This window comes from Enterobacter sp. BWH64 (assembly GCF_001037645.1).
In the GTDB taxonomy this organism is placed as follows: domain Bacteria; phylum Pseudomonadota; class Gammaproteobacteria; order Enterobacterales; family Enterobacteriaceae; genus Enterobacter; species Enterobacter hormaechei_C.
Window position 1 is genome coordinate 464,169 of record NZ_KQ089922.1, and the last position, 57,671, is coordinate 521,839.

The 57,671-nt window shown below is 56.3% G+C and carries 45 protein-coding genes, 4 tRNA genes, 3 rRNA genes and 1 riboswitch (1 of these 53 only partly in view); of the genes, 28 read left to right on the forward strand and 24 right to left on the reverse strand.

The window, feature by feature from the left end:
• Positions 1–24 precede the first annotated feature (24 nt).
• On the reverse strand, positions 25–1,125 hold the full coding sequence (trmA, locus tag SK50_RS02220) for a tRNA (uridine(54)-C5)-methyltransferase TrmA (protein WP_003862063.1): 1,101 nt from the start codon (positions 1,123–1,125) through the stop codon (positions 25–27).
• A 104-nt stretch (positions 1,126–1,229) separates the two neighbouring features.
• Positions 1,230–1,406: riboswitch (cobalamin riboswitch) on the forward strand.
• 65 nt (positions 1,407–1,471) lie between these two features.
• Here trmA and btuB point away from each other — a divergent pair.
• From btuB to SK50_RS02265, 9 genes are all read left to right on the forward strand, one after another.
• The gene (gene btuB, locus SK50_RS02225) at positions 1,472–3,322 is read left to right on the forward strand and encodes a TonB-dependent vitamin B12 receptor BtuB (RefSeq protein ID WP_017694253.1); all 1,851 of its coding nucleotides are present in this window, start codon (positions 1,472–1,474) and stop codon (positions 3,320–3,322) included.
• The gene (gene murI, locus SK50_RS02230) at positions 3,267–4,118 is read left to right on the forward strand and encodes a glutamate racemase (RefSeq protein WP_003862067.1); all 852 of its coding nucleotides are present in this window, start codon (positions 3,267–3,269) and stop codon (positions 4,116–4,118) included. Before btuB ends, murI begins: the two co-directional genes overlap by 56 nt.
• 386 nt (positions 4,119–4,504) lie before the next feature.
• Positions 4,505–6,046, forward strand: a 16S ribosomal RNA gene (locus SK50_RS02235).
• A gap of 70 nt (positions 6,047–6,116) precedes the next feature.
• Positions 6,117–6,193 (forward strand) — tRNA-Ile (locus tag SK50_RS02240).
• 105 nt (positions 6,194–6,298) lie between these two features.
• Positions 6,299–6,374 (forward strand) — tRNA-Ala (locus SK50_RS02245).
• Positions 6,375–6,544: 170 nt separating this feature from the next.
• A 23S ribosomal RNA gene (locus SK50_RS02250) occupies positions 6,545–9,449 on the forward strand.
• Positions 9,450–9,518: 69 nt separating this feature from the next.
• A 5S ribosomal RNA gene (gene rrf, locus SK50_RS02255) occupies positions 9,519–9,634 on the forward strand.
• Together the 16S, 23S and 5S rRNA genes with 4 tRNA genes alongside form the textbook arrangement of a ribosomal RNA operon.
• Positions 9,635–9,689: 55 nt before the next feature.
• Positions 9,690–9,766 (forward strand) — tRNA-Asp (locus SK50_RS02260).
• A gap of 52 nt (positions 9,767–9,818) precedes the next feature.
• A tRNA-Trp gene (locus SK50_RS02265) sits at positions 9,819–9,894 on the forward strand.
• A 99-nt stretch (positions 9,895–9,993) separates the two neighbouring features.
• Here the strand turns inward: SK50_RS02265 and hdfR are convergent.
• On the reverse strand, positions 9,994–10,815 hold the full coding sequence (gene hdfR, locus SK50_RS02270; protein ID WP_017382570.1) for an HTH-type transcriptional regulator HdfR: 822 nt from the start codon (positions 10,813–10,815) through the stop codon (positions 9,994–9,996).
• Between the two features lie 118 nt (positions 10,816–10,933).
• On the opposite strand from hdfR, the gene SK50_RS02275 reads away from it, so the two are divergent.
• The gene (locus SK50_RS02275) at positions 10,934–11,272 is read left to right on the forward strand and encodes a MaoP family protein (RefSeq protein ID WP_006808641.1); all 339 of its coding nucleotides are present in this window, start codon (positions 10,934–10,936) and stop codon (positions 11,270–11,272) included.
• A gap of 27 nt (positions 11,273–11,299) precedes the next feature.
• On the opposite strand, the gene SK50_RS02280 is transcribed toward SK50_RS02275, so the two are convergent.
• Positions 11,300–12,820, reverse strand: coding sequence for a YifB family Mg chelatase-like AAA ATPase (locus tag SK50_RS02280; RefSeq protein WP_017382571.1), 1,521 nt, complete (start codon positions 12,818–12,820; stop codon positions 11,300–11,302).
• A 340-nt stretch (positions 12,821–13,160) separates the two neighbouring features.
• Between SK50_RS02280 and ilvL the strand changes: the two genes are divergently transcribed.
• The 7 genes from ilvL to ilvA all read left to right on the forward strand — a co-directional run bounded on the left by ilvL (position 13,161) and on the right by ilvA (position 19,711).
• The gene (ilvL, locus tag SK50_RS23000; RefSeq protein WP_001311244.1) at positions 13,161–13,259 is read left to right on the forward strand and encodes an ilv operon leader peptide; all 99 of its coding nucleotides are present in this window, start codon (positions 13,161–13,163) and stop codon (positions 13,257–13,259) included.
• A gap of 86 nt (positions 13,260–13,345) precedes the next feature.
• Positions 13,346–13,396 carry a peptide IlvX gene (gene ilvX / locus SK50_RS24080; RefSeq protein WP_166792073.1) on the forward strand — a complete coding sequence of 17 codons (51 nt, stop codon included), beginning with the start codon at positions 13,346–13,348 and terminating at the stop codon, positions 13,394–13,396.
• A gap of 2 nt (positions 13,397–13,398) precedes the next feature.
• Positions 13,399–15,045 carry an acetolactate synthase 2 catalytic subunit gene (gene ilvG / locus SK50_RS02285; protein WP_045344792.1) on the forward strand — a complete coding sequence of 549 codons (1,647 nt, stop codon included), beginning with the start codon at positions 13,399–13,401 and terminating at the stop codon, positions 15,043–15,045.
• The gene (gene ilvM / locus SK50_RS02290; RefSeq protein WP_003860184.1) at positions 15,042–15,305 is read left to right on the forward strand and encodes an acetolactate synthase 2 small subunit; all 264 of its coding nucleotides are present in this window, start codon (positions 15,042–15,044) and stop codon (positions 15,303–15,305) included. Before ilvG ends, ilvM begins: the two co-directional genes overlap by 4 nt.
• An 18-nt stretch (positions 15,306–15,323) precedes the next feature.
• Positions 15,324–16,253, forward strand: coding sequence for a branched-chain-amino-acid transaminase (gene ilvE / locus SK50_RS02295; RefSeq protein ID WP_003860182.1), 930 nt, complete (start codon positions 15,324–15,326; stop codon positions 16,251–16,253).
• 60 nt (positions 16,254–16,313) lie between these two features.
• Positions 16,314–18,164, forward strand: coding sequence for a dihydroxy-acid dehydratase (gene ilvD / locus SK50_RS02300; RefSeq protein WP_048229061.1), 1,851 nt, complete (start codon positions 16,314–16,316; stop codon positions 18,162–18,164).
• Between the two features lie 2 nt (positions 18,165–18,166).
• The gene (ilvA, locus tag SK50_RS02305; protein WP_026094330.1) at positions 18,167–19,711 is read left to right on the forward strand and encodes a threonine ammonia-lyase, biosynthetic; all 1,545 of its coding nucleotides are present in this window, start codon (positions 18,167–18,169) and stop codon (positions 19,709–19,711) included.
• Positions 19,712–19,808: 97 nt separating this feature from the next.
• Here the strand turns inward: ilvA and ilvY are convergent, their stop codons facing one another.
• Entirely contained in the window at positions 19,809–20,699 is an 891-nt protein-coding gene (ilvY, locus tag SK50_RS02310; RefSeq protein ID WP_017693777.1) for an HTH-type transcriptional activator IlvY, read from the reverse strand.
• A 152-nt stretch (positions 20,700–20,851) separates the two neighbouring features.
• Here ilvY and ilvC point away from each other — a divergent pair, with 152 nt between their 5' ends.
• A complete protein-coding gene (gene ilvC, locus SK50_RS02315) occupies positions 20,852–22,327 on the forward strand; it encodes a ketol-acid reductoisomerase (RefSeq protein ID WP_023295615.1) in 1,476 nt (491 codons plus the stop codon).
• 38 nt (positions 22,328–22,365) lie between these two features.
• On the opposite strand, the gene trmL is transcribed toward ilvC, so the two are convergent.
• The 5 genes from trmL to lldP all read right to left on the reverse strand — a co-directional run bounded on the left by trmL (position 22,366) and on the right by lldP (position 28,015).
• Positions 22,366–22,839 (reverse strand): tRNA (uridine(34)/cytosine(34)/5-carboxymethylaminomethyluridine(34)-2'-O)-methyltransferase TrmL, encoded by a 474-nt coding sequence (gene trmL / locus SK50_RS02320; protein ID WP_003860178.1) that lies wholly within the window; start codon positions 22,837–22,839, stop codon positions 22,366–22,368.
• 45 nt (positions 22,840–22,884) lie between these two features.
• Positions 22,885–24,225, reverse strand: a complete 1,341-nt coding sequence (locus SK50_RS02325; RefSeq protein WP_047056518.1) for an MFS transporter — start codon at positions 24,223–24,225, stop codon at positions 22,885–22,887.
• A 180-nt stretch (positions 24,226–24,405) separates the two neighbouring features.
• Positions 24,406–25,593 carry an FMN-dependent L-lactate dehydrogenase LldD gene (gene lldD, locus SK50_RS02330; protein ID WP_017382576.1) on the reverse strand — a complete coding sequence of 396 codons (1,188 nt, stop codon included), beginning with the start codon at positions 25,591–25,593 and terminating at the stop codon, positions 24,406–24,408.
• Positions 25,590–26,363 carry a transcriptional regulator LldR gene (gene lldR / locus SK50_RS02335; RefSeq protein ID WP_045344794.1) on the reverse strand — a complete coding sequence of 258 codons (774 nt, stop codon included), beginning with the start codon at positions 26,361–26,363 and terminating at the stop codon, positions 25,590–25,592. The genes lldD and lldR overlap by 4 nt, the downstream gene beginning before the upstream one ends.
• Positions 26,360–28,015, reverse strand: a complete 1,656-nt coding sequence (gene lldP / locus SK50_RS02340; protein ID WP_003860175.1) for an L-lactate permease — start codon at positions 28,013–28,015, stop codon at positions 26,360–26,362. The genes lldR and lldP overlap by 4 nt, the downstream gene beginning before the upstream one ends.
• A gap of 1,098 nt (positions 28,016–29,113) precedes the next feature.
• Between lldP and SK50_RS02345 the strand changes: the two genes are divergently transcribed.
• From SK50_RS02345 to SK50_RS02360, 4 genes are read left to right on the forward strand one after another with little or no spacing between them, the layout of a single operon-like run.
• Entirely contained in the window at positions 29,114–29,695 is a 582-nt protein-coding gene (locus SK50_RS02345; protein WP_045344795.1) for a fimbrial protein, read from the forward strand.
• 30 nt (positions 29,696–29,725) lie between these two features.
• Complete coding sequence (locus SK50_RS02350; RefSeq protein WP_017693782.1) at positions 29,726–30,400, forward strand: fimbrial biogenesis chaperone; 675 nt, start codon at positions 29,726–29,728, stop codon at positions 30,398–30,400.
• A gap of 4 nt (positions 30,401–30,404) precedes the next feature.
• Positions 30,405–32,885: a fimbria/pilus outer membrane usher protein gene (locus SK50_RS02355; protein WP_032651950.1), complete on the forward strand. Its 2,481-nt coding sequence runs from the start codon at positions 30,405–30,407 to the stop codon at positions 32,883–32,885.
• A gap of 9 nt (positions 32,886–32,894) precedes the next feature.
• Entirely contained in the window at positions 32,895–33,989 is a 1,095-nt protein-coding gene (locus SK50_RS02360) for a fimbrial protein (protein WP_023304619.1), read from the forward strand.
• A 32-nt stretch (positions 33,990–34,021) separates the two neighbouring features.
• On the opposite strand, the gene SK50_RS02365 is transcribed toward SK50_RS02360, so the two are convergent.
• The 4 genes from SK50_RS02365 to SK50_RS02380 all read right to left on the reverse strand — a co-directional run bounded on the left by SK50_RS02365 (position 34,022) and on the right by SK50_RS02380 (position 38,187).
• On the reverse strand, positions 34,022–34,384 hold the full coding sequence (locus tag SK50_RS02365; protein WP_015572767.1) for a YibL family ribosome-associated protein: 363 nt from the start codon (positions 34,382–34,384) through the stop codon (positions 34,022–34,024).
• A 58-nt stretch (positions 34,385–34,442) separates the two neighbouring features.
• Complete coding sequence (gene mtlR / locus SK50_RS02370; RefSeq protein WP_015572766.1) at positions 34,443–35,033, reverse strand: mannitol operon repressor MtlR; 591 nt, start codon at positions 35,031–35,033, stop codon at positions 34,443–34,445.
• Positions 35,030–36,178 (reverse strand): mannitol-1-phosphate 5-dehydrogenase, encoded by a 1,149-nt coding sequence (gene mtlD, locus SK50_RS02375; protein WP_023304617.1) that lies wholly within the window; start codon positions 36,176–36,178, stop codon positions 35,030–35,032. The genes mtlR and mtlD overlap by 4 nt, the downstream gene beginning before the upstream one ends.
• A gap of 101 nt (positions 36,179–36,279) precedes the next feature.
• Positions 36,280–38,187: a PTS mannitol transporter subunit IICBA gene (locus SK50_RS02380; protein ID WP_015572764.1), complete on the reverse strand. Its 1,908-nt coding sequence runs from the start codon at positions 38,185–38,187 to the stop codon at positions 36,280–36,282.
• Between the two features lie 436 nt (positions 38,188–38,623).
• On the opposite strand from SK50_RS02380, the gene SK50_RS02385 reads away from it, so the two are divergent.
• The 3 genes from SK50_RS02385 (at position 38,624) to selB (ending at position 42,556) form a co-directional block, all read left to right on the forward strand.
• Positions 38,624–39,232 carry a glutathione S-transferase gene (locus SK50_RS02385; RefSeq protein WP_015572763.1) on the forward strand — a complete coding sequence of 203 codons (609 nt, stop codon included), beginning with the start codon at positions 38,624–38,626 and terminating at the stop codon, positions 39,230–39,232.
• Positions 39,233–39,335: 103 nt separating this feature from the next.
• Positions 39,336–40,721: an L-seryl-tRNA(Sec) selenium transferase gene (gene selA / locus SK50_RS02390; RefSeq protein WP_045339143.1), complete on the forward strand. Its 1,386-nt coding sequence runs from the start codon at positions 39,336–39,338 to the stop codon at positions 40,719–40,721.
• Complete coding sequence (gene selB / locus SK50_RS02395; protein ID WP_048229063.1) at positions 40,718–42,556, forward strand: selenocysteine-specific translation elongation factor; 1,839 nt, start codon at positions 40,718–40,720, stop codon at positions 42,554–42,556. Before selA ends, selB begins: the two co-directional genes overlap by 4 nt.
• Positions 42,557–42,559: 3 nt before the next feature.
• Here selB and SK50_RS02400 read toward each other — a convergent pair whose 3' ends face one another.
• Positions 42,560–43,444: an ROK family protein gene (locus SK50_RS02400; RefSeq protein WP_039269503.1), complete on the reverse strand. Its 885-nt coding sequence runs from the start codon at positions 43,442–43,444 to the stop codon at positions 42,560–42,562.
• Between the two features lie 166 nt (positions 43,445–43,610).
• On the opposite strand from SK50_RS02400, the gene aldB reads away from it, so the two are divergent.
• The gene (gene aldB / locus SK50_RS02405; protein ID WP_048229064.1) at positions 43,611–45,149 is read left to right on the forward strand and encodes an aldehyde dehydrogenase AldB; all 1,539 of its coding nucleotides are present in this window, start codon (positions 43,611–43,613) and stop codon (positions 45,147–45,149) included.
• A gap of 137 nt (positions 45,150–45,286) precedes the next feature.
• Here the strand turns inward: aldB and SK50_RS02410 are convergent, their stop codons facing one another.
• Positions 45,287–47,236, reverse strand: a complete 1,950-nt coding sequence (locus tag SK50_RS02410; protein WP_032103932.1) for a glycoside hydrolase family 127 protein — start codon at positions 47,234–47,236, stop codon at positions 45,287–45,289.
• Positions 47,237–47,246: 10 nt separating this feature from the next.
• Positions 47,247–48,647: an MFS transporter gene (locus tag SK50_RS02415; RefSeq protein WP_045344810.1), complete on the reverse strand. Its 1,401-nt coding sequence runs from the start codon at positions 48,645–48,647 to the stop codon at positions 47,247–47,249.
• A 225-nt stretch (positions 48,648–48,872) separates the two neighbouring features.
• Between SK50_RS02415 and SK50_RS02420 the strand changes: the two genes are divergently transcribed.
• Complete coding sequence (locus tag SK50_RS02420) at positions 48,873–49,691, forward strand: AraC family transcriptional regulator (protein WP_032649828.1); 819 nt, start codon at positions 48,873–48,875, stop codon at positions 49,689–49,691.
• Here SK50_RS02420 and araD read toward each other — a convergent pair whose 3' ends face one another.
• The 8 genes from araD to yiaK form a co-directional block, all read right to left on the reverse strand.
• A complete protein-coding gene (araD, locus tag SK50_RS02425) occupies positions 49,692–50,387 on the reverse strand; it encodes an L-ribulose-5-phosphate 4-epimerase (RefSeq protein ID WP_038416909.1) in 696 nt (231 codons plus the stop codon).
• The gene (locus tag SK50_RS02430; protein ID WP_017693794.1) at positions 50,381–51,241 is read right to left on the reverse strand and encodes an L-ribulose-5-phosphate 3-epimerase; all 861 of its coding nucleotides are present in this window, start codon (positions 51,239–51,241) and stop codon (positions 50,381–50,383) included. Before SK50_RS02430 ends, araD begins: the two co-directional genes overlap by 7 nt.
• A gap of 2 nt (positions 51,242–51,243) precedes the next feature.
• A complete protein-coding gene (gene ulaD, locus SK50_RS02435) occupies positions 51,244–51,897 on the reverse strand; it encodes a 3-keto-L-gulonate-6-phosphate decarboxylase UlaD (RefSeq protein ID WP_017693795.1) in 654 nt (217 codons plus the stop codon).
• A complete protein-coding gene (locus tag SK50_RS02440; RefSeq protein WP_015572756.1) occupies positions 51,894–53,399 on the reverse strand; it encodes an FGGY-family carbohydrate kinase in 1,506 nt (501 codons plus the stop codon). The genes ulaD and SK50_RS02440 overlap by 4 nt, the downstream gene beginning before the upstream one ends.
• A gap of 76 nt (positions 53,400–53,475) precedes the next feature.
• Positions 53,476–54,795 carry an MFS transporter gene (locus tag SK50_RS02445; protein WP_032651927.1) on the reverse strand — a complete coding sequence of 440 codons (1,320 nt, stop codon included), beginning with the start codon at positions 54,793–54,795 and terminating at the stop codon, positions 53,476–53,478.
• 45 nt (positions 54,796–54,840) lie between these two features.
• On the reverse strand, positions 54,841–55,767 hold the full coding sequence (locus SK50_RS02450; RefSeq protein ID WP_015572754.1) for a DUF4862 family protein: 927 nt from the start codon (positions 55,765–55,767) through the stop codon (positions 54,841–54,843).
• A 26-nt stretch (positions 55,768–55,793) separates the two neighbouring features.
• Entirely contained in the window at positions 55,794–56,261 is a 468-nt protein-coding gene (locus SK50_RS02455; protein ID WP_048229065.1) for a YhcH/YjgK/YiaL family protein, read from the reverse strand.
• 10 nt (positions 56,262–56,271) lie between these two features.
• Positions 56,272–57,270, reverse strand: coding sequence for a 3-dehydro-L-gulonate 2-dehydrogenase (gene yiaK / locus SK50_RS02460; protein ID WP_015572752.1), 999 nt, complete (start codon positions 57,268–57,270; stop codon positions 56,272–56,274).
• A 224-nt stretch (positions 57,271–57,494) separates the two neighbouring features.
• On the opposite strand from yiaK, the gene yiaJ reads away from it, so the two are divergent.
• On the forward strand, positions 57,495–57,671 hold the 5' portion of the coding sequence (gene yiaJ, locus SK50_RS02465) for an IclR family transcriptional regulator YiaJ (RefSeq protein ID WP_015572751.1). Its footprint extends 642 nt past the window's final position; 177 of the gene's 819 nt are visible here — the first part of the coding sequence; it begins with the start codon at positions 57,495–57,497; its stop codon lies off the right edge, out of view.

Here is a 57,671-nt window from a genome sequence, read left to right on the forward strand (position 1 = left end):
CGCTACGCTTATCCGGCCTACAGATCACCGTGCGGTAAGTAAAACGCCGCACTCCATATGGTGCGTATACGGGAACTGATCGAACAGCGCCAGACGTTCAACCTTGTGCGTCTGGCTTAATGTTTCCAGATTCTTGCACAGCGTCTCCGGGTTACAGGAGATGTACAAAATACGCGGGTACGCCTGCACCATCTTCTCGGTTTCGCTGTCCAGGCCACTGCGCGGCGGATCGACAAAAATTGTCTCACACTGGTAGCTCTTCAAATCAATCCCTTGCAGGCGGTTAAACTCGCGTACGCCGTTCATCGCCTGGGTAAATTCTTCTGCCGCCATACGAATAATTTGTACGTTATCAATATGGTTAGCGGCGATGTTGTACTGCGCGGCGGCCACCGACGGTTTGGCGATTTCCGTCGCCAGCACGCGCTCGAAATTACGCGCCAGCGCCAGCGAGAAGTTGCCGTTACCGCAGTAGAGCTCCAGCAGATCGCCCTTAGACCCTTCTGTCGCCTTCAGCGCCCATTCAAGCATCTGCACGTTCATGGCGGCGTTCGGCTGGGTGAAGCTGTTCTCTACCTGACGGTAAACCATCTCTTTACCTGCTACCGGCAGACGCTCGTCGATGTAATCCTGGTCCAGCATGATTTTGGTTTTGGTCGCGCGGCCAATCAGGTGCACGTTGATGTTCTGCGCGCGCAGCGCATCGCGCAGGGCTTCTGCCTGCTCGCGCCACTCGTCGGTCAGCGCTTTGTGATAGAGCAGAGAAACAATGGCCTGATTGCTTTGGGTGGTCAGGTAGTCAATCTGGAACAGCTTGTTGCGCAGCACCGGATTATTGCGTACACCGTCGATCATTAGCGTCATCAGCTGGTTGATGAGCTCACTCGCCGCCGGAAAACTGTCTACGCGAATGCGGGATTTCGTCTGCTGATCGAAAATGATGTGGTACAGGTCATCGCCATCGTGCCAGATGCGGAACTCAGCGCGCATACGGTAGTGGCTGACCGGAGAACGAAACACCTCGGGAACCGGCGCGTTGAAAGGCGTCATCATACTTTGCAGGCGGACAACTTTTTCTGCCAGCTGTGCGTCGTACTGTTCTGTCGGGAGGTGTTCGGGGGTCATGATGCGTCCTGAGTGATAAAGAATTACGCGGGGATTGTAGGGATTGTGCAGTGGATGTCCAGATTTAATGGCTAATAGCTATCTGGACATCTATACGTGTCTAATTGTAGCATTCTGTTTCCGGTCTCCTGAGAGTGAAAAGGGAATCCAGTGCAAATCTGGAGCTGACGCGCAGCGGTAAAGACTGGCGGGATGAGAGTTGTAGACACTGTGAAAATGGGAAGTCTTCATCCGTATAACGCCACCCAGCCCGAAGACCTGCCGGGATCACGTCGCATTTGGTTTCATCATCGCGTGCTATCGATGAGGCCTGCGGCATCCTTCTTATATTGTGGATGCTTTAACAATGATTAAAAAAGTATCGCTGTTGACGGCGTTTTCCGTCACGGCATTTTCGGGCTGGGCGCAGGAAAGCGCCGACTCGTTGGTGGTGACAGCAAACCGTTTCGAACAACCAGCAAAAACCGTTCTGGCTCCGACCTCCGTCGTGACCCGTGAGGATATTGAACGCTGGCAGGCAACGAGTGTTGTGGAAATCATGTCACGCCTGCCGGGTGTGGACATCGCACAAAGCGGCGGGATGGGGTCAACCTCTTCAACGTTTATTCGCGGTACAGAATCCCGCCATGTTCTGGTACTGATTGATGGTATCCCCCTGAATAATGCCGGGATCAGCAACGTTCCCGATTTAAGCCAAATTCCGACGTCGCTGATTCAGCGTATTGAGTACATTCGCGGCCCACGTTCGGCGCTGTATGGCTCCGACGCGATTGGCGGTGTGATTAACATCATTACCGGGCGCGACAAGCCGGGTGCGGAAATTTCTGCGGGTGTCGGTTCAAAGGGGTATCAAAACTATAACGGTGCCTTCCAGCAGGTGTTCGATAAAACCAAAATCACCATGGCCGGTGATTATACCTATACCCGTGGTTTTGATATTGCCGCAAAAGATGCCCCGCGCCAGCCAGACCGCGATGGTTTTATGAGTAAATCGCTGTTTGGCTCGGTGGAGCAGCAGTTTACCGACAGCGTCAGCGGATTCGTCCGTGGCTTTGGCTACGATAACCGCTCCGCGTATGACGGTTACGATCACTATGGCGCGACCGGCATTGATGGGCGGCCGGACACGCGTCAGGTTTACAGCCAGAACTGGGACACCGGGTTGCGCTATAACCAGGGTATTTTCCAGTCACAGCTGGTGGCAGGGTATGGCCGTAGCAAAGATCAGAACTATGATCCGAAAAAAGGCCGCTACGCTGACTCCGCAACCATGGATGACGTGAAGCAGTACACCACCCAGTGGCTGAATACGGTTGAAGTGGGTCACGGCAATATCGGCGCGGGTCTGGACTGGCAGAAGCAGAAAACCCAGGCGGGTACGGGCTATCTGGAAAAAGGTTACGAACAACGTAATACCGGCGTGTTCCTTTCGGCGATGCAGCAGTTCAACAGCGTGACGCTGGAAGCGGCGGCGCGTAATGACGATAACTCTAATTTTGGCAATCACGCCACCTGGCAGACCAGCGCCGCATGGGAGTTCATCGAGGGGTATCGCATCATCGGTTCTTACGGTACAGCGTATAAAGCACCGACCATGAGCCAGATCCACAGTAAAGATTACGGTAATCCGGATCTGAAGCCAGAAGAGAGTAAGCAGTGGGAAGGCGGCTTTGAAGGTCTGACGGGGCCGGTAAACTGGCGTGTGACGGGCTATCGTAATGATATCGATAACCTCATTAATAGCGACCCGCGGACTTACCGTTATTACAACGTCGATGAAGCCCGTATTAAAGGAATCGAGGCGACGGCCCAGTTCGACACTGGCCCGGTAGGGCATCAGATTTCTTACGACTACGTCGACCCGCGTAATGCGAAAACTAACGAAGTCCTGGCTCGTCGCTCAAAGCAACAGGTTAAGTATCAGCTTGACTGGCAGGTGTGGGATCTCGACTGGAATCTGGCGTACCGTTATCTGGGCACTCGCTATGATGTTGCCGTTGATCCGAATACCTATGCAACAGAACGCGTGAAAATGGGCGGCGTCAGCCTGTGGGACGTCGCGGTTTCATATCCTGTCACCTCTCATCTCACAGTTCGTGGTAAAATAGCCAACCTGTTCGATAAAGATTACGAGACAGTTTATGGCTACCAAACTGCAGGACGGGAATACACCTTGTCTGGCAGCTACACCTTCTGATCCGCGTCCCACCGTGCTGGTGTTTGATTCCGGCGTCGGTGGGCTGTCGGTCTATGATGAGATTCGGCAGCTCCTGCCGGATCTCCATTACATCTACGCCTTCGATAACGTCGCGTTCCCGTATGGGGAAAAGAGTGAAGACTTTATTGTTGAACGTGTGGTTGAAATCGTCACCGCGGTACAAAAGCGTTATCCCCTGGCGCTGGCGGTCATTGCCTGTAATACGGCAAGCACGGTCTCTCTTCCTGCCCTGCGCGAAAAATTCCCGTTCCCGGTTGTGGGCGTTGTTCCGGCAATTAAACCTGCGGCGCGTCTGACGGCGAACGGCATTGTGGGGTTGCTGGCTACGCGCGGTACGGTAAAACGTCCTTATACGCGTGAGCTTATAGAGCGCTTTGCCAATGAATGCCAGATCGCCATGCTCGGCTCCGCGGAGCTGGTGGAAATGGCGGAAGCAAAACTGCACGGCGAGACGGTATCGCTTGAAGAGCTGCGCCGTATTCTGCGTCCATGGCTGCGGATGCAGGAACCACCGGATACGGTTGTTCTCGGCTGCACCCATTTCCCGCTATTACAGGAAGAGCTGTTAAAGGTTCTGCCTGAAGGGACCCGGCTGGTGGATTCCGGTGCTGCAATTGCGCGTCGGACGGCCTGGCTGCTGGAACACGAGGCGCCGGATGCGAAATCAGCGGATGCGAACATCGCTTTCTGTATGGCGATAACAAAAGAAACCGAACAACTTTTGCCCGTTTTACGTCGTTATGGCTTCGAAACGCTCGAAAAACTGGCGCTGTAGCACGGTTTTGAGCAAAAAAGAGACGGTTGAATGTTTTTTTTCAAAGAGGGGTTGTCAACGTCGGAGAACTCCCTATAATGCGCCTCCACTGACACGGAACAACGGCTTACAAGCCGCCGGGACAGCGGGGTTCAGAGATGAACACCAACAGAGAAAAGTGAAAATAATTGCTTGACTCTGAATGAGGAAAACGTAATATACGGGACCTCGCAACGATGAGCTGAAAGCCGCGTTGCAACTGCTCTTTAACAATTTATCAGACAATCTGTGTGGGCACTCAAAGTGACATGGATTCTTAATGTCTTCGGACACTAAATGAATACCAAGTCTCAACGAGTGAACACGTAATTCATTACGAAGTTTAATTCATTGAGCATCAAACTTTTAAATTGAAGAGTTTGATCATGGCTCAGATTGAACGCTGGCGGCAGGCCTAACACATGCAAGTCGAACGGTAACAGGAAGCAGCTTGCTGCTTCGCTGACGAGTGGCGGACGGGTGAGTAATGTCTGGGAAACTGCCTGATGGAGGGGGATAACTACTGGAAACGGTAGCTAATACCGCATAACGTCGCAAGACCAAAGAGGGGGACCTTCGGGCCTCTTGCCATCGGATGTGCCCAGATGGGATTAGCTAGTAGGTGGGGTAACGGCTCACCTAGGCGACGATCCCTAGCTGGTCTGAGAGGATGACCAGCCACACTGGAACTGAGACACGGTCCAGACTCCTACGGGAGGCAGCAGTGGGGAATATTGCACAATGGGCGCAAGCCTGATGCAGCCATGCCGCGTGTATGAAGAAGGCCTTCGGGTTGTAAAGTACTTTCAGCGGGGAGGAAGGCGATAAGGTTAATAACCTTGTCGATTGACGTTACCCGCAGAAGAAGCACCGGCTAACTCCGTGCCAGCAGCCGCGGTAATACGGAGGGTGCAAGCGTTAATCGGAATTACTGGGCGTAAAGCGCACGCAGGCGGTCTGTCAAGTCGGATGTGAAATCCCCGGGCTCAACCTGGGAACTGCATTCGAAACTGGCAGGCTAGAGTCTTGTAGAGGGGGGTAGAATTCCAGGTGTAGCGGTGAAATGCGTAGAGATCTGGAGGAATACCGGTGGCGAAGGCGGCCCCCTGGACAAAGACTGACGCTCAGGTGCGAAAGCGTGGGGAGCAAACAGGATTAGATACCCTGGTAGTCCACGCCGTAAACGATGTCGACTTGGAGGTTGTGCCCTTGAGGCGTGGCTTCCGGAGCTAACGCGTTAAGTCGACCGCCTGGGGAGTACGGCCGCAAGGTTAAAACTCAAATGAATTGACGGGGGCCCGCACAAGCGGTGGAGCATGTGGTTTAATTCGATGCAACGCGAAGAACCTTACCTACTCTTGACATCCAGAGAACTTAGCAGAGATGCTTTGGTGCCTTCGGGAACTCTGAGACAGGTGCTGCATGGCTGTCGTCAGCTCGTGTTGTGAAATGTTGGGTTAAGTCCCGCAACGAGCGCAACCCTTATCCTTTGTTGCCAGCGGTTAGGCCGGGAACTCAAAGGAGACTGCCAGTGATAAACTGGAGGAAGGTGGGGATGACGTCAAGTCATCATGGCCCTTACGAGTAGGGCTACACACGTGCTACAATGGCGCATACAAAGAGAAGCGACCTCGCGAGAGCAAGCGGACCTCATAAAGTGCGTCGTAGTCCGGATTGGAGTCTGCAACTCGACTCCATGAAGTCGGAATCGCTAGTAATCGTGGATCAGAATGCCACGGTGAATACGTTCCCGGGCCTTGTACACACCGCCCGTCACACCATGGGAGTGGGTTGCAAAAGAAGTAGGTAGCTTAACCTTCGGGAGGGCGCTTACCACTTTGTGATTCATGACTGGGGTGAAGTCGTAACAAGGTAACCGTAGGGGAACCTGCGGTTGGATCACCTCCTTACCTTAAAGAACCTGCCTTTGCAGTGCTCACACAGATTGTCTGATGAAAAACAGCAGTAAAAAACCTCTACAGGCTTGTAGCTCAGGTGGTTAGAGCGCACCCCTGATAAGGGTGAGGTCGGTGGTTCAAGTCCACTCAGGCCTACCAAATTTTTGCTGATGCTGCGTTGCGGCGACACTCACATACATAAGTATGCTTCGTGTCACCACGCCTTGCCTCAACAAAAATTACCGGTACAGAGGTGACTACGATGGGGCTATAGCTCAGCTGGGAGAGCGCCTGCCTTGCACGCAGGAGGTCTGCGGTTCGATCCCGCATAGCTCCACCATCTTTTACTGCGAACACAAGAAAACTTCAGAGTGAACCTGAAAAGGTGCACTGCGAAGTTTTGCTCTTTAAAAATCTGGATCAAGCTGAAAATTGAAACGACACACAGCTCATGTGTGTTCGAGTCTCTCAAATTTTCGCAATCAGAAGTGAAACATCTTCGGGTTGTGAGGTTAAGCGACTAAGCGTACACGGTGGATGCCCTGGCAGTCAGAGGCGATGAAGGACGTGCTAATCTGCGAAAAGCGCCGGCGAGGTGATATGAACCTTTGACCCGGCGATGTCCGAATGGGGAAACCCAGTGCAATCCGTTGCACTATCGTTAACTGAATACATAGGTTAACGAGGCGAACCGGGGGAACTGAAACATCTAAGTACCCCGAGGAAAAGAAATCAACCGAGATTCCCCCAGTAGCGGCGAGCGAACGGGGAGCAGCCCGGAGTCTGAATCAGCTTGTGTGTTAGTGGAACGGTCTGGAAAGTCCGACGGTACAGGGTGATAGTCCCGTACACGAAAGCACACTTGCTGTGAACTCGAAGAGTAGGGCGGGACACGTGGTATCCTGTCTGAATATGGGGGGACCATCCTCCAAGGCTAAATACTCCTGACTGACCGATAGTGAACCAGTACCGTGAGGGAAAGGCGAAAAGAACCCCGGCGAGGGGAGTGAAAAAGAACCTGAAACCGTGTACGTACAAGCAGTGGGAGCCTCTTTATGGGGTGACTGCGTACCTTTTGTATAATGGGTCAGCGACTTATATTCTGTAGCAAGGTTAACCGTATAGGGGAGCCGAAGGGAAACCGAGTCTTAACTGGGCGTTAAGTTGCAGGGTATAGACCCGAAACCCGGTGATCTAGCCATGGGCAGGTTGAAGGTTGGGTAACACTAACTGGAGGACCGAACCGACTAATGTTGAAAAATTAGCGGATGACCTGTGGCTGGGGGTGAAAGGCCAATCAAACCGGGAGATAGCTGGTTCTCCCCGAAAGCTATTTAGGTAGCGCCTCGTGAACTCATCTTCGGGGGTAGAGCACTGTTTCGGCTAGGGGGCCATCCCGGCTTACCAACCCGATGCAAACTACGAATACCGAAGAATGTTATCACGGGAGACACACGGCGGGTGCTAACGTCCGTCGTGAAGAGGGAAACAACCCAGACCGCCAGCTAAGGTCCCAAAGTCATGGTTAAGTGGGAAACGATGTGGGAAGGCACAGACAGCCAGGATGTTGGCTTAGAAGCAGCCATCATTTAAAGAAAGCGTAATAGCTCACTGGTCGAGTCGGCCTGCGCGGAAGATGTAACGGGGCTAAACCATGCACCGAAGCTGCGGCAGCGACACTATGTGTTGTTGGGTAGGGGAGCGTTCTGTAAGCCGTTGAAGGTGTGCTGTGAGGCATGCTGGAGGTATCAGAAGTGCGAATGCTGACATAAGTAACGATAAAGCGGGTGAAAAGCCCGCTCGCCGGAAGACCAAGGGTTCCTGTCCAACGTTAATCGGGGCAGGGTGAGTCGACCCCTAAGGCGAGGCCGAAAGGCGTAGTCGATGGGAAACAGGTTAATATTCCTGTACTTGGTGTTACTGCGAAGGGGGGACGGAGAAGGCTATGTCAGCCGGGCGACGGTTGTCCCGGTTTAAGCATGTAGGCGGAGGTTCCAGGTAAATCCGGTACCTTGTTAACGCTGAGGTGTGATGACGAGGCACTACGGTGCTGAAGTGATAAATGCCCTGCTTCCAGGAAAAGCCTCTAAGCATCAGGTAACACGAAATCGTACCCCAAACCGACACAGGTGGTCAGGTAGAGAATACCAAGGCGCTTGAGAGAACTCGGGTGAAGGAACTAGGCAAAATGGTGCCGTAACTTCGGGAGAAGGCACGCTGATGTGTAGGTGAAGCCCCTGCGGGCGGAGCTGAAATCAGTCGAAGATACCAGCTGGCTGCAACTGTTTATTAAAAACACAGCACTGTGCAAACACGAAAGTGGACGTATACGGTGTGACGCCTGCCCGGTGCCGGAAGGTTAATTGATGGGGTTAGCGGCAACGCGAAGCTCTTGATCGAAGCCCCGGTAAACGGCGGCCGTAACTATAACGGTCCTAAGGTAGCGAAATTCCTTGTCGGGTAAGTTCCGACCTGCACGAATGGCGTAATGATGGCCAGGCTGTCTCCACCCGAGACTCAGTGAAATTGAACTCGCTGTGAAGATGCAGTGTACCCGCGGCAAGACGGAAAGACCCCGTGAACCTTTACTATAGCTTGACACTGAACACTGGTCCTTGATGTGTAGGATAGGTGGGAGGCTTTGAAGCGTGGACGCCAGTCTGCGTGGAGCCAACCTTGAAATACCACCCTTTAATGGCTGGTGTTCTAACGTAGACCCGTAATCCGGGTTGCGGACAGTGTCTGGTGGGTAGTTTGACTGGGGCGGTCTCCTCCCAAAGAGTAACGGAGGAGCACGAAGGTTGGCTAATCCTGGTCGGACATCAGGAGGTTAGTGCAATGGCATAAGCCAGCTTGACTGCGAGCGTGACGGCGCGAGCAGGTGCGAAAGCAGGTCATAGTGATCCGGTGGTTCTGAATGGAAGGGCCATCGCTCAACGGATAAAAGGTACTCCGGGGATAACAGGCTGATACCGCCCAAGAGTTCATATCGACGGCGGTGTTTGGCACCTCGATGTCGGCTCATCACATCCTGGGGCTGAAGTAGGTCCCAAGGGTATGGCTGTTCGCCATTTAAAGTGGTACGCGAGCTGGGTTTAGAACGTCGTGAGACAGTTCGGTCCCTATCTGCCGTGGGCGCTGGAGAATTGAGGGGGGCTGCTCCTAGTACGAGAGGACCGGAGTGGACGCATCACTGGTGTTCGGGTTGTCATGCCAATGGCACTGCCCGGTAGCTAAATGCGGAAGAGATAAGTGCTGAAAGCATCTAAGCACGAAACTTGCCCCGAGATGAGTTCTCCCTGAGACTTTAAGTCTCCTGAAGGAACGTTAAAGACGATGACGTTGATAGGTCGGGTGTGTAAGCGCAGCGATGCGTTGAGCTAACCGATACTAATGAACCGTGAGGCTTAACCTTACAACGCCGAAGGTGTTTTGGCGAAGAGACAGACACAATTTTCAGCCTGATACAGATTAACAGAATTTGCCTGGCGGCTTTAGCGCGGTGGTCCCACCTGACCCCATGCCGAACTCAGAAGTGAAACGCCGTAGCGCCGATGGTAGTGTGGGGTCTCCCCATGTGAGAGTAGGGAACTGCCAGGCATCAAATTAAGTAGTAAGCCGGTGCATTAATCCGGTGGTTACAGAAGTATTCGGTGGAGCGGTAGTTCAGTCGGTTAGAATACCTGCCTGTCACGCAGGGGGTCGCGGGTTCGAGTCCCGTCCGTTCCGCCACTTATTAAGACATTAAGCCTGCCCTTCCGGCAGGCTTAATGGCAAAAACTTTAGGGGCGTAGCTCAGTTGGTAGAGCACCGGTCTCCAAAACCGGGTGTCGCGAGTTCGAGTCTCTCCGCCCCTGCCATATAGAATCCTTTGCTTCGGCAAAGGATTTTTTTTGCCTGCAAAACAGCTCAACACCTTCCTGAAGAATAAGCAGCCTGCGTTTCCGCAGGCTTTTGCGTTAATCCAGTATGCTGGTTTTTAACAGATCTTTTATCTGCGACTGCTTATCGCTGTTTTGCAGCCAAATGGCATACAGCGGCCTGGAGAGCGTTGTCGAATCGGTGACAACATGGAGTGCGGGTTTATTATCCGCCCAGCGAACAGGTAACCAGGTACAGCCTTTCAATGCGGGAAGATGCTGGCATGCGATCTCCGCTGAGCTTGTCGTGAGCTGCGGGATATCATCGCTGGCAATTAACCCCGTCTCGTGTTGCTGAAAATCAGGCCCCCATTCCAGGCGTAAATAATTCAGGTCGGCCTTCATCATTGCAGGCTCCGATGCATAGAGCGCCAGGCTAAACTGTCCAACAATCTGGCTGCTAAATTCGTCCATCTTGGGGGCTTCTGTGGTGATCAGCAGATCAAGCTGCCGCTCGTGGAGTTGCTTAACCAGCGACTGACGTTGCGCAATCCTCGCCTCAAATTGCAGATGATTGTGTGTGCGATATAGCCGCATAAGCCACTGGCTGAGCATGCATTCCCATAGTGAAGCGCTGGCACCAATCGAGAATTCATTATGCCGGGAGGTGTGCGCAACATCCTTTCGCGCTGCCTGCCAGGTATTCATCAGGGTTTCTGCATAAGGCAACAACTTTTCACCAGCCGGAGTTAAACGAATATTGTTGCGATGGCGGGTAAAAAGGTTCACACCCAGTTGATTTTCCAGCTGTCGAATACGAAAACTGACTGCTGACTGCGTCAGGTAGAGGGCTTCAGCTGCTCGCCCAAAGTGTCGCGTTCTGCTCACTTCGAGGAAAGTTTTTAGCAATTCCGTATCCACATCTTTCTCCACAAAATTATTTGTCGTTATGATTTAAATGTTTTGTTTTACACTCTGTCAAGCGTAACTAATACTCCGCGCCATAAATAGCTCGGCCAAAGAATTAGGAGCGTGTAGGATGGCGGAAAGCTTTACGACGACTAATCGTTTTTTCGACAATAAACATTATCCGCGCGGGTTCTCTCGTCACGGCGATTTCACTATCAAAGAAGCTCAACTTCTTGAGCGCCATGGTTATGCCTTTAACGAGCTGGATCTGGGTAAACGTGAACCGGCAACCGAAGATGAAAAACAGTTTGTCTCTGTTTGCCGCGGTGAGCGTGAGCCGCAGTCTGATGCAGAACGTGTATGGATCAAGTATATGGCTCGCATTAAGCGTCCTAAGCGTTTCCATACGCTGTCTGGCGGCAAGCCGCAGATGGAAGGTGCAGAAGACTACACCGAGTCTGACGATTAAGAAGAGAAGGGGCTACGGCCCCTTTTTTTACGCCAGCATTTTTTGCAGATGCAACAGCAGCCGATCGATCGCACGGTAACTTAATGCCTCCTGCAAATGCCGCCTCTCTATTCCGGGGCAGCCCTCCACGTCGGCGACCGTGCGCGCTACTTTCAACAAACGCTGCCACGCGCGAATGGATAGCCCAAACCGCGTCAGTGTATCTTCCAGCCAGCCTGCATCTTCAGCGTTAAGAGAACAAAACTGTCGGATCCCGCTGTTATCCAGCCGGGCATTCAGCCTGTTCTGACGAGCATACTGCCGCGCCTGCGCCGCAATAACCCGTTCACGCACAGTTGATGAGCTTTCGCCCCTAATACCGGTTTGCCTCAGCAGACCGGGCGGGGGCAGGGGGATCTCGAGAGATAAATCAAAACGGTCGAGAAAGGGGCCAGACAGCTTACTCAGATAGCGCAGCGTCTGCTCCGGCGTACAGCGGTTATGATTGCCCTGATAATGACCCGTAGGGCTAGGGTTCATCGCCGCGACTAGCTGAAACTGCGCAGGGTAGCTTATTTTGGCCCGTGTACGAGACAAATGGATTTCGCCGGATTCAATCGGCTCCCGCAATGCATCCAGCACGCGGCGTTCAAACTCTGGCAATTCATCCAGAAACAAAATGCCGTTGTGCGCCAGTGAGATTTCACCCGGTCCGGGGATCGAACCCCCGCCCACCATCGCGGTAAGAGACGCACTGTGGTGTGGAGAGCGGAAAGGACGGCGGCGCCACTGTTTATGCAGCGACGTAGAACTGACCAGGCTAAATATCGCGGCGCTTTCCAGTGCTTCATGATTATTGAGGGGTGGCAACAGGCCGCTCAATCTGCTCGCCAGCATCGTTTTCCCCGTGCCTGGCGGACCTATCAGTAACAGGTTATGCCCACCCGCGGCCGTTATCTCTAACGCCCGCTTACCCTGTTCCTGACCCATAATATCGCTGAGATCCTCGGGCGAAGCTGGCGCCACCTCGTCATTCTCCTGCGGCTCGGCAAGCTCGTGTCGGCCTTCCAGCCAGGCGCAAACCTCTTGCAAATGTCCTGCGACAAGACACCCCTTTTCGGCGATAAGGCTTACTTCAGAGGCATTTTCATTGGCCACAATGATTTGTCTTCCCGCGCGTATGGCTTCAAGCGCACCCGAGATTGCTCCGGGAACGCCTCTTAACGCGCCTGTAAGCGCTAATTCACCCACGAACTCACACGAGCTTAGCCCTGGCGTATTGAGCTGTTCAGAAGCCGCGAGAAGCGCTATAGCAATAGGTAAATCATATCGCCCTCCCTCCTTTGGCAAATCGGCGGGCGCAAGGTTAATGGTGATCTTCTTCGCCGGAAAAGCATAACCGCTATTAATAATTGCGCTGCGCACGCGATCCCTCGCCTCTTTAACGGTCGTTTCTGGTAAGCCGACCAGTGTCAGTCCGGGCAGTCCATTACTTAAATGAACCTCTACAGAAATAAGCGGTGCCTTCACGCCGATGGCCGCGCGTGTATAAACAACTGACAGTGACATAAGCCCTCCTTGGCGGTGACTATGCCAGCATCATTTTTTCCTGTTTAGCACTAATTCACTGAATTACGGCGCTCGTTCCAGCCTTTTAGCGGCAAAATGTAATCCTTAAATGTCGGTGGAATCGGCCTCGCAGAAAAGAAATCATGCGTCCCTTGCCTGATGAAACAGGACAAAAAAATGAAAAATCTTCATTTCTATTTTTTCCCTATATAAAACAACGATTTTGAAAGAAATAGTTCGCCTGCTACAGAAACAGGTCATAAAAAAATCTTGTGTCAGATGAAATATCTGTGGTAACTCTTTAGGTATTCCTTCGAACAAGATGCAAAAAGAACTGAAAATGACAGCCCTTCTACGAGTGATTAGCCTGGTCGTGATTAGCGTGGTGGTGATTATTATCCCACCGTGCGGGGCTGCACTTGGACGAGGAAAGGCTTAGAAATCAAGCCTTAACGAACTAAGACCCCCGCACCGAAAGGTCCGGGGGTTTTTTTATGACTAAAAAACTTAAATGAGGAGCAGAGAATGACGACTAGCACAAAATTCTGTTTCTCCAGATTTATGACGGGGAACTAACTATGAATGGGGCACAATGGGTAGTACATGCGTTGCGCGCGCAGGGAGTTGAAACCGTATTCGGTTATCCGGGTGGCGCAATTATGCCGATTTACGATGCTCTGTATGACGGCGGCGTGGAACACCTGTTGTGCCGACACGAGCAGGGCGCAGCGATGGCCGCCATCGGTTATGCCCGTGCGGCCGGTAAAACTGGCGTCTGTATGGCCACCTCAGGTCCCGGCGCAACGAACCTGATCACCGGCCTGGCTGACGCGCTGCTCGACTCCGTACCCGTGGTGGCGATCACCGGCCAGGTGGCCTCTCCGTTCATCGGCACCGATGCCTTTCAGGAAGTGGATGTGCTCGGTTTATCGCTGGCCTGCACCAAACACAGCTTCCTCGTTCAGTCTCTCGAAGAGCTGCCGCGGGTGATGGCCGAAGCGTTCGAGGTTGCCAGCTCTGGCCGTCCTGGCCCGGTTCTGGTTGATATCCCGAAAGATATCCAGGTTGCACTCGGCGAACTGGAGCCGCATTTCTCTACCGTGGAAAGCGATAATGCGTTCCCGCATGCAGAGGTGGAAGAGGCGCGACAGATGATGGCGCAGGCCAAACAACCGATGCTGTACGTAGGCGGCGGCGTGGGCATGGCGCAGGCTGTTCCGGCGCTTCGCGCGTTCATTGCGACCACGCAAATGCCCGCCACCTGCACGCTGAAAGGTCTCGGTGCGGTAGAGGCAGATTACCCGTACTACCTCGGCATGCTGGGGATGCATGGTACCAAAGCGGCAAACCTGGCGGTGCAGGAATGCGACTTGCTTATCGCCGTCGGCGCACGTTTTGACGACCGCGTTACCGGCAAGCTGAATACCTTCGCGCCGAACGCCAAAGTGATCCATATGGACATCGACCCGGCGGAGATGAGCAAACTGCGTCAGGCGCATGTCGCGTTGCAGGGCGATCTTAACGTGCTGTTACCGGCGCTGGAGCAGCCGCTGGATATCAACTCATGGCGTCAGCACACCGCTGATATGCGTACTGAACACGCGTGGCGTTACGATCACCCAGGCGACGCCATCTATGCGCCGCTGCTGTTGAAACAGCTGTCAGACCGTAAACCCGCAGACAGCGTGGTAACGACGGATGTCGGCCAGCATCAGATGTGGTCAGCCCAGCACATGACCTACACCCGCCCGGAGAACTTTATCACCTCGAGCGGGTTAGGGACGATGGGCTTCGGTCTGCCAGCAGCCGTTGGCGCGCAGGTTGCCCGCCCGAACGATACCGTTATCTGTATCTCCGGTGACGGCTCCTTCATGATGAACGTCCAGGAGCTCGGCACCGTGAAGCGTAAGCAGTTACCGCTGAAGATCGTCTTGCTCGATAACCAGCGTTTAGGCATGGTTCGCCAGTGGCAGCAGCTGTTCTTCCAGGAGCGTTACAGCGAAACGACCCTGACCGATAACCCCGATTTCCTCACCCTGGCCAGCGCCTTCGGCATTCCTGGCCAGCACATCACCCGTAAAGACCAGGTTGAAGCGGCACTCGACACCATGCTGTCAAGCGAAGGGCCATACCTGCTTCATGTCTCAATCGACGAGCTTGAGAACGTCTGGCCGTTGGTACCGCCCGGTGCCAGTAACTCACAAATGCTGGAGAAATTATCATGATGCAACATCAGGTCGCCGTGCAGGCTCGCTTCAACCCGGAAACGTTAGAACGCGTATTGCGCGTGGTTCGCCACCGTGGCTTTCAGATTTGCTCTATGAATATGGAAACGGCCACCGACGCGCAGAACATCAGTATCGAATTAACCGTTGCTAGCCCGCGGCCGGTCGACTTACTGTTTAGTCAGTTATCAAAACTGGTAGACGTTGCCCATGTTGCCATCTGCCAGAGCACAACCACATCACAACAAATCCGCGCTTAAGCGTGACAGGACGAAAAAATGACGACAAAAAAAGCTGATTACATTTGGTTCAATGGTGAGATGGTTCGCTGGGAAGACGCGAAAGTTCACGTGATGTCCCACGCGCTGCACTACGGCACCTCCGTGTTTGAAGGGATCCGTTGCTACGACTCTCACAAAGGGCCAGTGGTGTTCCGCCATCGCGAACACATGCAGCGTCTGCATGACTCAGCCAAAATTTATCGTTTCCCGGTCTCCCAAAGCGTTGATGAGCTGATGGAAGCCTGCCGCGAGGTGATTCGCCAGAACAAACTGACCAGCGCCTATATTCGTCCGCTGGTCTTCGTGGGTGATGTTGGCATGGGCGTCAACCCGCCCGCTGGCTATAACACCGATGTGATCATTGCTGCGTTCCCGTGGGGCGCCTACCTGGGCGCGGAAGCGCTGGATCAGGGGATCGACGCAATGGTTTCTTCCTGGAACCGCGTGGCGCCAAACACTATCCCGACTGCGGCTAAAGCGGGCGGTAACTACCTTTCCTCACTGCTGGTCGGCAGCGAAGCGCGCCGTCACGGCTATCAGGAAGGTATCGCGCTGGATGTGAATGGCTACATCTCCGAAGGCGCGGGTGAAAACCTGTTTGAAGTGAAAGACGGCATTCTGTTTACGCCGCCATTCACTTCGTCCGCGCTGCCGGGCATCACCCGCGACGCCATCATCAAGCTGGCAAAAGATCTGGGTATCGAAGTGCGCGAGCAGGTACTGTCCCGCGAATCCCTGTACCTGGCTGACGAAGTGTTCATGTCCGGTACCGCGGCTGAAATTACGCCGGTGCGTAGCGTCGATGGCATTCAGGTGGGCGAAGGCCGCTGTGGCCCGGTCACCAAACGCATTCAGCAAGCCTTCTTCGGCCTCTTCACCGGCGAAACAGAAGACAAATACGGCTGGTTGGATCAGGTTAATCACTAAATATAAATTTGGGACGGCACGCACCGTCCCATTAAATAGTCAGACGGGAGTAAATAAAGCATGCCTAAGTATCGTTCAGCCACCACCACCCACGGCCGTAATATGGCGGGTGCCCGCGCACTGTGGCGCGCCACCGGAATGACCGACGCCGATTTCGGCAAGCCAATTATCGCCGTGGTGAACTCCTTCACCCAGTTTGTGCCGGGCCACGTGCACCTGCGCGATCTCGGTAAGCTGGTTGCCGAGCAAATCGAAGCCTCCGGCGGCGTGGCGAAAGAGTTCAACACCATTGCGGTGGATGACGGTATCGCAATGGGCCACGGGGGAATGCTCTATTCACTGCCGTCGCGCGAGCTGATCGCCGACTCGGTGGAGTACATGGTTAATGCCCACTGCGCCGATGCGATGGTCTGTATCTCCAACTGCGACAAAATCACCCCGGGGATGCTGATGGCTTCCCTGCGCCTGAACATTCCGGTGATCTTCGTCTCTGGTGGCCCAATGGAAGCGGGGAAAACCAAGCTCTCCGACAAAATCATCAAGCTCGACCTGGTCGATGCGATGATCCAGGGCGCGGACCCGAAAGTCTCTGACGAGCAGAGCGACCAGGTGGAACGCTCCGCGTGCCCGACCTGCGGCTCCTGTTCCGGGATGTTCACCGCCAACTCCATGAACTGCCTGACCGAAGCGCTGGGCCTGTCTCAGCCGGGCAACGGCTCGCTGCTGGCGACCCACGCTGACCGTAAGCAGCTGTTCCTTAACGCGGGCAAGCGCATCGTTGAGCTGACCAAACGCTACTACGAGCAGGACGACGCCAGCGCGCTGCCGCGTAACATCGCCAGCAAAGCGGCGTTCGAAAACGCCATGACGCTGGATATCGCCATGGGCGGTTCCACCAACACCGTTCTGCACCTGCTGGCCGCCGCGCAGGAAGCTGAAATCGACTTCACCATGAGCGACATCGACAAGCTCTCCCGCAAAGTGCCGCAGCTGTGTAAAGTCGCGCCGAGTACCCAGAAGTACCACATGGAAGATGTCCACCGTGCGGGTGGCGTGATTGGTATTCTCGGCGAGCTGGATCGCACCGGGCTGCTGAACCGCGACGTGAAAAACGTGCTCGGCCTGACGCTGCCGGAGTCGCTGGAGCAGTACGACGTGATGCTGACCAAAGACGACGCGGTGAAAAACATGTATCGCGCCGGTCCGGCGGGCATCCGTACCACCCAAGCGTTCTCGCAGGATTGCCGCTGGGACACGCTGGATGACGATCGCGCCGAAGGCTGCATTCGCTCGCTGGAACATGCCTACAGCAAAGACGGCGGTTTGGCCGTGCTGTACGGTAACTTCGCGGAAAATGGCTGCATTGTGAAAACCGCAGGCGTGGACGACAGCATCCTGAAATTTACCGGCCCGGCAAAAGTGTATGAAAGCCAGGACGAAGCGGTAGACGCTATCCTCGGCGGCAAAGTGGTGGAAGGCGACGTGGTGGTCATTCGCTACGAAGGGCCGAAAGGCGGTCCGGGCATGCAGGAGATGCTCTACCCGACCACCTTCCTGAAATCGATGGGCCTCGGCAAAGCCTGCGCGCTGATCACCGATGGTCGATTCTCTGGCGGCACGTCAGGCCTCTCCATTGGTCACGTCTCGCCAGAAGCGGCAAGCGGCGGCAATATCGCGATCATCGAAGATGGCGACCTGATCGAAATCGACATTCCGAACCGCGGCATTCAGCTGAAGCTGAGTGACCAGGAGATTGCGGCCCGTCGTGAGGCGCAGGAAGCCCGCGGCGACAAAGCCTGGACGCCGAAAGATCGTCAGCGTGAAGTCTCGTTCGCCCTGCGCGCTTACGCGAGTCTTGCCACCAGTGCAGATAAAGGCGCGGTGCGCGATAAATCTAAACTGGGGGGCTAATGATGGCCGAGTCACAACCCTTATCCGCCGCCCCGGAGGGGGCGGAATACCTGAGAGCGGTACTACGCGCGCCGGTCTATGAAGCGGTGCAGGTCACGCCCCTGCAAAAAATGGACAAACTCTCTTCGCGTCTCGACAACGTCATTCTGGTGAAGCGTGAAGACAGGCAGCCGGTGCACAGCTTCAAGCTGCGCGGCGCCTACGCGATGATGGCCGGGCTGACGGACGAGCAGAAAGCGCGCGGGGTGATTACCGCCTCGGCGGGCAATCACGCGCAGGGCGTGGCGTTCTCCTCGGCGCGTCTGGGGCTGAAGGCGCTGATCGTGATGCCGGTCGCCACCGCAGATATCAAGGTCGACGCGGTGCGCGGGTTCGGCGGAGAAGTGCTGCTTCACGGCGCTAACTTTGACGAAGCCAAAGCCAAAGCGATTGAGCTGGCGCAGCAGCAGGGCTTCACCTGGGTGCCGCCGTTCGATCACCCGATGGTGATTGCCGGGCAGGGTACGCTGGCGCTGGAACTGTTGCAGCAGGACGCCCATCTCGACCGCGTTTTCGTCCCGGTGGGCGGCGGTGGCTTAGCCGCAGGTGTGGCGGTGCTGATCAAACAGCTGATGCCGCAGATCAAAGTGATTGCGGTTGAAGCGGAAGACTCTGCCTGCCTGAAGGCGGCGCTGGACGCCGGACATCCGGTAGATCTGCCGCGCGTCGGGCTGTTCGCCGAGGGCGTGGCGGTGAAGCGCATTGGCGATGAAACGTTCCGCCTGTGCCAGGAGTATCTCGACGATATCGTCACCGTCGACAGCGACGCTATCTGCGCGGCGATGAAAGATCTCTTCGAGGATGTGCGTGCGGTGGCGGAACCATCCGGCGCGCTGGCGCTGGCGGGAATGAAAAAATACATCGCCCAGCACAATATTCGCGGCGAGCGTCTGGCGCACGTGCTTTCCGGCGCCAACGTGAACTTCCACGGTCTACGCTACGTTTCCGAGCGCTGCGAACTGGGCGAACAGCGTGAAGCGCTGCTGGCGGTGACCATTCCGGAAGAGAAGGGTAGCTTCCTGAAGTTCTGCCAGCTGCTGGGCGGCCGCTCGGTAACGGAGTTCAACTACCGCTTTGCCGATGCCAAAGATGCGTGCATTTTTGTCGGCGTGCGTCTGAGCCGTGGCGTGGAGGAGCGCAAAGAGATCCTCAGCCTGCTGCATGACGGTGGCTACAGCGTGGTCGATCTCTCCGACGACGAGATGGCGAAGCTGCACGTGCGTTACATGGTCGGCGGCCGTCCATCCAAGCCGCTCAAGGAACGCCTGTTCAGCTTCGAGTTCCCGGAATCGCCGGGCGCGCTGCTCAAGTTCCTGCACACGTTGGGCACGCACTGGAACATCTCTCTGTTCCACTACCGCAGCCACGGCACCGACTATGGCCGCGTACTGGCGGCGTTCGAGCTGGGCGAGCACGAACCGGATTTCGAAACGCGCCTGAACGAGCTGGGCTATGAGTGCCATGACGAAACCCACAACCCGGCGTTCCGTTTCTTCCTGGCGGGTTAGGTTGTTCGGGAAAATGCCTGATGGCGCTGCGCTTATCAGGCCTACGTTCTAAGGGTTGAACTGCGTGTAGGCCGGGTAAGCGCAGCGCCACCCGGCTTTAGTGGTTCGGCAATATCGTCCAGAACGCATCAATAAGCGGCTCATGCAGCCGCTTTTTTTGTGCGCACACGCCTAGCTCGAACGGCGTTTTCTCGTCGCTGCGTTCTAAAATCATCACGCGATTGCGCACCGGCTCTGGGCTGTTTTCCAGCACCACTTCCGGTAGCAGCGCTACGCCGCAGCCGAGCGCCACCATCGATACCATCGCCTCATGGCCGCCGACCGTGGCGTAAATCGACGGGTTACTGATCTTCTGGCGGCGGAACCACAGCTCAATGCGGCGGCGCACCGGCCCCTGATCGGCCATGATAAACGGCACCGTGGACCAGTCCGGTTTCTCCACCGAAACCTGGTTGCGCACCGGGCAGGGCAGCGCCGGGGCAATCAGCACTACCGCCAGATTCTCCAGCATCGAGAACGCCACCGCCCCCGGCAGCGTTTCGGGTTTCCCGGCAATGGCGAGATCCGCTTCGCCCGTCACCACTTTTTCCATCGCGTCGGCGGCATCGCCGGTGGTGAGCTTAATTTCAACCGACGGATGTTCCGCGCGGAAGCGGTCGAGAATGGGGGGAAGATGGCTGTAGGCAGCGGTCACGGAACAGAAAATATGCAGCTCGCCGGAAAGCGACGGCCCCTGCTGGTCGATGGTGTGCCGCAGCTGCTGATACTGTAATAACGTCTGCTGAGCAAAGATGCGCAGCTCTTCACCTGCTTCCGTGAGGGTGACGGTGCGGTTATCGCGCACGAACAGCGGCTGGCCGAGGTCTTCCTCAAGGCGCTGGATCTGGCGCGACAGCGTGGAGGGGCTGACGTGCATCGCCCGGGCGCTACGGCCAAAGTGACGGCTTTCCGCCAGGTGCAGGAACATTTTCAGATCGCGTAAATCCACCGATTCCACTCCCTCTTTTTACATTGCATAAATTGCAATGTGACGTTGTGAATATATCAATTTCCGCAATAAATTTCCTGTTGTAATGTGGGTACATTCTCGCTGAAACGCGAACCGAACAATAAGACACACAACATCACGAGGTATCACCCATGGCTAACTACTTCAATACACTGAACTTGCGCCAGCAGCTGGCGCAGCTGGGCAAATGCCGCTTCATGGCGCGCGATGAATTTGCTGATGGCGCGAGCTACCTTCAGGGTAAAAAAGTGGTCATTGTCGGCTGTGGCGCACAGGGTCTGAACCAGGGCCTGAACATGCGTGACTCCGGGCTGGATATCTCCTATGCCCTGCGCAAAGAAGCGATTGCTGAGAAGCGTGCTTCCTGGCGTAAAGCGACCGAAAACGGCTTCAAAGTGGGCACCTACGAAGAGCTGATCCCGCAGGCGGATCTGGTGGTTAACCTGACGCCGGACAAGCAGCACTCTGACGTTGTGCGTTCCGTACAGCCGCTGATGAAAGACGGCGCCGCGCTGGGTTACTCCCACGGCTTCAACATCGTTGAAGTGGGCGAGCAGATCCGTAAAGACATCACCGTGGTGATGGTGGCACCGAAGTGCCCGGGCACCGAAGTGCGCGAAGAGTACAAACGTGGCTTCGGCGTACCGACGCTGATCGCCGTTCACCCGGAAAACGATCCGAAAGGCGAAGGCATGGCGATTGCCAAAGCCTGGGCTGCGGCCACTGGCGGCCATCGTGCGGGCGTGCTGGAATCTTCCTTCGTTGCGGAAGTGAAATCTGACCTGATGGGCGAGCAGACCATCCTGTGCGGCATGCTCCAGGCCGGCTCTCTGCTGTGCTTCGACAAGCTGGTGGAAGAAGGCACCGATCCGGCATACGCGGAAAAACTGATTCAGTTCGGCTGGGAAACCATCACCGAAGCGCTGAAGCAGGGCGGCATTACGCTGATGATGGACCGTCTGTCCAACCCGGCAAAACTGCGTGCTTACGCGCTGTCTGAACAGCTGAAAACCATCATGGCGCCGCTGTTCCAGAAACACATGGACGACATCATCTCCGGCGAGTTCTCTTCCGGCATGATGGCGGACTGGGCGAATGACGATAAGAAACTGCTGACCTGGCGCGAAGAGACCGGTAAAACCGCGTTCGAAACCGCACCACAGTATGACGGCAAGATCACCGAGCAGGAGTACTTCGATAAAGGCGTCCTGATGATCGCGATGGTGAAAGCGGGCGTTGAGCTGGCGTTCGAAACCATGGTGGATTCGGGCATCATTGAAGAATCTGCGTACTACGAATCGCTGCACGAGCTGCCGCTGATCGCAAACACCATCGCTCGTAAACGTCTGTATGAGATGAACGTGGTGATCTCCGATACTGCCGAGTACGGTAACTACCTGTTCTCTTACGCCTGCGTACCGCTGCTGAAAGAGTTCATGACCACCCTGCAAGCGGGCGATCTGGGCCAGGCGATTGCGGAAGGAGCGGTTGATAACGCGCAGCTGCGTGACGTCAACGAAGCGATTCGCAGCCACGAAATCGAGAAAGTGGGCCAGAAACTGCGTGGCTACATGACCGATATGAAACGTATCGCGGTAGCAGGCTAAACACGACGAATCGGGTGGCGTAAGCCACCCGAACTGTTTTAGCTACGCAATATCGCGCCGGGATAACCCAGCTGGCGCCACGCCTCATACACCACCACCGACACCGCATTCGACAGGTTCATGCTGCGGCTGTCCGGCATCATCGGAATACGAATTTTCTGCTCAGCGGGCAGGGCATCCAGAATGGTGGCCGGCAGGCCGCGGGTTTCCGGACCAAACATCAGATAATCCCCGTCCTGATAGCTTACGGCGCTGTGCGCTGGCGTACCTTTGGTGGTCAGGGCGAACATGCGCTGTGGTTTTTCGGATCCCAGAAACGCGGCGTAATCGTGATGACGAACGACGGCGGTAAACTCATGGTAGTCCAGCCCCGCGCGGCGCAGACGTTTGTCGTCCCACGTAAAGCCCATCGGCTCAATGATGTGCAGACGAAAACCGGTGTTGGCGCACAGGCGGATAATATTGCCGGTGTTCGGCGGAATTTCTGGTTCGAATAAGACGATGTTAAGCATGCTGCCCCCTTAATTGCGGGGGCAGAATAGCAGAAAAGAGAGGGACTAGGCGACGCCCGGCTCCTGCGCGCGGCTATACAGCATTTTGTAGACGGTTGCCGCCGCAGCCACGAGAGCAGGTACGCTGAGGATCATTAAAATACTGTCCGCCTGCCACTGCATGGAAAGAAGCTGGGCGCTGGTCAGGGTGCCCGCCACGCCGCCGAAGCGGCCGATCCCCTGCATCCAGGCGATACCCGTCGCACGGCACTCGGTAGGGTAAAAGGTGGCGGCCAGGGTCTGCATGCCCGACTGCGCGCCGTTCATCGCGATCCCCATCAGGAAAATTAACCCGCCAAACAGGGCGATATGGTTATGCTCAATGCCGAGTAAAAGAATCAGGCCCATCGTCAGCACGAAACCACACGCGACCACCTTGTGCGCTTCCCAGCGATCCATCATCCAGCCCGCGAGCAAAATGCCAGCGGTGCCGCCGAAGGTGAACAGCGAGGTAAGCCAGGCGGATTCCGCCAGCGCATATCCCATCCCCTGCATCAGCGTTGGCATCCAGCTCAGCAGGACGTAATAAATCACCAGCCCCATAAAATAGGTGACCCACAGCATCAGGGTGCCGGGCAGCCAGGGCATGGAAAACAGCTGCGACACGCTGCCTTTTTTCGACGCGACTTTCTCCTCCGCGAGGAAAAAGCCCGTGACGCTATCCAGCGTGCTGCGGGCGAACCGGCTGGCGATGCGGCGAACCTGGGCGACGTCTTTCCCGCGCTGCACCAGAAACTTCACCGACTCCGGCAACAGCAGCGCCAGCAGCACCGTTAAAATCAGCGGCGCAATCGCGCCGGTCAGCAGCACGCTTCGCCAGCCATGGTGAGGGATAAGCCAGGACGAGATCGCCCCGCCGCCCGCCGCACCCAGCGGAAAGCCGCAGTACATGGTGTTAATTGCCATGGCGCGGCAGCGCTGGGGGGCAAACTCGGAGATCAGCGTAATGGCGTTAGGCATTGCGGCGCCGAGGCCGAGGCCTGTCAGAAATCGCCATAGCGTCAGGGTATTCAGACTTTGCGCCCAGGCCGTGCCCAGGCTCGCCAGGCCGAAGAACAGACACGAAAAGACCAGCACGCGCTTGCGTCCCATCCGGTCCGATACCGGACCTGCAATCAGGGCACCCAGCGACAGCCCCAGCAGCGCCGCACTCAGCACCGGCCCCAGATCCTGTTTATGTATTCCCCACTCCGTCGACAGCGTAGGCGCAATGTAACCCATCGCTGCGGTATCAAACCCATCAATCGCCAGCACCAGAAAGCCCAGCACAATAAGAAGCCAGTGAAACCCTGAAAAAGGACTTTCATCGATCACCTGCTGAATATCCACCTTACCTGAATACGCCATACGCTCCACTCCGATCTGATGTTGTTTTTGTGTTCTTGTATTTGCTTGTCTATACAATTGCGGAAGGCAGGTGGATGTCAAATTTTCTTATCCAGAATGTTACGCAGGTGTTATTTTCGACAAAAAAAGCGCCCGAGGGGGAAGTCGGGCGCGGAAGAAGGGGAGGCTAACCGGGGGAGATCAGGCCGCGTTTCCCTGAGAAAGAGGGGCCAGCGCCGCAGGCAGCTTACTGAGCTCCTGCACCAGAGAGTCTTTGCTGATTTCACCGATTGTTTTCGCACCGGTCAGCGTCATCGCCACCTTCATCTCTTTCTCGATCAGGTTCAGCAGATTCGCCACGCCCGCCTGGCCGCTGGTGGCCAGCGCGTACAGGTAAGCACGGCCCAGCAGCACGCTGTCCGCGCCCAGGGCGATCATGCGCACCACGTCCAGCCCGTTACGGATGCCGCTGTCGGCCAGGATCGCAATATCGCCTTTCACCGCATCGGCAATGGCCGGCAGGGCGCGGGCGGAGGAGAGCACCCCGTCAAGCTGGCGGCCACCATGGTTAGAGACCACGATCCCATCGGCGCCAAAACGTACCGCGTCGCGGGCATCTTCCGGGTCGAGGATCCCTTTGATCACCATCGGGCCGTCCCAGAATTCGCGGATCCACTCCAGGTCTTTCCATGAGATCGACGGATCGAAATTGTTCGCCAGCCAGCCGATGTAATCCTCCAGCCCGGTCGGTTTACCCAGGTAGGCCGAAATATTGCCCAGATCGTGCGGACGGCCGTTCAGCCCGACATCCCACGCCCACTGCGGGTGCGTCACCGCCTGCCAGTAACGGCGCAGGGCCGCGTTAGGGCCGCTCATGCCGGAGTGGGCGTCGCGGTAGCGCGCGCCGGGGGTCGGCATGTCGACGGTAAAGACCAGCGTTGAGCAGCCCGCCGCTTTGGCGCGCTCCAGCGCGTTGCGCATAAAACCGCGATCGCGCAGGACGTACAGCTGGAACCACATCGGGCGCTTGATGGTCGGGGCGACTTCTTCAATCGGGCAGACGGACACGGTGGAAAGGGTAAACGGAATGCCTTTGGCATCTGCGGCGGCGGCGGCCTGCACTTCACCGCGACGGGCATACATGCCGCATAAACCGACAGGTGCGAGCGCTACCGGCATGGAGAGCGTTTCGTTAAACAGCTTCGTCTCAAGGCTCAGGTCAGACATATTTTTCAGCACGCGCTGGCGCAGGGCCACTTCCGACAGATCCTCCACGTTGCGGCGCAGGGTGTATTCGGCATACGCCCCGCCGTCAATGTAGTGGAACAGGAACGGGGGCAAAATGCGCTGCGCCGCGGCGCGATAATCACTGGCTGCTGAAATAATCATGCTTTGTTCTCCCTGGAAATATCACTCTCGCCAGGCAGACGGGTAATACGCGCCTGTCGGGCCTGATCTTCATCGAATCGTTTAATGGTGGTATGCACGAAGCCGAGATGCGCCATCATCGCCTTGCGCGCGGCCTCGGCATCACCGGCCAGAATGGCGTTGAGCACCGCCTCGTGCTGTTCGGTCAGCTGGGCAAACACCGGCGGGACCAGATACATGCGCTGGCGGCTCTGCTTCACGGAGGATTGCAGCAGGTCGAAGAACCCGCGCATGGTTTGCAGCAGTACCACGTTGTGCGAGGCCTCGGCAATCGCCAGATGGAACCGCACGTCCGCCTGGGAGGCGATGTCCGGGTCGCTGCTTTGCGTGGCCTCAAAACAGGCTTTGAGCTTCTCTTTGTCGGCGTCGGTTGCCCGCATCGCCGCGTGCCACGCTGTACTGGTTTCGATGGCGTGACGCGCTTCGAGGATGTCGAAGCTGTAGTCCGGGTCGTTTTCCATCAGCGTCTTCAGCGGCTGCACGATGTTTTGTTCGGACCAGTCGTCATGCTGCCAGCGCACGAAGGTGCCGCCGCCGCGACGGCTCAGCAGCACCCCTTCACTAACCAGCGTCGCCAGCGCCTCGCGCAGTGAGTTGCGCGACACGCCAAGCTGAGCGGCAAGCTGACGCTCGGCGGGCAATCTCATGCCCGCTTCCAGCTGTTGTTCTTCTATCAGCGCCCGTACGCGAGTGGCAATCACGTCGGACAGGCGTCTGGGCATCACTATCATGGAATCATCCAGGTTAAGACATAGGCCTGCAATGTGGTGATCACGCCCACCATGCAGGTAAATATCAGGCTGTGTTTCACGGTAAAGCGGAACAGGTCCGACTCTTTGCCTACCAGCCCCACCGCGGCACAGGCAATGGCGATGGACTGCGGCGAGATCATCTTCCCGGTCACGCCGCCGGTGGTGTTCGCGGCGACCAGCAGCACGTCCGAGACGCCAATCTGCTGCGCGGCCGTGGCCTGTAGGGCGGCAAACAGGGCGTTAGATGACGTATCTGAACCAGTCAGGAACACCCCCAGCCAGCCGAGGAACGGCGAGAAGAAGGTAAACGCGTGGCCGGTATGCGCCAGCGCTAACGCCAGCGTCGACGACAGGCCGGAGTAGTTCGAAATAAACGCGAACGCCAGCACCATGCCGATGGAGTAAATCGGCAACATCAGCTCTTTAATCGTCGCCGCAAAGGTCTGCACCGCGGCGGCAGGCTTCATGCGCAGCCACACTACGGAAAGGATAGCGGCAAACAGGATGGCCGTGCCGGTGGCTGAGAACCAGTCGAACTTAAACACTGCCGCATATGGCGTGGCGTCGTGCACCACCGGCGGCATACGGGCGACCATTTTGTCGAGGAACGGCACGGAGATATTAATCACCATGTCGTACAGCGCGCCGCCCGGGGCGAACAGTGCTTTAAACGGCGGAATGCTCCACAGCGTCACGGTGGCGGTCAGGAACAGGAACGGTGACCATGCGCGCACAATCTGTCCGGCGGTATAGCCGGTGCGCGCCAGAGTCTGATCCACATGTGAGGCACCCATATCGGCAAAGCGGAAGATGCGCACCGGCTGCCAGCGTTTCAGGAACAGCGTCAGACAGACCAGCGACACCAGGGAAGAGATGATGTCCGGCAGTTCCGGGCCGAGGAAGTTGGAGCTGAGATACTGGGCAATGGCGAACGAACCGCCCGCTACCATCACCGCAGGCCAGGTCTCCTTCACGCCGCGCCAGCCGTCCATAATCGCCATGATCCAGAACAGCACGATAATGGTCAGGAACGGCAGCTGGCGACCCACCATCTGGCCGATCTCGAAGCTGTCCAGCCCGGTCACCTGGCCCGCCACCAGAATCGGAATGCCCATCGCGCCAAACGCCACCGGGGCGGTGTTCACAATCAGGCACAGGCCAGCGGCATACAGCGGGTTAAAGCCCAGCCCGACCAGCAGAGCGGCGGTGATCGCCACCGGCGCGCCAAATCCTGCCGCCCCTTCAAGGAACGCCCCGAAGGAGAAACCGACAATCAGCATCTGTAAACGCTGGTCCGGTGTAATAGAGAGAATCGACGAGCGAATAATATCGAACTGCCCGGTTTTGACCGAGATTTTGTAGACAAAGACGGCGGCGATGATGATCCACGCAATCGGCCACAGGCCGTAGAAGAAACCATACACCACGGAGGCCAGCGCGCGATCGACCGGCATTTTATAGAAGAACAGCGCCACCAGCAGGGCGATGGCAACGGTGTACGTTGCGGCAAGGTAGCCCTTCAGCTTGAGCTTAATTAGCGCAAAGAAGAAGAACAGGATCGGTAGCGATGCGATCAGGCTCGACAGCCAGATATTCCCGGCCGGATCGTAGTTTTGTTGCCAGAGGCTCATGCAGGTCTCCTGAGGACCACACAGGTGTTCGTCGGGTGAGTCTCTGCTCATCTCAGCGTCACACTTAGTGTAAAAGTGGTCCATCCAATATTGTGATGTAGGGTTAATGGCAATAAATGGTTAACCAAGTGTTGCTATTCGGCAATGGTTTTGTGAAGTGGAGCATCAAAACTGTGAACGATGGATAGCTTTGCGCATGATTGGTAGGACCAAACCCGCAAAATTAACTCACCGTGTGCGTTGGGAGCGGTAGTCAGGTGGAGAGCATTACATTCGTTTTTGAGCAGATACGACGCGTAAAAGATGTTGAATAAAATGGGGAGGTGATAATATTACGTGAATTGAATGAGGTTTGTTTGCTTTATTTGTGTTTTTGAAAAGCTGTATATATGTGAGCAGAGTGATTTATTTCCTATAAATAAAATTTTTTTTGGTTAAAAATGCGAAATCTAAGCTGTAGCAAAAAATTTTAATTAAGGTAAATTTCACATATAGATTTTAACAGTGTATTACAAACGATCAATTGCTGATCGATAAAGAAATATCCTGTTTAACCGTGATTTTTCAGGATAAAGGGCAAGATTTTTTTGCTGAAGTGACATTTTTTGGCTAATAATATTCTGAAATAAATTGATCAAACAATGATCAGTTGGCTCTCTTGTAATTTAGTTACGGTATTAAAAGCAAATGAATAATTATCAGGGCAATCGAAAGGGGTTAAATTTGTTAGCTGAGTGTTAATTCCAGAGTGTTTACAGACGCGGCGTACTGCTTTTCAATACGTAGACGTTAAAAGGCATATGATTTACTATTTATTCAGAAGCAACGTTACAGAAGACATTAAATTTATTACTAACCACAACGTATTCAGTGTTATTTTCGGCCAGAAGTCATTTCCTCAGTTGCAGGATATCTGTGTATGGCCTTCTGAAAATATACGGATTATCACCATGGGATGGACCCTGCTTTATTCTATAAGGTCGCGTCACCCATTCTGCTAAAACCCTTTTGGTGGCGTTTTTAAATCCTTATAGCGGTTATTGTACCTGGTACAACAAGTCTATATCTGTTTAATTTACAGAGGTGAAAGTGTTCCAAATGAAAATCAAAAATGTGGCGCTGGCGATTGCCGCGGCGGGGCTGCTGTTATCTTCTCAATCAGTACTGGCAAGCAGTGATTCTGGTGTTAATGCTTCCCTGGATACAGGCGCTGGCTCGCAGAGCACAGGCGGCGTGATCAACTTTACCGGGAAAATCACCATTATTTCCTGTGATATTACCCCTGCGTCAAAAAGCAAAACGGTAGACCTCGGCGCGTGGGCGAAAAGCTACTTCGACGATCACAGCGAAACGACGCCGCGTGAGTTCAAAATCAACGTAGAGAACTGCCCGGAGACGGTTGAATCGGTTGCGGTACTGTTTGACGGAACCAAAGATACGGTGAATGACACACTGCTACAGGTTACGCCAGGCGAAGGTATGGCGACGGGCGTCGGCGTGAAGCTTTATAACAGCGATCGCAGCACCGCGATTAAACCGGGTACGGTATCTGAAACAACCGCACCGGATGCTGAAGGCAATGCTGAATTAACGTTTTATGCTTCTCTCGACAAAGACGGGTCGGAAATTAACGCGGGCGACGTCAATGCCGTTTCCAACTTCCTGATGGTTTATAACTGATTTCACTCTCAGCCACCTCCAGAGATAATAATGATGAAACGTTTATCGTATATTATGCTCACTGCATTAATGGTTAGTTCTGCGTCAGTTTCCGCTGGCGTTGTAATGGGGGGAACACGGATCGTATACCCACAACACAGCAAGGAGGTGGCATTTTCTGTTTCTAATATGGAAAGTGCGGTTCCCTATCTTATTCAGTCGTGGGTTGAAGGTGATGGGCAGGATAAAAATAACGCTGCGCCATTTATTGTCACGCCACCTCTGTTCAGACTTGATCCGGAGCAGACCAACACGCTGCGTATTCAATATACCGGCGCTCCGCTGCCCACAGATCGTGAATCTGTATTCTGGCTCGATATTAAAGCGATTGCGCCAAAGCCAAAAGAGAGCAGCAACGAATTACAAGTTAACGTTAAATCGAAATTTAAAATTTTCTACCGCCCGGACAACCTTAAAGGGGACGCTGCCACTGCCTGGCAGAAAATAACGTTTTCGCGGACGGGAAAAGGGCTTAAGGCCGCCAACCCGACGCCATACTACGTCTCTTTTTATCGACTGTCCGTTGGCGGGCATAAAATTGAGCAGCCGGGCATGATCGGTCCAGGGGAAACCCGTGAATGGCCTGTGTCCGCCTCCGGGGGCGTAAGCTGGTCGGCTATTAATGATTTTGGTGCCATCACCGCCACCCACACCCAGCCTCTTTAAGACCATGTCTTTTCGCCTGTTTCGTTACGCGCCGCTTTCGGTGTTGCTGCTTAGCTTCAGCCGCGCGGGGATGGCCGAGGATTACTTTGATCCCGCCGCGCTGGAGCTTTCCTCTACCGAACAGAAAACGGCGGATCTGCACTATTTCTCTGAAAAGGGCGGGCAGATGCCAGGCACCTGGCTCGTGACGCTGGAGATTAACGGACGCGAGGAGCGGCATCAGGAGATCACCTTCGTCAATGAGAAAGGCAGCCTGCAACCCGTTTTTAGCGTATCGCTGCTGGAAGCGCTTGGGGTGAATGTCAGGGCCATTCCTGCATTCTCACGGTTGCGGGAGGGAGAAACGTTCACGCACCTCGCGGATTTCATTCCGGCAGCGCGAACCTCCTATGATTTCAACCAGCAGCGTCTCTTTCTCAGCCTGCCGCAAGCGGCGATGAAACACCGCAGCCGTGGCTACGTGCCGCAGTCGCAGTGGGACGATGGTATCCCGGCGGCATTTACTGATTACAGTCTGTCGGGCGGCCAGGCACATCATCAGCGTGGCGTCACGACATCCAGCTATCTGAGCCTGCGTAACGGTATCAATCTGGGGGCGTGGCGGTTGCGCAACACCTCCGCATGGAGCCACAGCGACGCGGGCGGCGACCATTTTCAGTCGCAAAGTAGCTGGCTGACCCGGGATATTCGCCGTCTTAACAGCCAGCTACGGATCGGCGATGCCTGGACCGCAGGCGACGTCTTCGATAGCGTGGCGTTTCGCGGGGTACAGCTCACATCAAGCGAAAGCATGTTGCCCGACAGCCAGCGCGGCTTCGCACCAACCATCCGCGGCGTCGCACACAGCTTCGCTAAAGTCTCCGTTTCGCAAAATGGCTATGTGATCTATGAAACCTGGGTGGCCGCCGGGCCATTTATCATTAACGATCTGTTCCCCGGCGCACAAAGTGGCGATCTACAGGTGACGGTCACGGAAAGTGACGGCTCAACGCGCGTCTTTACCCAACCCTATTCTGCGGTGCCGTTTATGCGACGCCTGGGCAGCCTGAAATACAGCCTCAACGCCGGACGATTTCACTCCGGCTCCGGCGATGCGCGTTCACCTGAGTTTGTTGAAGGCGCTTTCTTCTACGGTCTGCTCTCCAGGATGACGGTGTATGGCGGCTTTCGTACGGCGAGCAACTATCAGGCCGGTGCAATTGGCGTAGGCAGAGGGTTTGGCGCATTTGGCTCGCTGGGCATTGACGATACGCTGGCAAAAAGCCGTTTACCCAATGGCAAAAGCGCGATGGGGCAGGCGTGGCGCATTCAGTATCAGAAAGATTTCAGCGCTACCGGCACCGCCTTCAACCTGGCGAGTTATCGCTATGCCTCGCGCAATTACTATGAATTCAGTGAACTGAATCAGTCTGACAGCCAACAGCTGCAACTCAATAATCGCCGTAGCCGCTCGCAGGTCACCTTCTCACAGACGCTGGGTCAGTTCGGCAGCCTCAGCGTCTCGGCATGGATGCAGGATTACTGGCATACGTCCGGGCAGGATAAAACCATCCACATTGGCTGGTACACCAGCTGGCGAGGCATTACCTGGGGCGCGGGGTATGACTACACCGACTCAGCGCTTGAGCAGCATCCCGATCGTACCGTGTCGTTTAACGTCAATGTTCCGCTTGGTCACTGGTTACCGGACAGCTCGGTCAGTTACTTCATCAACCACAACAATCGTGGGATGACCACTCAGCAGGTGTCACTCAACGGCAGTGCGCTGGCGAATCGCAACCTTAATTACAGCGTTCAGCAGAGTAAGGCCAGCGAGGGACAAGCCGACAGTACCAGCCTGGCGCTGCAATACAACGGTGGCTACGGCAACGTCAGCCTCGGTTATGACCACAGCCGAAGCGGTAGCAACGCGAGCCTCGGACTCGCCGGAGGCGTTATCGCCACGCAGTATGGCGTCACGCTTAGCCAGCCGCTGGGCGATACCGTCGCCCTGCTACGCGTGCCCGGCGCGGCGAACGTTGAGCCGGAGGGCTACAACGGGATCCATACCGACAGCCGCGGCTATGCGGTCATGCCAACGCTCTCGGCGTATCGCAAAAATACCGTCAGCCTTGATACGGCGACGCTGGGTGAGAACGTCGACGTTGAGCAGAGCGGTCTGACGCTCATTCCCACCAGCGGCGCGGTGGTGCTGGCCAATTACAAAACCCACATTGGTTATCGCGTTCTGTTTTCCCTGCGCTACCACGGCGAACCGTTGCCGTTTGGCGCGCAGGCTGAAGTGGTGGAGCAGAACCGCCATTCTGCAAACCGAAGCATGGTCGCTGACGGCGGTCAGGCCTACCTGAGCGGGGTACCAGAGCGCGGCACCCTGCGCGTCAGCTGGTATCAGGACGGGGAGCAGCAGCAATGCCAGACACCTTTCAGACTGGGGAAAGCTCATATGGCCCCCGGTATCGCCACGCTATCCGTTGAGTGCCATTAGAGGAATATCATGCGTCGTTTTATTCACTGGTTTTTCTATCTGAGCCTTCTTTCGCTTTTTGGCATGCTGAGTTTTCATGCCCATGCTCAGACCTCATCTTGCCGCACCACGCGCGATCAGTGGGTCGTTCAGGTGCCCTACGCCATAGGGTATGCGCCCGGCACGGCGGACTGGACGCCGATATCTGCGCCGATACAATCTACCGGGGCGGATTTCTACAGCTGTGATGGCGGGAATGATGCCTGGCGTAGTATCGGCTTTGTCGACATGGATAACCCCGTCGGCACCGTGGTTGGTGAAGACGGCGCGTCACGTCACGTCTATAAAACTCAGATCGACGGCATCGGCTACGCGCTGGGGTTCCGGGAACAGCAGTACTGCGGCGCCGATGCGGTACGCTACATTGACGGCACAAGTCAGGTGAATGGCAATGAGTCCCGGCGCATTTGCGACGCATCGCAAAACCCCGCCTTTGCCAGCGCCTCAATGTATAAAATGCAGTTCTGGGTGGTGTTTTACAAAATTCCAACGACCAGCGCCATGCCTGACGATAACGCCAATTCCCAGGAGCAAAATGTCGGATCGCTGATATTGCAGGCGGGAGAAAATCAAGCCAGCGCCACCAACGTGGCGACACCGGTACAGATCCATCTCGCCAGCTTCACCGTCAGGCGTACCAGCTGTTCAGTGGGCTCTCGCAGCATTCTTGTTCCCATGGGGAGCGTGAGCCAGCGTGAATTTCATGGCATAGGCTCCCGCGCCGGAGGCGGACGCTTCAGCATTCCGGTGACCTGCGAAAATAACACGGCGGTGAAGATGGGTTTCTTTGGCGATACCACGCCGGGCAACGATCGGGCGCTGGCATTGACGAAGCAGGAGGATAGCGCCAGCGGTGTCGGGATCGAACTGCTTTACGGTGACAATACCGGTTCGGTTCAGGGGCAGGTGGTACCGTGGAACACCCCACAGGTGTCAGCATTTGGGCAAGTGGGGGATAACCAGACGCAAACCTTCTGGTTTGATGCGCATTACCTTCAGACGGAAGAGAACGTGACGGCGGGAAAAGCGGATGCGATGGCGACGTTTAACCTGATTTACAACTGAGTTTCCCCTGCCGCAGCGGCAGGGGAGGGCGATCAGAACGCGGTCTTACAAAAACCCGTCATCTCTTTCAGGCCCATTTCGCGACCAAGCTCAGTCATCGGGTGCACCACCACCAGGCCACGGACGCTTTTCTTCAGCTTGCCCATGTCGGCCTGCTCTTTTTTGGTGATCGCGCGGCGATGCGGCATGTTCATCAGCTTCTGCGCTTCTTTACTCAGCTTCTGGCCTTTCACTTCGCGCAGGCGTTCAATTTCCGCCTCCAGCTTCACGGACTCTTTTTCCAGCTCGGCATATTTCTCGGCGGAATCGACCAGGGAGAGGCCAGCCATCTGATGGCGGATCAGATCCAGACGGTCGCTCAGGCGTTTAATTTCGTTCTTTTCGACTTCTTTCATGACAAATAACTCTGAAAACGGGGAATTTACAGGGAAGGATACACCAATGTGTGCGGGCTTACTTCTGAAACGCTTTTTTTAAGCTGATTTTAGAAATCAGCTCAGTCAGGGAAAGCACCATGGTGGAGCGCACAACCTGTTGATAACGCAGCTTTTGCATCGCGTACAGCTCAGGGTCGCTGTTATCAAACTGAGGTGCGGGAGGGAGCGCGGATACGCAGTGCAGTTCGCCGAAGGGCCCCAGTATCTCATCATCGGTAAAGGTGTACTCATTACCGTCATGATTGAGCTCTTCGCGCAGCGCCATTAACAGCTCGGCGTCTTCATACTCCTGGCGGTTCAGCACGCCAAGACCGTAAATCAGCTTCAGCCGTACCGATAAATCGCCCAGCGGTCCGTCTCCGTCCAGTAACGGTTCTACAGCATACTTTACCGCGTAGTCGTCTTTGCGAAACACCTGAAGCACCAGAATGTTCACCGCCTCGGTTAACAGCTCGACGGCGGCAATCAGGAAACTCCGTACGGTTTTGCCAGCATTCAGACGCTCAAGCACACGATTTTCAAAGGCCTGGGTTTGTTCCATTATTGCCTGCATATCTGACAATCTGTTATTCGGGCGCAGGCTAACCTGCGCCGGACTCTGCATCATTTGGTTGCGTTGTATGCGCTGACCGCCTCCGCAACTACGTCACTGTTGGCATCCAGACCGGAGATCTGCGCCAGCGCAGCCTGCGCGCCTTTGTCATCAATCAGCTGAGCCAGCTCAATCGCCTGCGGGTCCTGCTCGCTGCGGTAGTGCATGGCGGCAGCGATGCCCTTCACCAGGTTAGCGTGCGGCAGGCCGTATTCCAGCGTGCCCAGCAGCGGTTTAATCAGGCGGTCGCCCGCGCTTAGTTTACGCAGCGGCTGACGACCCACGCGCTCAACGTCATCTTTCAGATACGGGTTTTCAAAACGACCGAGGATTTTCTGGATGTATGCCGCGTGTTTATCAGCATCAAAACCGTAGCGTTTGATCAGCACCGCGCCGCTCTCTTCCATTGCCCCTTTGACCACCGCACGGATGTTCTCATCGAGGATCGCGTCACGAATCGTCTGATGACCGGCCAATTTTCCGAGGTACGCGGTTATAGCATGCCCGGTGTTCAGCGTGAAGAGTTTACGTTCGACAAATGCCATCAGGTTATCGGTTAATTCCATTCCCGGAATGGTCGGCAGCGCACCCTTAAACTGGGTTTTATCAACGATCCACTCGCTGAAGGTTTCCACGGTCACTTCCAGCGGATCGTTGGTGGCGGATGCTGAAGGCGGAACGATGCGATCCACGGCGGAATCCACAAAACCTACGTGCGCTTCAACCCAGGCTTTATCTTCGTCTGCGACGGTCGCAAGAACGTGGCCTTTCAGCTGCGTGGTGCCGCGCACCATGTTTTCACAGGCGATGATGTTCAGCGGTGTTTCAACGCCCTGTGCTTTACGCTTCGCCAGGCCTTTCGCGACCGCCGGGGCGATACGCTCAAGCACCACCGGACCCACGGCGGTGGTGACCAGATCAACGCTCGCGATGAGGTCAATCACGTCGTCGCCAATGCTGCTTACCGCGTTGACGCCAGAGACCGTTTCAACCTGTTCGTTTTCACCCACCACGTGAACCTGATAGCTATGACGGGCATTCAGGGCATCCAGAACCACCTGATTCACATCGGCGAATGTCAGGGTAATGCCCGCGTCTGCCAGCAGTTTACCGATAAAGCCACGACCGATATTACCTGCGCCAAAATGTAATGCTTTCATAGTGTTAACCTTCATCAATGTTTTTACCCGAGAGGGCTGGGGTGAGGAACGTTTTCCCCTCACCCTAGCCCTCTCCCCGGGGGGAGAGGGAAGAGGCGCTGTTACTTGTTCAGCAGGGCCAGAACTTCTTCAACGCTGGTGGTGTTGGCCAGACGCTCAATAACCGTTTCGTCATCCAGCGCATTGGTCAGGCTGGTAATCACCTGGATATGCTCGTTGTTGCGAGCGGCGATACCAATCACCAGACGGGCGATGTCGTCCTCTTCTTCACCGAAGCGCACGCCATCAGGATACTGACAGAACACCACGCCGGTTTTCAGCACGCGGTCTTTGGCTTCCACCGTACCGTGCGGAACCGCGATGGATTCACCCAGGTAGGTTGGGGTCAGCTTTTCGCGTTCCAGCATCGCCTCAACGTACTCAGGCTGAACGTAGCCGCCTTTCACCAGCTGCTCACCGGCGAAGCGAATGGCCTCTTCTTTATTGGTCGCCGTGCGGCCAAGGAAGATGTTTTCAGCGCCCAGTTTGAACAGATGCGCGTTGCTCTCGTCGAAGCTGTCTTGCAGGCTGGTACGCACTTTCACTTCGTTATCTTCATGGCGCTGCGCCGCCACCAGGCGTTCGGTCAGGCTGGCGTACAGGCCGCTGTCGAGGAAGTTGGTCAGGGAAATGTGCTGCGCCTGCGGTACCTGACGCATAGCGCGTTCGGTCAGATCGCGGTGCGTGATCACCAGGTCAACGTCCGGCGGCAGGCTGTTAATCGCGCTGTTGGTGACGGAGATGTTGGTCAGACCCGCATCCTGCACTTTCTTCCGCAGTACGCCCGCACCCATTGCGCTGGAGCCCATACCGGCATCACAGGCCACGATGATTTTACGCACGTGGCTCAGGTCGTTAGAGACATCACCCGCCGCCAGCGGCGTTGCGCCTTTGGATTCGGCTTTCATGTCATGCATACGACGGGTTGCCGCTTCGATATCGTCGTCTTCTTTCACCTTGCTGGTTTTCAGCAGGATAGCGGAGGCCACGAAGGAGACCGCCATGGCCGCACAGATCGCCGCGATGTTCGCGAAGTAGGCGCCTTTCGGGGTCATCGCCAGCACCGCCAGGATAGAGCCTGGAGAAGCAGGAGACACCAGACCACCGCCCAGTACGCTCAGGGTGAACACGCCGGTCATACCGCCAAGGATAACGGCCAGGATCAGACGTGGGTTCATCAGCACATACGGGAAGTAAATTTCGTGAATACCGCCCAGGAAGTGAATGATCGCCGCGCCGCCAGCAGACTGTTTCGCGCTGCCGCGACCAAAGAACATGTACGCCAGCAGAACGCCCATACCTGGACCCGGGTTCGCTTCAATCAGGAAGAAGATGGACTTGCCGAGATCGTGTGACTGCTGAATACCCAGCGGTGAGAAGATACCGTGGTTGATGGCGTTGTTCAGGAACAGGATTTTCGCTGGTTCAACAAAGATAGACGCCAGCGGCAGCATGTCGTGCGCCACCATGAAGTTAACGCCCGCCGCCAGCAGCTTGGACAGCACTTCAACCGCCGGGCCAATGCCGAGGAATGCCAGAATGGCGAGGATCATCCCGATGATGCCCGCAGAGAAGTTGTTCACCAGCATTTCGAAGCCGGATTTGATCTTGCCATCAACCCAGACGTCGAATTTCTTGATTGCCCAGCCGCCCAGAGGACCGGCAATCATCGCACCGAGGAACATCGGCATATCCGCACCGACGATCACCCCCATGGTTGTGATGGCACCCACGACGCCACCGCGGTCACCGCCCACCAGACGACCACCGGTATAACCGATGAGCAGTGGCAGGAGATAGGTAATCATTGGGCCAACAAGTTTTGCCAGCGTTTCGTTAGGCAACCACCCTGTCGGAATAAATAATGCGGTGATAATACCCCACGCGATAAACGCGCCGATATTTGGCATCACCATGTTGCTGAGGAAACGACCAAAGCTTTGCACTTTGATCTTGAAATCGGATGACATAAAACACCCCTTCTTATGTTTACGCTTAGGCTTGTGGCCCGAGGTTTATCGTTAATGTGCGGCGGCAGAGGTAGCCGGGCCCTGTTCTGATGCTGTGAAATCTGGCACTGAATCGTTCAACTGTCCAGACAGTGAAATTTTGTGTGATCTGAATCACATGAATGTAGGGGGTGAGGACATTAATGAAGTGATCGCGATCACATAACGAGTGTGTAAAAAAAATACATCGCTCAGAATTACGCCAAAATGGGCGGTGTTTTGTGATTTGCATCACAATGTTAAGTTGGTTGTTTGTTTCCAGATTGTGATTTGATTCACAAAATATTTTTATGCAGATTTCTCCCGTATCCCCTCATGGCAGGAATGCGATACGCGCACCTGCCTTTTTCCACGGCTTGATCCATACTGACCTCTTTGTGGGCATTAAGGATAAGCAATGAAACTCATCGGCAGTTATACCAGTCCTTTCGTGCGTAAGATTTCGATTCTCCTGCTGGAGAAAGGGATTGAATTTGAATTCGTAAATGAACAGCCCTACAACGCAGAGAACGGCGTTGCGCAGTACAACCCGCTGGGGAAAGTCCCGGCGCTGGTAACGGACGAGGGCGATTACTGGTTTGATTCCCCGATCATTGCGGAGTACATCGAACTGCTTGGCGTTGCGCCAGCCATGCTGCCGGCGGATCCAAAAGCAGCGCTGGCGATGAAGCAAATTGAAGCCCTGGCGGATGGCATTATGGATGCGGCATTGACGTCCGTACGCGAGCAGGCAAGGCCCGCCGCCCAGCAGTCAGAAAATGAGCTGCTGCGCCAGCGCGAAAAAATCAGCCGCAGCCTGGATATGTGCGAACAGCTGATCCGCGACGGGAAAATTCAGAGCGATAGCCTGAATCTGGCGACGATCGCCATCGCCTGCGCCATTGGCTACCTCAATTTCCGCCGCGTCTCGCCGGGCTGGTGCGTGGATCGTCCGCTGCTGGTCAAACTGGCGGAGACGCTCTTCCAGCGCGAAAGTTTTGCCCGGACTGAACCGCCAAAGGCTTGATGCGGGTTATAACACTTCCTGGCGGGAGGCGGTACAATCCCCCCACATGTTAACTCCCTCTCCCGTCGGGAGGGGGGAAGATATTTACTCGCCAGGCGCATTCATGACTACTCATCATTCCCTCTACAGCCAGATCCCCGCTACCGATCGACTGCTTCGTGACCCGCGCATCACTGCGGTGCTGGAGCAGTTTGGCCATACTGCAACGGTCGACATGCTACGCCAGCTTCAGGACGATGCGCGTCGCCATATTCAGGCTGAGAACGCGCTACCCGGCTGGTGCGTGGCGTGGGCGCAGGAAGTTGAACGCAGGCTGAGCAAGCACGGGCAAAGCGCGTTGCGCCCGGTTATTAACCTGACAGGCACGGTTCTGCACACCAATCTGGGCCGGGCACAGCAGGCCGAAGAGGCAACAGAGGCCGTCACCCGTGCCATGCGCTCGCCGGTGACGCTGGAGTACGATCTGGACGGCGCCGGGCGTGGGCATCGCGATCGCGCACTGGCGGATCTTCTCTGCCAGATCACCGGCGCGGAAGATGCCTGCATTGTGAATAACAACGCGGCGGCGGTGCTGTTAATGCTGGCGGCCACCGCGAGCGGAAAAGAGGTTGTCGTCTCTCGCGGCGAGCTGGTGGAGATCGGCGGGGCGTTTCGTATTCCGGACGTCATGCGCCAGGCGGGCTGCACGCTGCATGAAGTGGGCACAACCAACCGTACCCATGCAAAAGATTATCGCGCGGCGATGAATGAAAACACCGCCCTGCTGATGAAAGTGCATACCAGCAATTACCACATTGAGGGTTTCACCAAAACGGTGGAAGAGGCCGAACTGGCCGCCATTGGGCGCGAGCTAAACGTGCCGGTGATTGCCGATCTCGGCAGCGGGTCGCTGGTGGATATGCGCCAGTACGGTCTGCCGAAAGAGCCCATGGTGCAGGAAATGGTTGCCGCGGGCGTAAGCCTGGTCAGTTTCTCCGGTGATAAATTGCTGGGCGGGCCGCAGGCGGGGATTATCGTCGGCAGGCGCGAGCTGATTGCGCAGCTACAGCAGCACCCGCTTAAGCGCGCCCTGCGTGCCGATAAAATGACGCTGGCCGCGCTGGAAGCCACGCTGCGGCTCTATCTCCACCCGGAGAAACTGGCTGACCGCCTGCCCACGTTGCGTTTGCTGAGCCGTGATGCGGCCTCCATTCGCGCGCAGGCGGAAGCGCTACTGCCGCAGGTTGCTCCTCATTACCCTGAGTTTGACGTTCGTATCGAGCCTTGCCTGTCGCAAATTGGCAGCGGCTCGCTGCCGGTGGACAGGTTACCGAGCGAAGCGCTGACGTTCACCCCGCGCGACGGACGCGGAAGCCAGCTTGAGGCGCTGTCGGCGCGCTGGCGCGCATTACCGACGCCGGTGATTGGCCGGATCGGTGACAGGCGCATGTGGCTGGATTTACGCTGTCTGGAAGATGAAGTGCGGTTTCTGGAGATGATGTTGAAATGATTATTGCCACCGCCGGTCACGTTGACCACGGCAAAACCACGTTATTGCAGGCCATTACGGGCGTGAATGCCGATCGCCTGCCGGAAGAGAAAAAGCGCGGCATGACCATTGACCTGGGTTACGCCTACTGGCCGCAGCCCGACGGTCGCGTGCTGGGCTTTATCGACGTGCCCGGCCACGAGAAGTTTCTTTCCAATATGCTCGCGGGCGTGGGCGGGATCGATCACGCCCTGCTGGTGGTCGCGTGCGATGACGGGGTGATGGCGCAAACGCGCGAGCATCTGGCGATCCTCCAGCTGACGGGAAACCCGCAGTTGACCGTCGCCCTCACCAAAGCGGACCGTGTGGATGAGGCGCGTATCGACGAGGTGCGTGAAGAGGTGCTGGCGGCGCTGAGTGAGTACGGTTTTAGGGATGCCGCACTGTTTGTCACCGTGGCGACAGAAGGCCGCGGTATCGACGCTCTTCGCGACCATTTGCAGCAGATCCCGTCTCGTGTACAGGCCAGCCATCACCGCTTCCGTCTGGCGATCGACAGGGCGTTTACCGTGAAAGGGGCTGGGCTGGTGGTGACCGGTACCGCGCTGAGCGGCGAAGTGAACGTGGGCGATACCCTGTGGCTGACGGGCGTGAACAAACCGATGCGCGTGCGCGGGCTGCACGCGCAAAACCAGCCGGTGGAACATGCCCACGCCGGGCAGCGTATCGCGCTGAATATTGCCGGTGATGCCGAAAAAGACCAGCTTAACCGCGGCGACTGGCTGCTGGCCGACGCACCGCCGGAGCCTTCTGAACGGATCATCGTTTCTCTCCAGACCCATAATCCGCTGACCCAGTGGCAGCCGCTGCATATCCACCACGCGGCCAGCCACATCACCGGACGCGTGTCGCTGCTGGAAAACGATCTCGCCGAACTGGTGTTCGACTCCCCGCTCTGGCTGGCGGATAACGACCGCCTGGTTCTGCGCGATATTTCGGCGCGGGAAACGCTGGCGGGCGCGCGCGTGGTCATGCTGGATCCGCCCCGTCGCGGCAAGCGTAAGCCCGAGTATTTACAGTGGCTGGCCGCACTGGCCCAGGCCCGCGATGATAAGTCTGCGTTAGATATCCACCTTGAGCGTGGTGCGGTGGATCTGGCGGCGTTCGCCTGGGCGCGCCAGCTCAGCGGCGAAGGATTGCGTCTTCTGACGCAGGAGCCAGGTTTTATTCAGGCCGGCAACAGCCTGCTGAACGCGCCGGTGGCGGCGCGCTGGCAGCGCAAAGTGCTGAGCACGCTGGCGACCTACCATGAACAGCATCAGGATGAGCCCGGCCCGGGCCGTGAACGTCTGCGGCGCATGGCGTTGCCCATGGAAGACGACGCGCTGGTGCTGTTGCTGATTGAAAACATGCGTGAAAGCGGCGTGATTGCAAGTCATCACGGCTGGCTGCACCTGCCGGAGCACAAGGCCGGTTTTACCGCTGAGCAGGACGCGGTCTGGCAAAAAGTGGCGGCGCTGTTTGGCGATGAACCGTGGTGGGTGCGCGATCTGGCGCGTGAAACCAATACCGATGAGCAGCTGATGCGTCAGGTACTGCGCCATGCGGCGCAGCAGGGGATGATTGTGGCGATCGTGAAAGATCGTTATTACCGCAACGATCGGATCGTGGCATTTGCGAACCTGATCCGGGAGCTGGATCAGGCGCGCGGATCAACCTGCGCCGCAGACTTCCGCGATCGGCTGAACGTGGGACGCAAACTGGCGATTCAGATCCTGGAGTATTTCAACCGCATCGGGTTTACGCGTCGTCGTGGCAATGACCATGTGCTACGCGACGCGCAGTTATTTCCCTAAGCGTTAAGCGCTGCGCGCCTGCTTCTGCTTAGCCAGCCAGACCGCGCCCAGCCTTCCCGCCTGGTTACCCAGCTCGCAGGGAAGGATGGGCACCCGGAGCGCTTCCCACTCCTCGAATCGCTGTAGGTATTTATCCAGCAGGAGATAGATTTTCTCCTGCTCGCTAATGCCGCCGCCAATCAGCACCGCCCGCGGATCAAACATGGAGATCACGCTGTAGATGCCCCGCGAGAGGAAATGCGCCCACTCTTCTATGGCCTCACGCAGATGCACGTCGCTGTCCATGCGTCTAAACAGCTCCTCACCATCAGGCATCTCATCTTCCGACACGGCCAGCGCACGGCGGCAGGCTTTCATCAGGCCGCTGGCGGACGCCACTTCGTGCATCGGCTCGCCGTTGTTGCCAACGGGCAGCACGCCAAACTCACCCGCCCGGTAGTGCGACCCACGGTAGAGATCGCCCTCCATGACGATACCGCCGCCGATGCCGGTGCCGATGGTGATGCAGACAAAATGCTCATAATCCTTACCGGCGCCCTGCCAGCGTTCGCCCAGCGCCGCGCAGTTGGCGTCATTTTCGGTTGTTACGGGGAGATCGGTCAGCTGTGCGAAAAGCTCGCACAGGTTTTCGCCGTCAAGGTAATCCAGCGCCCCGGCCTTGGCCGCTTCGCCGGTATGGTGATTGATGTGGCCCGGAAAACTCACGCCGATGCCGACGATCTCATGCTCCTGGCGGTACTTATCCACCACCGCTTTCCACTTCTGTTTGAAGGTGCTTTCATCGTCAGGCGTATCATATTCATCGGATGTCAGTTCTTCGCCGTTTTCGTTGATCACGCCGTGTTTGATGTGGGTTCCGCCCACGTCAAAGCCGATAAATAGCTGCATTGCATTGTTCCTCATGAGCCCCTGAGCTATTAAGTATGGCTCCGGCGGCAGAAACGAAACGTAAAGTACGGTAATCCGTGATACGGCTCGTAAACCCGTTACCGACTGGCGAGAAAATCACCAGCCGGAACTACCCTTGTTGTACACCTACTGCAAGGAGACGGTCATGACAAACAATCCTCCCTCATCGCGTATCCAGCCAGGCGAGTATGGTTTTCCTCTTAAGCTGAAGCCCCGCTATGACAACTTTATCGGCGGCGACTGGGTGGCGCCCGTCGACGGTGAATACTATTCCAACCTGACGCCCGTTACCGGCCAGCCGCTGTGTGAAATTGCCAGTTCGGGCAAGCGGGATATCGATTTAGCGCTGGATGCGGCGCATAAGGCGAAAGATAAGTGGGGACAAACGTCCGTTCAGGACAGAGCGGCCATTTTGTTCAAAATCGCCGATCGGATGGAGCAGAATCTGGAGCTGCTGGCGACCGCGGAAACGTGGGACAACGGCAAGCCGATCCGGGAAACCATGGCGGCGGACGTGCCGCTGGCGATTGACCATTTCCGCTATTTTGCGTCCTGCATTCGTGCCCAGGAGGGGGGAATAAGTGAAGTTGACAAAGATACCGTGGCGTATCACTTCCACGAGCCGCTCGGCGTGGTGGGGCAAATTATTCCGTGGAACTTCCCGCTGCTGATGGCGAGCTGGAAAATGGCGCCCGCGCTGGCGGCGGGTAACTGCGTGGTGCTGAAACCTGCACGCCTAACGCCGCTTTCGGTACTGCTGCTGATGGAGGTGATTGGCGACCTGTTGCCGCCGGGGGTCATTAACGTGGTCAACGGGGCCGGGGGAGAGATCGGCGAATATCTGGCTACTTCAAAGCGTATTGCTAAAGTGGCGTTTACCGGCTCAACGGAAGTGGGTCAGCAGATCATGCAGTACGCGACCCAGAACATCATTCCGGTCACCCTGGAGCTGGGCGGGAAATCGCCGAACATCTTCTTTGCCGACGTGATGGATGAAGAGGACGCCTTCTTCGACAAAGCGCTGGAAGGGTTTGCGCTGTTCGCGTTCAACCAGGGTGAAGTCTGCACCTGTCCGAGCCGCGCGCTGGTGCAGGAATCCATTTATGAGCGCTTTATGGAGCGGGCGATCCGGCGCGTGGAGTCGATTCGCAGCGGTAATCCGCTGGATAACGTCACCCAGATGGGAGCGCAGGTATCGCATGGCCAGCTGGAAACCATCCTCAACTATATTGATATCGGTAAAAAAGAGGGGGCCGATGTGTTGACCGGCGGTCGTCGTAAGGTGCTGGGCGGCGATTTGCAGGAGGGTTACTACCTTGAGCCGACCATCCTGTTCGGTAGGAACAACATGCGCGTTTTCCAGGAGGAAATTTTTGGACCGGTGCTGGCCGTCACCACGTTTAAAACCATGGACGAGGCGCTGGAGCTCGCCAACGACACGCAGTATGGCCTGGGGGCGGGCGTCTGGAGTCGTAACGGTAATCTGGCCTATAAAATGGGCCGCGGCATTCAGGCCGGACGCGTATGGACAAACTGCTATCACGCCTATCCGGCTCATGCGGCGTTTGGCGGCTACAAGCAGTCGGGCATCGGGCGTGAAACCCATAAGATGATGCTGGAGCACTACCAGCAAACGAAATGTCTGTTAGTCAGCTACTCCGATAAACCGCTGGGGCTGTTTTAATCTCCGGGCTCAGGCCGTTCCGGGTGGGGTGACCTGAGCCGGGTTAAAGCCGGGTGGCGGCTTCGCCTTACCCGGCCTACTTTTTACTCCCTCTCCCGTGGGAGAGGGCTGGGGTGAGGGCAACAGGCCGCAGTTATTCAGCTTTCATCCACCCATATCCGCATTTCCCCTTCTCCCCGGTTTGCCCAGCTGTACCACGGAATAAAGGTCAGCGTCCGGGGCTGACGTTCTACCGGCGAGTGGTCGTACTGCCACAGGGCATCAGTGCCCTTCGCCTGACACCCGATCCCTTCCGCCTGTATCAGCATCTTGTGCGCGAAAATGCCTTTGCCTTCGAAAACCCGAAACGCGCTGTCCTGGGGCAAAGAAAGGTTATGCAGATTTGCGCCGTTATCGGCTTCTTCCAGGCAGTAAACCAGCGGTCCACGCTGCAATGCGACTTTCCCCGCCTGCTGGCGCACCTGCGGGTTGCCGTACACGCGGCGGACCGGCATCGGTAACGTCAGCGTCAGCGTGTCGCCTTCCTGCCAGCTTCGGTTGAGGTATAAGTATCCACGGGAGACCTCGCCTGTAATGGCCTGACCATTGAGCGAAACAGCCGGTTCCGCACACCAGTCCGGCAGCCTCAGGGCCAGCGTGTGAATCACCGGAACTGGTGAGGTAATCTCGATTTTCACCTGCTCATGCCACGGATAGTTCCCGCTAATCCGCAGCTGGAGGATGTTATCCCCAACCGGAATGGCGACGTCGTTCCCCACGTACAGGTTGATCAACAGCGCGTCCGGGCGAACGGTATAAATGTAGTGCCCCAGCGAGGTCAGCACGCGCGCAATATTCGGCGGGCAACAGGCGCAGCCGAACCAGCGCTGGCGCACCGGTTTGACGTGGTCATAGATATGGTTAAAGGCCAGGGTTTTCGGGTGCACTTCCAGCGGATTCACATAAAAGAAATGCTTACCATCCAGCGCCATGCCGCCCAGCACCGTGTTGTACAGCGCGCGCTCCATCACGTCGGCGTAGTGGCCGTCCGCCTCCATCTCCAGCATCCGGCGGGCAAACATCATCAGGCCGATGGAGGCGCAGCTTTCGGCGTAGACCGTATCGTTGGGCAGATCGTAATCGCTGCTGAACGCCTCGCCGCTGCTTTGGGAGCCAATCCCGCCGGTGATGTACAGCTGGCGCTGTGCCATGTTGTTCCACAGCCGCAGGCAATCCTGACGTTTCCCCTCGTCGCTGCTCAGGCGCGCCAGATGTGCCATGCCCGCCATCAGATAGACAAAACGCACGGCGTGGCCGATGGCCGTTTGTTGTTCCGCAAGGGGCAGATGCGCCTGGCTGTAAGCTTTGTCCTTGACCATCCACGCCGGGCCATAGGTGTTCCAGTATGACGTTCTGCCGCGCTTCTCGTATTCGATATCGTAGAAGTGAGGCTGCGCGCCGCGTTCCTCAATAAAGTATTTCACCAGATTGAGATAGCGTTGCTCCTGCGTGACGTCGTACAGCCGCATCAGCGCCAGCTCGATTTCCGGGTGGCCAGGGTAACCGTGCAGCTGGTTTTCGCCCGGGCCAAACACGCTGTCGATATGATCCGCCAGCATGCACACCACGTCCAGCAGGCGGCGCTTTCCGGTTCCCTGGAAATACGCCACGCCCGCTTCAATCATATGTCCGGCGCAGTACAGTTCGTGGCATTCGGCCAGATTGGTCCAGCGCTCGGCCGGTGCTTTCACCGTGAAATAGGTATTGAGATAGCCATCTTCGCACTGCGCCGCTGCGACCAGCTCGATCACCTCGTCGGCGGTTTTTTCCAGTTCAGCATCCGGCTTCTGGCACAGCGACCACGCCACGGCTTCGAGCCATTTCGCCACGTCGCTGTCCTGAAAGACCATCCCGTAGAACTCCCCCTGTTCCAGACCGGCGGCGATGCGGAAGTTGGCGATGGCGTGGCTGGGTTCGGCCTCCGCCACGCGATCGTTAAGCGCATCCCACTGGTAGGGGATCACCACATCGCGGACCAGCCGTTGGTACTGACCAAGAAACGGGTCGTTGATTTTCAGCTGATGCAGGTCGGCTTCCATTATGGTCATATCGTTCTCCTCAGGACTGTACATGACGCTGGCGCAAATCGGTGGCAATGCGCGACATCACGGGATTGTTAAGCCTGCACCAGCGGATAGCGACCGCCAGCAGCAGGTGGAAAAGGGCAGGAAGCAGCGTCTCCATGGCGGTGATGCCCTGCAATGAGGCGGGTGTCTGGTTACCTGCGCCTGGCTGATAGGCCACGGCAATAAACACCAGGCTGATGATCCCGGCGCTGGATGCCCACGCGAGCTTGATGAAAAACAGATTGAAGGCGAAGTTCATCCCCGATGAGCGCACGCCGGTTTTCCATTCGCCGTAGTCATCGGCAAAGGCCATCAGCGAGAAGTGCAGCGGCAGGGTGAAGCCCAGGATCACGCCGTTACTTAAAATCACGATCAGCCAGAGCGTCTGGTGCGCCGGGCCACCCGGCAGGAACCACATTCCCACCGCAAGCGCAGCGAGTATCAGGTTGGTGTAGTAGTAGAGTTTGACGGTATCAATCCGCCGCGACAGCGGACTGACGATCACCGCGCCCAGAATAGCGGCAAAGGTCACCATGGTGAAAAACAGCGAGGTGTACGCCGTGCTGCCCTGAAGCACGTAGGTGATGAAGTACATGTATCCGCCGCCGCGAATGTTGAAGACGTTGATCAGCAGAAACGACATCACCAGCATCAGCAGCAGCTGATCGTTTTTCCACAGGCCCGCCAGGTGCTCGCGCAGGGGGAATTTACCCATCAGCGCAAGCGGGACGCGCTCGCGCACCCAGAAGAAGCAGCACAGGAACATCACCACGGCGATGGTGCACAGCACGCCGACGCCCAGCTGATAACCCCGGGCGGTATTGCCCTGTCCCAGCTCTGACACCAGCCACGGCAGGCCAACGGAGACCAGAAAGCCCGCCATGCCGCACAGTACGAAGCGCCAGGACTGGCAGGATATAACCTCGTTGTGGCGGGTGGTCATGGTGTTGATCAGCGCGCAATATGGCACGTTGATGGCGGTATAGCCCACTGAAAGCAACAGATAGGTGCCGAACGCCCAGGCGATTTTCACGCCCATGCTGGCGTCCGGGACGGTGAAGGTCAGCACGCCGACGATCCCGATGGGAAGCGCGACCCACAGCTGCCAGGGACGAAAACGCCCCCAGCGGCTCTGCGTGCGGTCGGCAATCACGCCCATCACCGGATCGGAAATCGCGTCAAATACCCGAAGGGCAATAAACAGCGTGCCCACCAGCGCGGGCGTCAGGCCAAATACATCGGTATAGAAAAAGGTCAGAAAGTTCATGATCAGGCAGGTAATTACCGTGCCGCCCGCGTCGCCCAGGCCGTAGCCAATTTTCTCGCGGACTGACAGCCGGTCATCGGCTGCCTGTTTTGCAACTTCTGCGTCTGTAATCGGTGTGGAAGTCATGGGGTAACTCCTCGATAAACGATTTTTTATCGTATTTGTGCAAGGTACCCCATTTATTCTGCATTCAACGGGCAGACCAACAAGGGAAGGGAAAAGTATAAAAAGGTGACGATTCCGACCTGATGGTGAAACTGTGAGTTTGATCGAGCCGTTCTGCTGATATTTATTAATAATCAAGGGATAAAGAAAATATTAGCCACCAAAAAATCGGAAAAATGAATATCCATGCTTGAATTATCCATAGCACTTCCGATTAGAGTTCAAAATGGCGGGTTATTTATCTCCCGGGGCGTGGGCCGTCATCCCGCACGAAAATTATCTTCGTGGGAGATAATTTTTGTCGAAAAAGGGACATTAACGATCCAGGAGGAAAATACGCTGTTTGAGGTAAACGCTGGCGAGAGTTTATTACTTTGGCCGAAGCGACGGCATGTCGGCGTGGAAGATTTTCCGGGCGATCTCAAATTTTATTGGCTGCATTTTGAGGTGGATGAACGCTTGCCGGTGTTGCCAGGCGCGACGCCGCTGTCGATTGAGCAACACTGTAGCGTGCGGGATCCGCAATATGTTATTGCGTTATTCCGTCAGTTTTTAAGCGAGCAGGAAAAATTACAGCGTAGCCAGGCGCTGGAGATAATTTTGCTGTTAATTTTGCAGCAGATATCGCTCTCGCCGGGATATGAAGATAAAGCGGATGATGCGGGCGCAGCAATGGCGTGGAAGGCCAAGCAGCTTATCCGCACGCACTTTCATTTGCCCCTGTCCACTTCGCAGCTGGCGAAAGAACTGCACTGCAACGCAGATTACCTGGGGAGAGTATTTCGTCGGACGTTTCATTTAACCCTGACGGAGGCAATTCACCGCCAGCGCGTCAGGGCCGCTGAAAAACTGCTGCTGAACGATGCGGCCTCATTAACTGAAGTGGCCGCCCGGTGCGGTTTTAATGACGTGGGTTATTTCCGGCAAATATTCTCAAAACATACCGGGTTAACGCCCGCCGTCTGGAAACGGCGGTACTGTAAAGAGCATATTAATTCCGGATGATCACTGGCCGTAATAGGCATTTGCGCCATGCTTGCGCAGGTAATGCTTATCCAGCAATTCCTGCTGCATAACCGGAAGCTGAGGTGCAAGCTGGCGCGAGAAAAGCCCCATATAGGCGCACTCTTCCAGCACCACGGCATTGTGTACCGCATCGGCAGCGTCTTTGCCCCAGGCAAACGGGCCGTGAGAGTGTACCAGCACCGCCGGGACCTGCATCGGGCTTATGTCGCGCTCCTCGAAGGTTTTGATAATGACTTCCCCCGTCTGGTATTCATATTCACCCGCGATTTCAGCCGTGGTCATCAGCCGCGTGCAGGGGATCGCACCGTAAAAATAGTCCGCGTGCGTCGTTCCCCACGCGGGTAAATCCTGCCCCGCCTGCGACCAGATGGTGGCGTGGCGGGAATGGGTATGCACAATGCCGCCAATTTCCGGGTAACGACGATACAGCGCGAGATGGGTCGGGGTGTCGGAGGAGGGCTTTTTACTCCCCTCGACCACTTTTCCCGTGGCGATATTTACCACCACCATATCTTCTGCGGTCATCACGTCGTACTCCACGCCGGATGGTTTGATCACCATCATGCCGCTGTCACGGTCAACCGCGCTGACGTTGCCCCAGGTGAACGTCACCAGCTGGTGGGCGGGCAGGGCGAGATTTGCCGCCAGCACCTCGGCTTTAAGTTGTTCTAACATGTCATGCCTCCTTCCTGCATTCGGGCTTCAATCCAGCGGCGCGCCTGGATGATCTCCAGTACCGGCTCTTTGGCTTTCTCGGTCCACATTTCAATCAGAAATGCGCCGCGATAGTTAAGTTGATTCAGCGTGTTAAACACGCCAACGAAATCGACGCAGCCCTCGCCAAAGGGCACATCGCGGAACTGTCCGGGGCTTTGCTCGGTCACGGGCCGGGTGTCTTTCAGGTGGATAGCGGCGATGCGGTCAATGCCCAGCGTCAGCTCGGCGGTGACGTCGTTGCCCCACGCGCTCAGGTTGCCGACGTCCGGGTAAACGCTGAACCACGGCGAGGCGAGCATGTCGTCCCACTTTTTCCACTTGCTGATGGAGTTCATAAACGCAGTGTCCATGATCTCTACCGCCAGCATTACCTGCGCGGCGGCAGCCTGCTCTACGGCCCACGCCAGCCCTTCGGCAAAGCGCTGTTGCGTGCCCTCGTCGTGCTCCTCGTAGTACACGTCATAACCCGCAAGCTGGATGGTGCGAATACCCAAATCACGGGCCAGCCGGATGGCTTTGGTCATGATCTCGCGGGCGCGTTCGCGCACGATTTCATCGCGGCTGCCAAACGGGAAGCGACGATGGGCAGACAAGCACATCGACGGGATGGCCACGCCGGTCTCCAGCATCGCTTCCACAAGAGAGGCGCGCTGCGTGGTACTCCATTCAAGGCGCGATAAACGCTCGTCGGTCTCATCCACCGACATCTCCACAAAATCGAAGCCGCAGCTTTTTGCCAGAACCAGGCGCTCCGGCCAGGAGAGATCTTTTGGCAGCGCTTTTTCGTAAATGCCTAACGGATGCTGACGCATGGTTACTCTCCCCAGATGTCGCGGATTTGCGAATGGAATGCCTGTGCCACCTGCGGCGGATTATCGGCGCCTGCCAGCGCGCGCCCGGCAATGAAGGCTTTGACGTTGATCTGCTTAAACAGCGACAGGTCAGCGGGGGTGATACCGCCAGTTATAGAAAGCTGCAAACCGATATCGGACAGCGCCTTCATTTTGCTGAGATCCGCCTCACCCCACTGCTGGCCGCTGGCCTGTGCGTCGCGCCCGCGGTGGTAAATCGCCTGCTTCACCCCGATGCGATGCCACGCGCGTGCGTCGTCCAGCGTCCAGTTGCCAAACAGCTCCATCTGGATCTCGCCGCCGCCGCGCAGTGCGACCTCGTGGCCACGTTCAACGGTGGCCAGCGGGGCGGCACAGATGATGGTCATCCAGTTTGCGCCTGCGCCAAACGCCTGCTCAGCCAGCGTTTCTCCGGCATCGGCGACTTTCCAGTCCGCCACGATAATTTTATCCGGACACTGCGCACGCAGGGCGCGAACGGCGTTTAGCCCTTCGGTCAGGCATAGAATGGTGCCGGCTTCGACGATGTCGACGTGATCGGAAAGCGTCGCGACATCGCGCTGCGCGGCCTGAAGCGAGGTGTGGTCGAGCGCCAGCTGCAATAATGGTCGGCTCATAGGTCGTACTCCTTAACACGGGCGTGATAGCCCTGTAATGCTGAAATCAGTAGCTGGTAACGGTGATATTTGCGCTGGTAGGCGGCATGGGCACGCATGTCAGGTTCAATCATCCGGATGTCATGCCTGAGGGCGCGCTGAGCGGCGTAAAAATCGGGATAGAGGCCTGTACCGACGAGCGCGGCCAGCGCCGCACCGGAACAGCCGGTCTCTTCCACCTGCGGGAGTTCAATCGCCAGGCCGCTGACGTCCGCGAGCATCTGCATCCACACGTCCGAATGGGTGGGGCCGCCCGTCACGCGCAGGGCCTGCACGTGGGGAAAGCGTTCGAGCATACGGTTGAGGTGGGTCATGTGGCTGAATACCACCCCTTCATAAACCGCCTGGAGGAGGTGCGCGCGGGTATGCAGCGCCTGCAAGCCATAGAAGCCGCTGGTCATCTCCAGCCCGGCGTTGCTGCCGTAGAGGAAAGGCAGGAAGAACACATCGCTTTCAGCTTTTGGCAGGCTGGCCACGGCGTGGTTAATCTCATCGAATGACATATCGCCCCATTGGGCCGTCAGCCATTCCAGGTTGCCGGACGACGTGGGGCTGGCTTCATGAACGATGAACTGCTGCGGATGGACGTAGCGGCCATAGACGTAGGGGAAAGGCTCGTTGTCGCGGATGCCGTGGGCAATCCCACTGGTTACGGCCCAGGTCCCCATTACGGCATTCAGCGTATGTTCGTCATGCAGCCCGGCGCAGATCGCGGTGGAAACCACATCAAACAGTCCACCAACGACGGGAGTACCCGCCGTGAGACCGGTCAGTGCGGCTGCCTGAGCGGTGATTTCCCCGCAAATTTCTGCTGAACCGATAATAGGCGGCAGGGCACCGTCAATGTCGCTGATGCCGAGCCAGCGCGTGAGCTGCGGATCGTACTGCCCGGTATTCATGTTGTAGAGATTGGATTCCGAGATGTTGCTCTCTTCGCAGCCTTTGACCCCGGTCAGACACCAGCGCAGGTAATCGTGCGCCATCATCACGCTGCCAATTTGCTGATACCGCTGCGGCTCGTTCTCTTTAACCCAGCGCAGGAGTGAGGCCGGATGCCCCGTCCACAGCGTCTGGCGAGTATGCGGATAGAGCTTTTCGGGTATACCGTCCTGCTGCCAGCGTTGCACGATCTCCAGCGCACGGCGATCGGAGGAGAGTATGGCGTTACCCAGGGGGCGATCCTGTTTATCGAGCAGAAACAGCCCCTTGCCCTGGGCTGAAATGCCAACGCCTTTGATCTGACCGCCGTCAGCGCCTGAATTTTTGAGCAGCAGGGCGACGGTTTTGTGGCAGTGCTGCCAGAGCTGGTGCATATCCCGCTCGGCGTAGCCGGCGCGGGGGCTGAGCGTGGCCACTGAGCGGCGTTCAATACAGACTTCTTTGCCCTGGCTGTTGTATAAACCGGCTTTCAGATAAGTACCGCCACAATCGATACCCAGCCAGAAGGGCTCTTTTTCACTCATCTTCTTCTCGCTTAATTGCCGGGTGGCGCTTCGCTTACCCGGCCTACGGTTTGGTTTAGTGGGTCAGGTGAGGGCCTCAGGCCGCACGCTTATGCGAGTTCACCGTGGGATTAGGCTCTGCTCCGGCATCGCATTTCGCCGGTAACAGCAGGGCCAGCAGCGATGCCAGCGCCAGCGAAACTGCCAGGCAGTAAACGCCTGCGTCTTTGCTGTACAGGGTGATCAGTACGCCTACCGCATAAGGACCGCAGAACCCGCCGAGGTTGCCCAGGGCATTAATCACGCCGCGAGCGCCACCCGCCATCTCAGCGCTGAACAGACGCGCCGGGATGGTCCAGAACACCCCCGCTGCGGATTGCAGGAAGAAGCCACAGCCCACCAGCGCGGCATAGGCCAGCCAGGTGTGCTCTTTCAGCGCCACGGAGAGGAACATGCAGAGCGCAAAGCCAATCAATGGCAGGGAGACAAACAGCTTGCGCTTGCCGGTGCGGTCAGAGAGCGTAGAGAACAGGAACATGCCGGCAATGGCGCCGATGTAAGGCAGAATGGCGAGCATCCCCACCTGGCCGATGCTGGTGTGCGTCAGCTCCTTCAGAATGGTGGGCAGCCAGAGGGTGTAACCGTAAATGCCGGTCTGGTAGAAGAAGTTGAGGGCGATCAGCTGCCACATGGTTTTGTCAGACAGCACCGCGCTGAGCGAGGCGTTTTTCACCTCTTTACCCGCAATGGCCTGCTGCTCTGCCGCCAGGGTTTGTACCAGGTAGTTTTTCTCGGCCTCAGAGATCCAGCGTGCTTCCTGCGGTCGGTCGTAGACGGTGAACGCCCACAGCACCAGCACAACAACGGACATCAGACCTTCAATAATGAACAGCCAGCGCCAGTCGAGAGCGGTAATAATCCAGCCCGACAGCGGGGCGGTGATGATCCCGGCGATGGGCACGAACATGATCACAATCGCGTTGGCGCGGCCGCGCTCGGCATCCGGGAACCAGTTACTGATCATCGTGAGCACAACGGGCAGCATCCCACCTTCCGCCACGCCGAGTAAGAAGCGCAGCACCAGCAGCTGATACTGGTTGGTCACAAGCCCGGTCAGAACCGAGATCACCGCCCAGGCAACCAGCGACCAGCCGATAAACTTCTTACCGCTGCCGTGCACGGCAATTTTGCCGCCGGGAACTTGCAGGAACAAATAGCCGATAAAAAAGATCCCCCCCGCCAGGCCCGCCATCGTGGCGGAAATGCCCAGCTCTTCATCCATACCGCCGGGCATCGCAAAAGCTATATTTACGCGGTCCATATAGGAAATAATGCAGGCGATAAGAATAGGGGGAATGATCCTTAGCCAGCGCTGGCGCGGAATGTCCGCGTGTAGAGCATTTGAAGAAATATTCATAGTTAATATCTCAGTGAAGGTAACCGGAAAATGTATTCTTTATTTTTATTGTGATGCTTTATTCATAGCGCTAATGCCGTCGCGCAAAATAGCGATGCGATGGCTGACGTCAGCATTAGCATTTATTTCCAGTAATTTAATACCGGAGAATTTCAATGTTGCGGCGCTCGCCGCAGTAAACAGCGTTTTTACATGTTCAGTGGACATGAGACTGTCGGCGCAGAACGAAGAAAACGGCGCGTGCAGATCCTGCCATTCTCCATACTCACCGTGAGGGGTCGTGCCCGAAAACATCAGCGCCCCCAGCTTCCCGGCAGCGAGTGCCGCCTGAACATGTTCCAGCGGAAGGGCGGTGTTGCGACCTTCGATGGCCGAACGTGCCCAGTTGATACAGACGCTGATATCGGTCTCTTTCACTACCTCCAGCACCTGCTCTAAGGGCAAGAACCCTTTACGCGGCGCCGGGCCATTCATCGCATCACAGTGTTCCAGCACCAGATCGCAGCCCCAGTCCCAGCTCGCGATTTCCCGTACCGAGCGGGAGAATGCTTCTGTCGCTTGCTCGACAGAATCATTACCCGCCTGCGGTGCGGCCTGCATTTCCAGAGCGATCACTTTCCCGGGAAAGCGGGTGTTAACGGCATCAATCTTTTGATGCAGATGGCGGTAATATTCAATGCACGCTTTACGCTGTTCTTCGTCCGCGGACGCCAGGCCAAACGCGCCGTTGCTGCCGCGGCGGCGCATGGTTTCCATAACGGCTGTGACAACGATCTGCCAGTCGCCCGGCGTATGACGAAACAGCCATTCATCACCAAACGGATGGAGATTTTCAAGGCAAGGTTGTTCCAGCCCGCGAATATTTGGCGTGTCGGAAAGTTCCCGCCAGAAGGCGTATTCTTCCTGCTCCCCTTTCTGGTGAAATGAGGGTGCACAGGGGTACGCACCAATAATAAAACCGGTGTTGGTCATTTCGCATTCCTGTATTTATCAGAAAATTAATCTAATTCGCTGATGGCCACTTTCACCACAATTTTACGAATTGCGGATCCCTTGTTTTTAATACAGGCAGGACGGTGAACATCCTGCGGGAAAAATATGGCGTAACTGCCAGGTATCATTTCGATAAATGACTCATGTTCGCTGTCGTGATAAAAAATAATATCCCGTTGCTCCAGCAATGATTCGCTGATTTTGTTATTCCCGGTATCAATAGCAATACCGATTTTTTCTTCGCCCCAGTCCAGAAACTGGATATCCAGATAGCGGCGATGGACTTCAGGGCGGTTCTCGTGTTGTTCCCTTGTGGTGAGGTCGAGAACCTGGGCAAAAATGTTGCGGCCTTCAATTTCGATCACGCCCGGCGCCAGGGTGGTGAAATCCGTGGTACGCAGAAAATTAAGCGCCTTTTCTATCGCCAGCGGCAGGCGACATGGATTTGGCTGTGCAATATGTCCGAATATCATGACCCACTCCTTACAGAGACTGGATTTTCGCCCACACGCTGTCGTCAACCGTGATGCCGTTGCGGCGATTCTCCTCCAGCAGGCGTGTGAACTCATGGCCTGGCAGACGGACGGCGACATTTTCATCAGCGCGTTCTGCGGTGGTGATGAAGTCCATGATGCGCTGTAGTTTGGCATCGCGGGTTGGACCGTCGATCAGGCGATCCACTTCGATGGCGATAAAGATCTGCGATACGCCGTATTCGTCGCTGTTGTCCTGGGTCACTTCCGCGACGGACGCGCCGTCAGAGAGCAGGGTGGCGATCATGTCGAGCACAATCGACAAGCCGGAACCTTTCCAGTAGCCCATGGGCAGAATGCGACGGTTTTTCTCAATCACGCCCGGCTCTCTGGTCAGATTGCCTTCATCGTCAAAGCCGCCGTCGACCGGTAATTCGCGTCCGGCCAGGCGATTCACCTCCAGCATGCCGTAGGAGAACATCGACATCGACATATCGACCATGGTGATTGGATTCGACGGGATAGCGACGATCAGCGGGTTTGTGCCGATGCAGCATTCTTTTGATCCCCACGCGGGCATCACGGCAATAGAGTTGGTCCAGCAGATGCCGATATAGCCTTTCTCCGCCGCCTGCCAGCCGTAGCTGCCGCCGCGCATCCAGTGGTTAGCGTTACGCAGCGCCACCAGGCCGATCCCGTGATCGGACGCCAGCTCGGTAGCACGGTCCATCATCTTCTTCGCCGTCAGGTTGCCGATGGAACGCTGGGCATCCCACTGTTCGATGGCGCCTAATGTCGTTACGCGTTTCGGCTGGGCGTCAGGGATGATGTCGCCTGCGTCAAGCTGCTGAATAAATCGCGGGAAGCGGTTGACGCCGTGTGAATAAACGCCGGACTCCGTGGTGCGGGCGAACATCTCGGCGCAGGCGTCTGCGGTATCCGCTTTTACACCGCGATCGAGCAGAACCCGATTGAACGCCGCTTTCAACTCTTCGAAGGTCACTTTCATCCCTGTTCTCCTGTTTTTTTAGGGGCAAGTGCGAGTGCTTTTTTATCGCTAAATTTCACTATACGAAATCTGATTTCAAATATAACGATCAAATTTTGTCAGATCAACGACATTCACGTTTTTCAAAATCGATTAAAATCAAATGGTTGTGTTTTTTCTGTTGAGATCGTGAACTAAACCACACTTTGCGCTACCATCAGGGCGCGATTAACAGGAGCCATTTGATGAGCATAAAAGAGAGCGAAATGACGCAAGAAAAAGAGAGGCCAGCAGGTAGCCAGAGCTTGTTTCGCGGCCTGATGCTGATTGAAATCCTCAGTAACTATCCGAACGGGTGTCCGCTTGCGCATTTATCAGAACTGGCGGGGCTGAATAAAAGCACCGTGCACCGGTTATTGCAG

Coding starts and splice junctions, on each gene's coding strand:
- btuB (WP_017694253.1), top strand. CDS start 1,472: ATGATTAAAAAAGTATCGCTGTTGACGGCGTTTTCCGTCACGGCATTT.
- SK50_RS02365 (WP_015572767.1), bottom strand. CDS start 34,384: ATGAAAGAAGTCGAAAAGAACGAAATTAAACGCCTGAGCGACCGTCTG.
- SK50_RS02440 (WP_015572756.1), bottom strand. CDS start 53,399: ATGAGTGAAAAAGAGCCCTTCTGGCTGGGTATCGATTGTGGCGGTACT.
- ilvE (WP_003860182.1), top strand. CDS start 15,324: ATGACGACAAAAAAAGCTGATTACATTTGGTTCAATGGTGAGATGGTT.
- mtlR (WP_015572766.1), bottom strand. CDS start 35,033: ATGATGCAGAGTCCGGCGCAGGTTAGCCTGCGCCCGAATAACAGATTG.
- aldB (WP_048229064.1), top strand. CDS start 43,611: ATGACAAACAATCCTCCCTCATCGCGTATCCAGCCAGGCGAGTATGGT.
- SK50_RS02420 (WP_032649828.1), top strand. CDS start 48,873: ATGCTTGAATTATCCATAGCACTTCCGATTAGAGTTCAAAATGGCGGG.
- SK50_RS02380 (WP_015572764.1), bottom strand. CDS start 38,187: ATGTCATCCGATTTCAAGATCAAAGTGCAAAGCTTTGGTCGTTTCCTC.
- SK50_RS02280 (WP_017382571.1), bottom strand. CDS start 12,820: ATGTCACTGTCAGTTGTTTATACACGCGCGGCCATCGGCGTGAAGGCA.
- ilvD (WP_048229061.1), top strand. CDS start 16,314: ATGCCTAAGTATCGTTCAGCCACCACCACCCACGGCCGTAATATGGCG.
- trmL (WP_003860178.1), bottom strand. CDS start 22,839: ATGCTTAACATCGTCTTATTCGAACCAGAAATTCCGCCGAACACCGGC.
- SK50_RS02360 (WP_023304619.1), top strand. CDS start 32,895: ATGCGTCGTTTTATTCACTGGTTTTTCTATCTGAGCCTTCTTTCGCTT.
- SK50_RS02275 (WP_006808641.1), top strand. CDS start 10,934: ATGGCGGAAAGCTTTACGACGACTAATCGTTTTTTCGACAATAAACAT.
- ilvM (WP_003860184.1), top strand. CDS start 15,042: ATGATGCAACATCAGGTCGCCGTGCAGGCTCGCTTCAACCCGGAAACG.
- mtlD (WP_023304617.1), bottom strand. CDS start 36,178: ATGAAAGCATTACATTTTGGCGCAGGTAATATCGGTCGTGGCTTTATC.
- araD (WP_038416909.1), bottom strand. CDS start 50,387: ATGTTAGAACAACTTAAAGCCGAGGTGCTGGCGGCAAATCTCGCCCTG.
- SK50_RS02385 (WP_015572763.1), top strand. CDS start 38,624: ATGAAACTCATCGGCAGTTATACCAGTCCTTTCGTGCGTAAGATTTCG.
- SK50_RS02325 (WP_047056518.1), bottom strand. CDS start 24,225: ATGGCGTATTCAGGTAAGGTGGATATTCAGCAGGTGATCGATGAAAGT.
- SK50_RS02355 (WP_032651950.1), top strand. CDS start 30,405: ATGTCTTTTCGCCTGTTTCGTTACGCGCCGCTTTCGGTGTTGCTGCTT.
- SK50_RS02350 (WP_017693782.1), top strand. CDS start 29,726: ATGATGAAACGTTTATCGTATATTATGCTCACTGCATTAATGGTTAGT.
- lldD (WP_017382576.1), bottom strand. CDS start 25,593: ATGATTATTTCAGCAGCCAGTGATTATCGCGCCGCGGCGCAGCGCATT.
- ilvL (WP_001311244.1), top strand. CDS start 13,161: ATGACAGCCCTTCTACGAGTGATTAGCCTGGTCGTGATTAGCGTGGTG.
- SK50_RS02400 (WP_039269503.1), bottom strand. CDS start 43,444: ATGCAGCTATTTATCGGCTTTGACGTGGGCGGAACCCACATCAAACAC.
- ulaD (WP_017693795.1), bottom strand. CDS start 51,897: ATGAGCCGACCATTATTGCAGCTGGCGCTCGACCACACCTCGCTTCAG.
- SK50_RS02445 (WP_032651927.1), bottom strand. CDS start 54,795: ATGAATATTTCTTCAAATGCTCTACACGCGGACATTCCGCGCCAGCGC.
- SK50_RS02345 (WP_045344795.1), top strand. CDS start 29,114: ATGAAAATCAAAAATGTGGCGCTGGCGATTGCCGCGGCGGGGCTGCTG.
- selB (WP_048229063.1), top strand. CDS start 40,718: ATGATTATTGCCACCGCCGGTCACGTTGACCACGGCAAAACCACGTTA.
- ilvC (WP_023295615.1), top strand. CDS start 20,852: ATGGCTAACTACTTCAATACACTGAACTTGCGCCAGCAGCTGGCGCAG.
- murI (WP_003862067.1), top strand. CDS start 3,267: ATGGCTACCAAACTGCAGGACGGGAATACACCTTGTCTGGCAGCTACA.
- lldR (WP_045344794.1), bottom strand. CDS start 26,363: ATGATAGTGATGCCCAGACGCCTGTCCGACGTGATTGCCACTCGCGTA.
- SK50_RS02415 (WP_045344810.1), bottom strand. CDS start 48,647: ATGACTTCCACACCGATTACAGACGCAGAAGTTGCAAAACAGGCAGCC.
- SK50_RS02410 (WP_032103932.1), bottom strand. CDS start 47,236: ATGACCATAATGGAAGCCGACCTGCATCAGCTGAAAATCAACGACCCG.
- SK50_RS02455 (WP_048229065.1), bottom strand. CDS start 56,261: ATGATATTCGGACATATTGCACAGCCAAATCCATGTCGCCTGCCGCTG.
- SK50_RS02450 (WP_015572754.1), bottom strand. CDS start 55,767: ATGACCAACACCGGTTTTATTATTGGTGCGTACCCCTGTGCACCCTCA.
- ilvA (WP_026094330.1), top strand. CDS start 18,167: ATGGCCGAGTCACAACCCTTATCCGCCGCCCCGGAGGGGGCGGAATAC.
- SK50_RS02430 (WP_017693794.1), bottom strand. CDS start 51,241: ATGCGTCAGCATCCGTTAGGCATTTACGAAAAAGCGCTGCCAAAAGAT.
- yiaK (WP_015572752.1), bottom strand. CDS start 57,270: ATGAAAGTGACCTTCGAAGAGTTGAAAGCGGCGTTCAATCGGGTTCTG.
- lldP (WP_003860175.1), bottom strand. CDS start 28,015: ATGAGCCTCTGGCAACAAAACTACGATCCGGCCGGGAATATCTGGCTG.
- ilvG (WP_045344792.1), top strand. CDS start 13,399: ATGAATGGGGCACAATGGGTAGTACATGCGTTGCGCGCGCAGGGAGTT.
- selA (WP_045339143.1), top strand. CDS start 39,336: ATGACTACTCATCATTCCCTCTACAGCCAGATCCCCGCTACCGATCGA.
- trmA (WP_003862063.1), bottom strand. CDS start 1,125: ATGACCCCCGAACACCTCCCGACAGAACAGTACGACGCACAGCTGGCA.